The sequence below is a fragment of the Pseudomonas sp. CLCA07 genome, assembly GCF_053615335.1.
This window is the reverse complement of the sequence record NZ_CM132131.1, coordinates 918,590-976,260: the sequence shown is the minus strand read 5'-3', so window position 1 is coordinate 976,260 and position 57,671 is coordinate 918,590. Positions and strand designations below refer to the sequence as shown.

General features: G+C 56.4%; 43 protein-coding genes and 1 pseudogene (1 of these 44 cut by a window edge). 20 read left to right on the top strand and 24 right to left on the bottom strand.

Going from position 1 to position 57,671, the window contains the following annotated elements; all coding sequences use genetic code 11:
• Positions 1–654: 654 nt before the first annotated feature.
• The 7 genes from ACWGZX_RS04505 to ACWGZX_RS04475 all read right to left on the bottom strand — a co-directional run bounded on the left by ACWGZX_RS04505 (position 655) and on the right by ACWGZX_RS04475 (position 9,697).
• Positions 655–2,106: a capsular polysaccharide export protein, LipB/KpsS family gene (locus tag ACWGZX_RS04505; RefSeq protein ID WP_452627449.1), complete on the bottom strand. Its 1,452-nt coding sequence runs from the start codon at positions 2,104–2,106 to the stop codon at positions 655–657.
• Between the two features lie 11 nt (positions 2,107–2,117).
• Positions 2,118–2,729: a GNAT family N-acetyltransferase gene (locus tag ACWGZX_RS04500; protein ID WP_452627448.1), complete on the bottom strand. Its 612-nt coding sequence runs from the start codon at positions 2,727–2,729 to the stop codon at positions 2,118–2,120.
• Entirely contained in the window at positions 2,722–4,284 is a 1,563-nt protein-coding gene (locus tag ACWGZX_RS04495) for an LTA synthase family protein (RefSeq protein ID WP_452627447.1), read from the bottom strand. Before ACWGZX_RS04495 ends, ACWGZX_RS04500 begins: the two co-directional genes overlap by 8 nt.
• Entirely contained in the window at positions 4,277–5,053 is a 777-nt protein-coding gene (locus ACWGZX_RS04490; RefSeq protein WP_223511722.1) for an SDR family NAD(P)-dependent oxidoreductase, read from the bottom strand. Before ACWGZX_RS04490 ends, ACWGZX_RS04495 begins: the two co-directional genes overlap by 8 nt.
• A complete protein-coding gene (locus ACWGZX_RS04485; RefSeq protein WP_452627446.1) occupies positions 5,050–6,372 on the bottom strand; it encodes a capsule biosynthesis protein in 1,323 nt (440 codons plus the stop codon). The genes ACWGZX_RS04490 and ACWGZX_RS04485 overlap by 4 nt, the downstream gene beginning before the upstream one ends.
• The gene (locus tag ACWGZX_RS04480) at positions 6,309–8,342 is read right to left on the bottom strand and encodes a capsular polysaccharide biosynthesis protein (RefSeq protein WP_452627445.1); all 2,034 of its coding nucleotides are present in this window, start codon (positions 8,340–8,342) and stop codon (positions 6,309–6,311) included. Before ACWGZX_RS04480 ends, ACWGZX_RS04485 begins: the two co-directional genes overlap by 64 nt.
• Positions 8,343–8,635: 293 nt before the next feature.
• Entirely contained in the window at positions 8,636–9,697 is a 1,062-nt protein-coding gene (locus ACWGZX_RS04475; RefSeq protein WP_452627444.1) for a phosphotransferase family protein, read from the bottom strand.
• Between the two features lie 234 nt (positions 9,698–9,931).
• Here ACWGZX_RS04475 and ACWGZX_RS04470 point away from each other — a divergent pair, with 234 nt between their 5' ends.
• The 3 genes and pseudogenes from ACWGZX_RS04470 to ACWGZX_RS04460 all read left to right on the top strand — a co-directional run.
• Positions 9,932–10,864: a KpsF/GutQ family sugar-phosphate isomerase gene (locus tag ACWGZX_RS04470; RefSeq protein ID WP_452627443.1), complete on the top strand. Its 933-nt coding sequence runs from the start codon at positions 9,932–9,934 to the stop codon at positions 10,862–10,864.
• A gap of 377 nt (positions 10,865–11,241) precedes the next feature.
• Positions 11,242–13,242: a hypothetical protein gene (locus ACWGZX_RS04465; RefSeq protein ID WP_452627442.1), complete on the top strand. Its 2,001-nt coding sequence runs from the start codon at positions 11,242–11,244 to the stop codon at positions 13,240–13,242.
• 116 nt (positions 13,243–13,358) lie between these two features.
• Positions 13,359–13,597 (top strand): annotated as a pseudogene (locus tag ACWGZX_RS04460) (transposase domain-containing protein); the annotation flags it as partial.
• 79 nt (positions 13,598–13,676) lie between these two features.
• On the opposite strand, the gene ACWGZX_RS04455 reads toward ACWGZX_RS04460, so the two are convergent.
• The 11 genes from ACWGZX_RS04455 to acnA form a co-directional block, all read right to left on the bottom strand.
• A complete protein-coding gene (locus ACWGZX_RS04455) occupies positions 13,677–15,257 on the bottom strand; it encodes a hypothetical protein (RefSeq protein ID WP_452627441.1) in 1,581 nt (526 codons plus the stop codon).
• Positions 15,254–15,625, bottom strand: a complete 372-nt coding sequence (locus ACWGZX_RS04450; protein ID WP_452627440.1) for an HAD-IIIC family phosphatase — start codon at positions 15,623–15,625, stop codon at positions 15,254–15,256. Before ACWGZX_RS04450 ends, ACWGZX_RS04455 begins: the two co-directional genes overlap by 4 nt.
• On the bottom strand, positions 15,622–16,347 hold the full coding sequence (locus ACWGZX_RS04445; protein ID WP_452627439.1) for a glycosyltransferase family 2 protein: 726 nt from the start codon (positions 16,345–16,347) through the stop codon (positions 15,622–15,624). Before ACWGZX_RS04445 ends, ACWGZX_RS04450 begins: the two co-directional genes overlap by 4 nt.
• 69 nt (positions 16,348–16,416) lie before the next feature.
• Positions 16,417–16,656 (bottom strand): hypothetical protein, encoded by a 240-nt coding sequence (locus ACWGZX_RS04440; protein WP_452627438.1) that lies wholly within the window; start codon positions 16,654–16,656, stop codon positions 16,417–16,419.
• A 57-nt stretch (positions 16,657–16,713) separates the two neighbouring features.
• The gene (locus ACWGZX_RS04435; protein ID WP_452627437.1) at positions 16,714–20,148 is read right to left on the bottom strand and encodes a hypothetical protein; all 3,435 of its coding nucleotides are present in this window, start codon (positions 20,146–20,148) and stop codon (positions 16,714–16,716) included.
• A gap of 72 nt (positions 20,149–20,220) precedes the next feature.
• Positions 20,221–21,285 carry a polysaccharide biosynthesis/export family protein gene (locus ACWGZX_RS04430; protein WP_452627436.1) on the bottom strand — a complete coding sequence of 355 codons (1,065 nt, stop codon included), beginning with the start codon at positions 21,283–21,285 and terminating at the stop codon, positions 20,221–20,223.
• Positions 21,286–21,325: 40 nt separating this feature from the next.
• Complete coding sequence (locus ACWGZX_RS04425) at positions 21,326–22,432, bottom strand: ABC transporter permease (protein WP_452627435.1); 1,107 nt, start codon at positions 22,430–22,432, stop codon at positions 21,326–21,328.
• 47 nt (positions 22,433–22,479) lie between these two features.
• Complete coding sequence (locus ACWGZX_RS04420; RefSeq protein WP_452627434.1) at positions 22,480–23,133, bottom strand: ABC transporter ATP-binding protein; 654 nt, start codon at positions 23,131–23,133, stop codon at positions 22,480–22,482.
• A gap of 13 nt (positions 23,134–23,146) precedes the next feature.
• The gene (locus tag ACWGZX_RS04415) at positions 23,147–23,941 is read right to left on the bottom strand and encodes an ABC transporter permease (RefSeq protein ID WP_452627433.1); all 795 of its coding nucleotides are present in this window, start codon (positions 23,939–23,941) and stop codon (positions 23,147–23,149) included.
• A 241-nt stretch (positions 23,942–24,182) separates the two neighbouring features.
• Entirely contained in the window at positions 24,183–24,974 is a 792-nt protein-coding gene (locus ACWGZX_RS04410; protein ID WP_452627432.1) for a CPBP family glutamic-type intramembrane protease, read from the bottom strand.
• A gap of 2,110 nt (positions 24,975–27,084) precedes the next feature.
• Positions 27,085–29,826: an aconitate hydratase AcnA gene (gene acnA, locus ACWGZX_RS04405; RefSeq protein WP_452627431.1), complete on the bottom strand. Its 2,742-nt coding sequence runs from the start codon at positions 29,824–29,826 to the stop codon at positions 27,085–27,087.
• A gap of 365 nt (positions 29,827–30,191) precedes the next feature.
• Here acnA and rlmM point away from each other — a divergent pair, with 365 nt between their 5' ends.
• Both rlmM and tusA read left to right on the top strand, forming a co-directional pair.
• Complete coding sequence (gene rlmM / locus ACWGZX_RS04400; RefSeq protein ID WP_223511694.1) at positions 30,192–31,265, top strand: 23S rRNA (cytidine(2498)-2'-O)-methyltransferase RlmM; 1,074 nt, start codon at positions 30,192–30,194, stop codon at positions 31,263–31,265.
• A 328-nt stretch (positions 31,266–31,593) separates the two neighbouring features.
• Complete coding sequence (tusA, locus tag ACWGZX_RS04395; protein WP_452628963.1) at positions 31,594–31,845, top strand: sulfurtransferase TusA; 252 nt, start codon at positions 31,594–31,596, stop codon at positions 31,843–31,845.
• On the opposite strand, the gene ACWGZX_RS04390 is transcribed toward tusA, so the two are convergent.
• Positions 31,842–33,251, bottom strand: coding sequence for an MATE family efflux transporter (locus ACWGZX_RS04390; protein WP_452627430.1), 1,410 nt, complete (start codon positions 33,249–33,251; stop codon positions 31,842–31,844). The two genes, tusA and ACWGZX_RS04390, sit on opposite strands and share 4 nt — an antisense overlap.
• Positions 33,252–33,612: 361 nt before the next feature.
• Here ACWGZX_RS04390 and pdxB point away from each other — a divergent pair, with 361 nt between their 5' ends.
• Positions 33,613–34,755, top strand: a complete 1,143-nt coding sequence (pdxB, locus tag ACWGZX_RS04385) for a 4-phosphoerythronate dehydrogenase PdxB (protein ID WP_452627429.1) — start codon at positions 33,613–33,615, stop codon at positions 34,753–34,755.
• Positions 34,756–34,915: 160 nt separating this feature from the next.
• On the opposite strand, the gene ACWGZX_RS04380 is transcribed toward pdxB, so the two are convergent.
• Positions 34,916–35,095: a PA1571 family protein gene (locus tag ACWGZX_RS04380; RefSeq protein ID WP_223511690.1), complete on the bottom strand. Its 180-nt coding sequence runs from the start codon at positions 35,093–35,095 to the stop codon at positions 34,916–34,918.
• A 246-nt stretch (positions 35,096–35,341) separates the two neighbouring features.
• Here ACWGZX_RS04380 and ACWGZX_RS04375 point away from each other — a divergent pair, with 246 nt between their 5' ends.
• Both ACWGZX_RS04375 and ACWGZX_RS04370 read left to right on the top strand, forming a co-directional pair.
• Positions 35,342–37,117: an ABC transporter transmembrane domain-containing protein gene (locus tag ACWGZX_RS04375; RefSeq protein ID WP_452628962.1), complete on the top strand. Its 1,776-nt coding sequence runs from the start codon at positions 35,342–35,344 to the stop codon at positions 37,115–37,117.
• Between the two features lie 68 nt (positions 37,118–37,185).
• A complete protein-coding gene (locus ACWGZX_RS04370) occupies positions 37,186–38,220 on the top strand; it encodes a Fic family protein (RefSeq protein ID WP_452627428.1) in 1,035 nt (344 codons plus the stop codon).
• A 73-nt stretch (positions 38,221–38,293) separates the two neighbouring features.
• On the opposite strand, the gene ACWGZX_RS04365 is transcribed toward ACWGZX_RS04370, so the two are convergent.
• Positions 38,294–40,222, bottom strand: coding sequence for a transglycosylase SLT domain-containing protein (locus ACWGZX_RS04365; protein WP_452627427.1), 1,929 nt, complete (start codon positions 40,220–40,222; stop codon positions 38,294–38,296).
• 213 nt (positions 40,223–40,435) lie between these two features.
• On the opposite strand from ACWGZX_RS04365, the gene ACWGZX_RS04360 reads away from it, so the two are divergent.
• On the top strand, positions 40,436–42,355 hold the full coding sequence (locus ACWGZX_RS04360; RefSeq protein WP_452627426.1) for an ATP-binding cassette domain-containing protein: 1,920 nt from the start codon (positions 40,436–40,438) through the stop codon (positions 42,353–42,355).
• 191 nt (positions 42,356–42,546) lie between these two features.
• On the opposite strand, the gene ACWGZX_RS04355 is transcribed toward ACWGZX_RS04360, so the two are convergent.
• Positions 42,547–42,984 carry a universal stress protein gene (locus ACWGZX_RS04355; protein WP_452627425.1) on the bottom strand — a complete coding sequence of 146 codons (438 nt, stop codon included), beginning with the start codon at positions 42,982–42,984 and terminating at the stop codon, positions 42,547–42,549.
• Between the two features lie 103 nt (positions 42,985–43,087).
• Between ACWGZX_RS04355 and ACWGZX_RS04350 the strand changes: the two genes are divergently transcribed.
• The 7 genes from ACWGZX_RS04350 to ACWGZX_RS04320 all read left to right on the top strand — a co-directional run bounded on the left by ACWGZX_RS04350 (position 43,088) and on the right by ACWGZX_RS04320 (position 51,586).
• Positions 43,088–43,525: a hypothetical protein gene (locus ACWGZX_RS04350; protein WP_452627424.1), complete on the top strand. Its 438-nt coding sequence runs from the start codon at positions 43,088–43,090 to the stop codon at positions 43,523–43,525.
• 537 nt (positions 43,526–44,062) lie between these two features.
• Positions 44,063–46,210 carry a fatty acid oxidation complex subunit alpha FadB gene (fadB, locus tag ACWGZX_RS04345; RefSeq protein ID WP_452627423.1) on the top strand — a complete coding sequence of 716 codons (2,148 nt, stop codon included), beginning with the start codon at positions 44,063–44,065 and terminating at the stop codon, positions 46,208–46,210.
• Between the two features lie 29 nt (positions 46,211–46,239).
• Positions 46,240–47,415: an acetyl-CoA C-acyltransferase FadA gene (fadA, locus tag ACWGZX_RS04340; RefSeq protein ID WP_008007076.1), complete on the top strand. Its 1,176-nt coding sequence runs from the start codon at positions 46,240–46,242 to the stop codon at positions 47,413–47,415.
• 99 nt (positions 47,416–47,514) lie between these two features.
• Positions 47,515–47,751, top strand: coding sequence for a DUF1653 domain-containing protein (locus ACWGZX_RS04335; RefSeq protein ID WP_452627422.1), 237 nt, complete (start codon positions 47,515–47,517; stop codon positions 47,749–47,751).
• A 114-nt stretch (positions 47,752–47,865) separates the two neighbouring features.
• Entirely contained in the window at positions 47,866–50,493 is a 2,628-nt protein-coding gene (gene topA, locus ACWGZX_RS04330) for a type I DNA topoisomerase (protein ID WP_452627421.1), read from the top strand.
• 182 nt (positions 50,494–50,675) lie between these two features.
• A complete protein-coding gene (locus tag ACWGZX_RS04325; RefSeq protein ID WP_452627420.1) occupies positions 50,676–51,200 on the top strand; it encodes a DUF6586 family protein in 525 nt (174 codons plus the stop codon).
• Positions 51,201–51,352: 152 nt separating this feature from the next.
• Complete coding sequence (locus ACWGZX_RS04320; protein ID WP_007944145.1) at positions 51,353–51,586, top strand: hypothetical protein; 234 nt, start codon at positions 51,353–51,355, stop codon at positions 51,584–51,586.
• 91 nt (positions 51,587–51,677) lie between these two features.
• Here the strand turns inward: ACWGZX_RS04320 and sulA are convergent, their stop codons facing one another.
• Positions 51,678–52,151: an SOS-induced cell division inhibitor SulA gene (gene sulA, locus ACWGZX_RS04315; protein WP_452627419.1), complete on the bottom strand. Its 474-nt coding sequence runs from the start codon at positions 52,149–52,151 to the stop codon at positions 51,678–51,680.
• Positions 52,152–52,161: 10 nt separating this feature from the next.
• Complete coding sequence (gene lexA, locus ACWGZX_RS04310; RefSeq protein WP_223511674.1) at positions 52,162–52,770, bottom strand: transcriptional repressor LexA; 609 nt, start codon at positions 52,768–52,770, stop codon at positions 52,162–52,164.
• Between the two features lie 229 nt (positions 52,771–52,999).
• Here lexA and ACWGZX_RS04305 point away from each other — a divergent pair, with 229 nt between their 5' ends.
• From ACWGZX_RS04305 to ACWGZX_RS04290, 4 genes are all read left to right on the top strand, one after another.
• On the top strand, positions 53,000–53,707 hold the full coding sequence (locus tag ACWGZX_RS04305) for a TetR/AcrR family transcriptional regulator (protein ID WP_223511672.1): 708 nt from the start codon (positions 53,000–53,002) through the stop codon (positions 53,705–53,707).
• 158 nt (positions 53,708–53,865) lie between these two features.
• Positions 53,866–54,876 (top strand): beta-N-acetylhexosaminidase, encoded by a 1,011-nt coding sequence (gene nagZ / locus ACWGZX_RS04300; protein WP_223511670.1) that lies wholly within the window; start codon positions 53,866–53,868, stop codon positions 54,874–54,876.
• A gap of 12 nt (positions 54,877–54,888) precedes the next feature.
• The gene (locus ACWGZX_RS04295) at positions 54,889–55,626 is read left to right on the top strand and encodes an S-methyl-5'-thioinosine phosphorylase (RefSeq protein ID WP_452627418.1); all 738 of its coding nucleotides are present in this window, start codon (positions 54,889–54,891) and stop codon (positions 55,624–55,626) included.
• Between the two features lie 45 nt (positions 55,627–55,671).
• Positions 55,672–57,671: the 5' portion of a DEAD/DEAH box helicase gene (locus ACWGZX_RS04290; protein WP_452627417.1), read on the top strand. The gene runs 1,297 nt beyond the window's last position; the window shows 2,000 of its 3,297 coding nt (coding positions 1–2,000); its start codon is at positions 55,672–55,674; the stop codon falls past the right edge of the window.

Below are 57,671 nucleotides of genomic sequence, written 5' to 3'. Positions count from 1 at the left end.
GACGCCTTCGCCGGCAAGCCGGCTCCTACGGGTTTTGTGTTGTCCACAAAATCAGGGTGCGCACGGGGTTGGTGTCGGCCACAAAATGAGGGTGTGCACGGGGGTGGCGTCCGGAAAATGAGGATGTGCATGGGGTTGGTGGCGTCCGGAAAATGATGGCGTGCACGGCGATTTTGTAGGAGCTGGCTTGCCAGCGAAGGCGGCCTTGCGACGTGCGGCGCCAATGGGGACGCCTTCGCCGGCAAGCCGGCTCCTACGGGTTTTGTGTTGTCCACAAAATCAGGATGTGCACGGGGTTGGTGTCGTCCGAAAAATGAGGATGTGCACGGGGTTGGTGGCGTCCGGAAAATGATGGCGTGCACGGCGATTTTGTAGGAGCTGGCTTGCCAGCGAAGGCGGCCTTGCGACGTGCGGCTGCAATGAGGACGCCTTCGCCGGCAAGCCGGCTCCTACGGGTTTTGTGTTGTCCACAAAATCAGGGTGCGCACGGGGTTGGTGTCGGCCACAAAATGAGGGTGTGCACGGGGTTGGTGTTGTCTGAAGAATGATGGCGTGCACGGCGATTTTGTAGGAGCTGGCTTGCCAGCGAAGGCGGCCTTGCGACGTGCGGCGGCATTGAGGACGCTTTCGCCGGCAAGCCGTCTCCTGCAAGGGTTATAGCGGGAACATACCTTTGAGGTAGCGGCGGATTTGCCGATAGCGCGGGCAGTTTTCGATCAGGCCTGGAGTGTTTTGTGCGCGGTGTTCCAGCGCCTGCTGTGGGCTACAGGGCATGCCACGGACTTGCACCAGTTGCTGAACATCGCCGTCGTAACGCTCGAGGATCAAGCTGGCTGTTGCGTTGTCTGGGCTGATTCGCCACAGCGGTACGCCCCGTGCTGCGGCACGTGATGACAGGTCGCGGGGTTCATGGGGGCTCCACACCACCACCTTGCCATCTTCGCGCGCCACGGTCGTCATCAGGTCGGCACTATTGTGGGTGAATTTCACGCGGCCCCAACGGCTGTCGAGCAAGCGGCGGATTGCCGGTTGCCGGCGCCGAGGCACGCCAAGCACGGTCAATGCGCCGGCGAACTGGCTGTCGTGTTGTTTTTGCCGGGCCAGTTGCCGGGCCACGGTCATCACATCGCAGCGCCGATCGGTCAATGGGTCCACATAGCGGCAGTAGCGAATGTAAGCGGCGGCCACCAGTTGCTCCAGCGTCGGCCGGGCCTGACGTCGCGGGATCGGTAAGCGATCATCGGTCAGCCCCCAGCCGGCGTAGAACGGCAGCCCGAAACAAGTCACCGGTACACCCTGAATCAACGCTTCCAGTCCGGCCTGGCTGGTGCCGACATACACGCGTCGGGCCCGGCTCGCCAGTGAGGCCCAGGATACGTGGCGGTTCTCCAGCGCTACGCCCCGTGCAAGGGCTGCGTCGAGCAGGCAGCTTTTCTTGTGGCCGTTGATGCAGTCAGGGTGAATCCGCACCCGCACGTCCGCATCGGGGTTTTCCGCCAGCGCCGCATCGAGCATGCGGATAAAGTCCGCTTCGCAAAGCCCGCCACCAGGAATGGAAAAGTCGCCGTAGGTCTGGTCCACCACCAGGATGAGCGGTTTGTCGCGGCCAAGGGCGTCGTCGTCGGTCAAATCCGGGGCGTTGTTGTATTTGCCGATCCCGCTGCTGCGCATCAGGGCAATCAACGCTTGGGCGGTTGCCAACTCCGCAGCCGTCAAGATGTGCGGGGTTTGCAGAATGTTTTCCAGCAGTGACGGACGATCGGCCAGGTAGTGGATGCCGATGGGATCGATCACCATCGACATCGGCGTATCACCTTCCACCCCCAGCGAAGAGGAGCGCAGAAAGCCGTCCTCCAGCGCCACATAAGGAATGCCCCAGCGTTTGCACAATACCCGGGCATGGTCGGACGAACTTTTGTAGCCGATCCCCGAAATCGCCTTCAAACCTTCGGGCCGTTGTTGGCCGCGTCTCCACAACCAGTACGGTGGCCCTTCGGGGTCGAGAAACTCACCCAGGTGATGGACTTTCCACATCACCCACTGCGACATGATGCCCACCCAGCCGGGGCCTTCCACCAATGACTCAAGGGGAACTGATCGATTCATTTCTTCACCGCTCATGGCTGGGGTGTCATCGAGCGACGCATGTTGATCACGGCGGGGAAGGGCAGCAGGCGGCCAAGCCAATTCACCGGAGTGGTCCGGATTCGGGTGAATCCCATATGCGCATAGAGCCGCTGGGCCCTCACATTCTTCACCTGAACCTCCAGCTCTACCCGGTCATAGCCGGCTTGACGGGCCTGATCAAAGGTCGCTGCCAGCAGCGAGCTGGCAATGCCCTGATGACGTGCATGCTTGATCACATGAAGACCATAGAGATAAAAGCCGTAGTACCACTCGCGACCTTCGGTGATCGCAAACAGCAGGTAGCGCAATACGCCCCGCCACCGGCCAAATTCGCGCAAAAAAGGCCTGACGCCGGGCGAAAAGGGTCCGCGTCGATGATGTTTGAAGGCGGCATAGCCAAGGGTGCTGCAATCGCGGCGGGCGATCAGAATCCGGTCCCAGTTGATCGACTCGGCCAGCAGCCGATAGCGGCAGGCTTCATCGCCGAGAAAGAAGGCCAGCGAATTGCGGCCCGAAGTGATCATCCGCGCGATTGACTCATCAGGTTCCGGCAAGCTGGAACCGAGGGCAATCCGCAAGGGGGCGTTGTCGATGTCAGTCATGGGTGGCGGTCTGGTCCAGCCTCGTTTTTGCGACGGATTGCTGACGGCTGTTCAGATGGTCAACGAAGGTTTTGGCCAGCTGTTCCACGCCTATTGGCCGGGGCGCGCTGGAGGACGGAGCCTGATTGGACCAGATGAAGTAATCAGTATCGCCATCGGGTGCGCCCAGGGCGGTATACACATCCGGGAGAATGGGTACATGGTCGCCGAAGAAACACAGTCCGGTAGACGTCGGGCTGGCCAGCAGGTACTCGCGCAACTTGCCGAGCATCCGATCAGCATTGCTCAGGTGACGCAGATAAGGCGCCAAGTCTCGCAGGCCGTCCGGCAGCGGACGATCGAACCAGCTTGGCAACTCGGCCGCTTCAACCTGCTCCAGCTGTAGCGGTCCATGGTTCTCCATTGTTACGGCGTGGATATACAAGGGCTGGGTGCGCTCGCTGTCGTCGAGCAGTTCGATGATCTTGTCTGCCACGGCGCAATCGCCAATAAAAGGTCCGGCCTTTTGCCCGTCATTGAAGCTGCGCACATCGATGAACTCATCGAAACCGAGTGCCGGCAGCACACGGTCACGGCCATAAAAGCTACCCGCGTAAGGGTGAACGCACACGGTGCGATAACCCCGGCGCTTCATTTCGGCGGCGATGCTTGGCAACCCCTGGCGGGCCAGATGGCGATAAGGATTGAAGCGATGAACGCCGAGCCTGTCGCCGGCAATCCCGGTCAGGAAGGCGAACTCGGTGCGCACGGTATTCGCGCCCCAGGCCGCAACTTTCAGGCGCCCATGGGCGCGGGCTTCGGTGCGCAGCACATCGTATTGGCTCAGTACCTGCTCGCGGATACCGGGCCACAATCTGCGAATATCGAAAAACGATTCGCTCTGCACCGAAACCAGGTCCGGCAGGGCCACATCAGAAGGGTTGCGAATCGATTGCGCACTGATCGCAAACGGTGAGCCCAGTGTGTCGATGGGCACCTTGCGCCGGGCTGCGCAAAAGTAGGTCCACAAACTGGCGGCCAATCCCCAGCGGCGCAAATCCAGGCTGGCATCGTAGCTCGGTTGAAGCGGTTTCAATGCGCCGATGACCAGCAGCACCACGGCGCAGACCAGTGCCATGGCCGCGGTTGCCAACGCATCACTGGCGCCAGCCTCGAAATACAATCCGCAGGCCAGGTAGGCGACAAAGGCCAACGCCAGCACAATGGTTTTGCCGATGCCGAAGAAGGGCAAGTACAGACGCGGGAAACGCACGGCGTCGCTGAAATACTCAAAATCCGCGCACACAAAGGGTTCGCGCAACGAGTGATACTTCGAATTGCTCACCAGCACGATCAGCGTCCAGATGGCCAGCACATTCACAGCACTGAAATATGGGCGTCCGGTCAGGCCATAAAGCAGGGCAACCGAGAATAGCCATGCCCCGGCGTGCAGCAGCCAGCTGCGCAGCGGTCGGCGTAAGGCGGGCCTGGGAATCAGCAGCGCTTCGATGGCACAGGAGAGCAAAAAACCGCCCAGGATGACCCAGGCGAAAGTACTGTCAAAAAAATCAGGCACCGTAGTCCAGCCATCGCAAAATTACAGAAGACATCCGTGGGGGAATCACGCCCAGGGCCCAGCATCCGAGGTTCAAAGGGAAGGGGAAACTGATTCGCGCCTGGTCGGCTGCCAAGCCCCGGCGAATCCGCTGCGCGGCTTTGTCCGGGTTCCACAGCAACGGTTTCGGTCCAGGCATTTCAAAGCACATTTTCGATTCAACATAACCGGGCATGATCACATTGATCCGCACGCCGTCAGCGGCCACCAGGTCGCGCATGGATTCGCCGTATGCCTTTATTGCCGCTTTACTGGCGCTGTAGCTCGGCGTCGCCGGCAGCCCGCGCCAACCAGCGAGGGAACTGAACAGCGCGATCTGCCCGTGCTTGCGCGCGCGCATCGCCGGCAACGCCGCTTGTACGGTGGCAATGGCGGCCATGACGTTGACTTCGATCACCGCCTGAGACAACGCCCAATCTTCATCCTCGGCATTCGGGCCGCTCGCCGTGTTGAGGCCGGCTCCGACGATGATCAGGTCCGGCTGCTCGGTTTCGCTGATCCGGGTGATCCATTCACGCACGGCCTCCAGGTCCTGTACATCCAGTGCATGGAGGATGACCCGGGCGCCGGCAGCGCGACACTGCTCCGCCATTTCTTCCAGGCGTTCGGTGCGCCGGCCTTGCAAAATCAGGGTCACGCCGGGTGCCGCATAGGCGGGCGCCAGTGCGCCGCCGATGCCACCTGTAGCACCGGTGATCAGGATGCAGCGCGGTTTTTTCGGCAGCGTCATAAGTAGCGTTCAATCCGAGAGGTTTTGGCCATCAGTACTTCCAGCGAGTTGTTCACGGCCATGTCGATACCGCAGCGCGTATAGAAGCCGCCATTGACCTGGGTGGTGTGAATCACCGTGCTGCGAAAACGCTGGAACAGCGTGGCGTCAGGCGGTTCCGGTGTGTGCCAGAAATCGTCAAGGCTGCCCTGGTGGGTGAGCCCCTTGAGGTTGTAGATCGGGTCGCTGAGGGCGATGGTCGGCACGCTGTGCATCAGCGACGAACCGCCCACGGTGCTGTTGACGGTAATCACGCCCGCGACATGCGACAGCAATGTCGGCATGTGACCGCTTTCGAGGAAGTCCACCCGATCGGCAACGCCGAATTTGTGGGCAATGCGCCGGGTGATTCGGTGGTAGTTGATGATGCCCGGGGTCAGCGGATGGTTCTTGACCACCAGGCGCGTGTCACTGCCGGCATGGCGGGCGAACGAACCCAAAACATGCTTCAGCACATCCTTCATGTGTTTGAACGGCGAGTGATCGCGGATCTGCGCGTCGCTGTCCAGCTGCAGAGGCAACAGGAAGGTGCGATAGCGATTGTGCGCCACTTGACTGATCACCTCGGAATCACGGCCCTTGGCACTGGCCAGGCGAAGGCCCTGGCGAATGTAACCCGCATACTCCACCGCCGCGTTGTACGGCGCGTGGGTTTTGTAGTGGGGGAATACCACTTTGTTCAGTGCGCCACCGACGTGGTACATCACATCGTGCAGGGCCCTGGAGGCAAAGGACAGGCGGAACGAATTGCCGTTGTGATAGCGGGGGATGTACTTGCCCACTTCCCGATACCAGTCCGGATCACGAGGCAGCAGCGAGTGATTGTTCACGCCGTTGCGCTCAAGGGTGATCCAGTAGGGGCGGAAGTAACCTTCTTCGAACACGTGCACGCGAATGCCCAGCGACCTGGCCAGCTCCACCGCCGGCTGATGCACCGGACGGCAGTCGCCGAACAGCACCACGTCGGTGATGTGGTCTGCCCTGAAACATTGGCTGTAGAAATCCATCAGCTGCTCTGGGCGCGCCGAATAAAATACGCGCGCGCCGCTGCCGTACAGGGTGTCACCCATGTTGAAGTTGACCGACTTGACCAACTGTCCCTCGGCCCGTAGAGCCTGTACCAGGCGCGCAAAAAACGGCGAACTGACGCCCTGCAAAAACAGGAACGAGTTACGCGGTTTCACCGACACCGGGCGCGGGGAGCGCTCGACAGGAACTACGAGTTTTTTGGGCGTGGTCTCAAAGCGGTGCGGAGCAAACGCTGGATCATCTCTCGCCATGTTGGACGCTTTCCATGTGTAGGTACTTCATCCCAGTTTTGAATCTCGACTAACGTACGTTCGGGAGTCGTGAATTTTTTAGTAATGCGGCTGACATAGGTCGGATAGCGGATCAGGGTCGCGGCCACCAGTTCGTCCAGGCTCAGGCGCCGGGTGCGGCGCGCCTGGACGTCTGGGCTCAGGTCCTTGTCCCGGGTCAAACCCCAGCCGGCATAAAACGGCTGGCCGTAGGTGGTCACAGGCACGCCGCGCAACAAGGCTTCGAAACCCGATTGCGAGGTCAGCACATGCACTTCATCCACTTCAGTCAACAGCTCATGGAACGGCACATCGCCCACCACCTGATTGCACCAGTCGCTGGTGCGCTCTTCATCAATGCCTGCTTCGCGTGTGCCGGCCAGCACTTCCGGGTGCGGCTTGTACAACAGCCATGCCATTGGATGGTGCTGGCGCACCGCCTTGAGCAAATCAATGTTGCGCCGGATACGGTGCGCGCCGTAGCGAATCGAGGCGTCGGACTCGACCTGGCCGGGTACCAGAATCACTTGCCCGGCGCCGGCGGGACGTTTCCACGTCGGGCCGGGCAGGTTGTATTTGGTCACTCCGCCAGCGCAGATCGCTTCGCGCAGGGCCGCTGCCCGTTGCAGTAAACCCGGGCTGCACGGTTCGTGCTGCAAGAGATGTTCCAGGCGCGAAGGGCGGGTGGCGTCGTAGTAAATGCCCAGGTCGTCAAACACCCAGGACAATGGACGGGTTTTCTTCGCGCCCAGGCCGACGGAACGCAGGAAGCCGTCTTCGACGCGGCCGAGGTGCTGGGTATCAGGTTGTTGCGCCAGTGCCGCGTCGTGCTGACAGCCCCATGTCACCACTGGTGAGCGGGTTTTCGAACGTCTGCGCGGTACGGTGAACAGGGAGGATGAACCGTTGAAAAAGTCTTGCACTAACGGCTCTTTCCACTTGCTGAAACCGACCATCTGCAAATCTTGCGGCAGCCGACTGCGCATCCGCCGTTGCAGGCCGAGCCAGGCCAACACGGTCTCGGGTTGGCAGGGCGCGCCCGTTTCCGGGTCGACGTAGCGCGGGTATTCCACCAGCGCGGCATACAGCAATTGTTCAAGGCTGGCAGGTTGGCGTCGTTCGGGAGCGGGCAGGGCATCATCGGTCAGACCCCAGCCGGCATAGAACGGCATGCCAAAGGTGTACACCGGCACGTCCCACAGCAAGGCATCGAAACCCAGTTGCGAAGTCATCACGTATGCAGCCTGCACGGCGGATAGCAGTTCGGCCGGGTGAACGTTATGGCTGATCAGGTGAACACGTGGGTGCTTGCGTAGCGCCGCCAGGTCAAAGTGACCTTGCTTGCGCCCGGCCACCACGTCCGGGTGAACCTTGACCACCACCGTGCTTTGCGGGTGCCGGGCCAGCGCGGCTTCGAGCATGCGTTCGAAATCGGCGACGGTGGCGCCTTGCAGTGAGGCATCACCGCGGGTCTGATCGGCCACCAGCACGCACGGCTGCGGCAATGTGCAGGCTTCGATGCGGGCGCCGTTGTATTTGGACACGCGCTCTTCACACCAGCTTGCTTGCAAGGCACGGGCGCGCAGTATCTGTGCTTCTGTGAGCGGCACGGGAATCAGTTGTTCAAGGCGAGAAGGAGCGGTGGCGTCGTAGTAGATGCCCAGCGGATCAACGATCAACGACAGCGGTGGGTCTTCGGCGCCCAGGCCCACCGAGCGCAGAAAGCCGTCTTCGACGGTGAGTAGCGGCAAACCGGCAGTTTCAGCGGCCTCTTGGGCACGCATCGCACTGGGTTTGCGTCCCCACGCGAGAACCTCATCGGCCTGGGCAATGTCGCGCACCGCGCCACACAGCAGCCGATACTCGGGCAGCAGGGCAGGGAGCGTGGGGATCTGTTGCGCGCCTTTAGACAGAATCAGCAAAGCGCGCCGGTTTGAATCGACATTGTCCATAAAAGACAGCGGATATCCCTAAAGGGTGCACACATCTACCAGGCGCGAATCAATGCGAACCTGTAAGAAATGTTTAATAAAATTTGCCGCGAATAATAATACAAATGGCACGTTGCCATTTACAAAAGTTTGACCAAACGCACGTTTTTTTCACATCTTGTGTGAACTTTTATTTCAACACCTGTAACGGCGTAAACAGTCCGATGAGCGGCTTTCTTCTTGGGTGTCGGCGAGATTGACAATGGCTTTGTTTTCTTCGTAGCAACTGGCTTGCCAACGGCAGCGAATTCACGTCACGCGTCGCCGGCGAGTGCCCCTTTTGCCAGCAAGTACTCATATTTTTCGTGCAGCAAATCCAGTTTGCCCCGTTGCTGATAGTCGGCAATCGTCTTGGGGCGCAGGAAATGCCAGAGAGAGTTTTGCAGGAAAAAATATTCAACATTGCGCAGTGCACTTTGCACGTCGAACCGCTCATCCAGCGCATCGGCATAGGCACTCAGGAACTCCGCACGGACCTTTGCAAAGTGGGCCATATCCCCCTGACGGAAAATCGCACTGAGGTACGCGCCACCATCAAAACCGATCCTGCCGATCTTCACCTCGCTCCAGTCAATCATCTGCAAGCCTTCGGGCGAGACAAAAAAGTTCTTCGCCAGGTAATCCATATGGCAAAAACAGCGCTGGGTATGGCTGGCGCGAGACTGGGCGCGACGCAGGGCCGGCTGCAAATCGCGCAGACGCTCGGCCAGGCCGTGAAATCGTGCGTCATCAGCGGGCAGTTCGCTGAGGGAGGGCAGGTAGCGTACAAAGTTGAAGCGCCAGCGCAGCAGATACCAAGGACGGAAATAGTCCATTTCCCAGAACCGATACCGTTGTCGCCAATTGGCAGGTTGCAGGTATTGGTGGGACAGCTTCTCGATTTCGGCGATGCCCAAGGCAATCTGCGGCGCAACCCTGACCATCCGTGGCGCCCGCCCTTCGACGAATCGTGTAAAGATCAGGCTTTCCCGCGGTGTCTCAATGACCCCCAGACAACCGGGATGCCGGAAATGCACGCTGCCTGCCAGCACATCGCGCTCGCGATAAAAACGCGACTCCAGGCTTGAGATGAACAACAGCTTGCGGATCGACTTTTCCACCACATCAAGTGTGGTGCCGCTAGGCAGGTGGGTCAGGCGGTGATGGCGTACGTAATTGACGAACGAGGCGTTGGAATCAAGGTCAAGGGTGTTGATTCTGTACTCATCCAGCGGGTGACCGAGCACGTGGCTCAAGCGCTTTTCCAGACTGGAATGCCCCCACCAGAAGACATTCTCGCGGGCAAACATTCCGTGTCGCTTTGATTCGGTATCCATGGGTTCCAACTGTCAACAACTACTCAAATGCCGATCTGATCGTGTGTGTCACCGGATCAGACGAGGCGCGATAGTACGGACTCCATTCCCTCATTGCCACGTTCGCGGCGTTAGAGACAAAAGAACTTACGAAATTTCCTACACGTCGATCGGATTAAACCCGCGCCAAGTTCCCTGTCGCCGCCTCAACCGGTAACATACGCGCCACTTAAATCAAGGAACGATCGTGTCCCCATGAATCACCTTCCAATCGCCAAAGAAGCCCTTAGCGCCCAGGCGCAAGCCATTAGTCAGCTTGCCGAACGCCTCGACGGCGAGTTTCAACGGGCTGTTGAATTCATCCTCGGTTGCAAAGGCCGCACCGTTGTGTGTGGCATGGGCAAATCCGGATTGATCGGGAAAAAGATGGTTGCGACCTTCGCTTCCACCGGCACCCCGAGTTTCTTCCTGCATCCGGCTGAAGCCTTCCACGGTGACTTGGGCATGCTCAAGCCGATCGACGTGTTGATCCTGATCAGCTACAGCGGCGAGACAGAGGAACTCATTAAGCTGATCCCGAGCCTGAAGTCCTTCGGCAACAAAATCATCGCCATGACCGGTAACGGAAAGTCGTCCCTGGCCAAGCACGCCGACATCTGGCTGGATATCTCGGTAGAGCGCGAAGTCTGCCCGAACAACCTGGCGCCGACCACCTCGACCCTGGCGACGATGGCCATGGGCGATGCCTTGGCTGTGGCCTTGATCGAAGCCATTCAATTCAAGCCGATGGACTTCGCCCGATACCACCCCGGCGGCAGCCTCGGCCGCAAGCTGCTGACTCGTGTCAGCGATGTCATGCACTCTCCAGCACCGATGGTGACCCTAGGCACCAGCTTCCACGATTGTCTGATGATGATGACCAAAAGCCGGTTGGGGCTCACCATGGTTATGGATGAAGGCGTTCTGGTCGGCATTGTCACAGACGGAGACCTGCGTCGCGCATTACTGGAGAGCGAAGGCGTAATCCACACCACCGTCGCTCACTTCATGACCGCCAACCCGCATACCATCAAAGATGATGCGCAGTTGTCGGAAGCTGAAGCCTACATGCTCGATAACAAGATCCGTGCCTTGGCTGTTACCGACAACGACAACGCCGTAGTAGGCGTCGTCGAGATCTTCGACTGATACCGCAACCTCCGGACTCCGCCAGCTCCTGCGATCCCACGCGATCTCTGTAGGAGCTGGCCGGCACGGGACGCGGAGTCTATGGAGGCCGATTCTCCGGCAAGTGATGAGCTGTCCGAGCTATTGATCGACGTTCAGCTCCGTATGGCCAGCCCGGAAGAGGTTGATCGGACCAAGGAACTGCGGACATTCCTAAAAGAAAATCCGCTGCCTTGGGTTGTTGCGCTCCAAGTCTCACAGGGCCAGACACATGACGAACGAAACCGAATAGCCCGTCCAGCTTGGGATTCTTACAGTCATTCCCTATAATCGCCGGATGACGCTTTGCCTTGGTTGCTCTACCCACAGGTAAAGGATAATCCAGTTGGCGACGGGGAATGATTTTGCTAAAGCTATACAGGGATCACGAAGAAGTAATTGATAGGCATCTCAAGAGTATATGCATTGAGGATGCTGAATCAGTGAAGGCGATTGCCGAATCCCGAAAGGATGATTGTTTTTTCTCGTTGGCCGCTGGTTTAAAACTGCACTTGTCTGGAAGGTGTGAAGGGGCTGATATAATTCATAAAAGCGCCAAGTCTCTGGGCTGGAATTTTTATGCTCTGAACTTGCTTAAAGGATTTAGTGGGCAAAGTCCAAGTGCGGAAATGTCTGCGGCATTGATAAAAGAATTGATGGCGCGGTTTAATTATCGGGAAGCAGCTAAGTATCTGATTGACATGAGTGAGGTGCTTGCCGGATCGGTAGAGCGCTTGCGTTCGGAAATATGTAAGCGTCTGCTTGAGTGTGGTGATGATGACTACATTAAGCGGCTTGGGTGGTCTTATGATGCGTCTGAATCCAAGAGGGATCATCAGTATATACAGATGCACTACGATAATGTCTGGTATGGGAAAATTCGATCTGAAATATCAGAGGGGCGGGGGCTAAAACTACTGGGGCTTGCGTTTCAGTGCATGAGCCTAGATCCAAAAAACGAAACCGCACTTAAGATTCTTAGGTATAAAAACTATAGCATCCGTTATTTTTTGTATGGGCGAAGGGTCGCTTATTTTGAGAATCCTTCGGACTCGGAGATTCTTCTTGCATTAGTCGAGTGCTTGTGTGTTTACAGGCATCATGATGAAGCGTACTCAATATTAAAGCCGTGTATTACAGGACATTTGGTTTATTCTGCTGCACCAAATAAAATAAAACAAAGTTTGTATTATATTTTTTTAAAGCTTGAAGATACCTTTGAGAAATCGAGCAGAAAGCTACCTCTCATTTCAAGTTTGCTTGCAAAGCATTCGGGGCTTTTTGAATGCTATGGTTTCGATATTCTTGGCTTGGCGTCTCGATCCTGCTGGGAGGGTAGATTTAAGGATTACGAAGAGTTTAAACGTGAACTTTCGATCGATTTTGGCGATTCTAAGTACTCGGTTCTAGATGTGCTTTCGTCGGTTGAGTCAATAGTTAACAAAAAACACAATCGCTCACAATCAGTTGCTACTTTGGTTTCAGGTCAAATTAGAGGTCTTGATGCTGTATCTGAAAGCATAAAGAAAGCATCTTTTTACAGCGATGTAATCATGACAACTTGGGATGTTGAAGGAGTTATGAGTACGCAGTTGTTTGACATATCGCGAATTTTTCCGCGTAGTAATTTTGAGACAATTCCTACTGAGCTTGCAAGCAAGGATGAGTTCTCAAAATACTTTCCGAGCACTATACGGAAAATTGATGAACTTGCGCCTGGCATTAAAAGTGTTGCGACACATGAGAGTATTTCGAACTCGTACAGATTTAAGCTAGTTGATATTGAATCTGATTCAGACTTTGGCTTGAGCATCAGTGGAGAGTCACACTTAAAAGCAAAGGGCTTGTTTAATCAGGCAAAGATGTTCTACAAGATTTCTAGGGCGTTCTCTCTTGTAAAAAATGAGTCGTATGATGTTTTGATACGCCGAAGGTCAGATCTTAAAATCGATATTAACGGAAGCGTATTGGACTACTGTCTTGCGGAGTGCCGAAAAAATCGGAACGTCATCTATGTCCCGTATCATACCGTTTATGGGTGTAATGATCAGTTTGCAATTGGTTCATGTAGTGCTATGCAAGTGTATAGCTCGATTTGGGAGCGCATAAGAGATAAGGGGTTGCGGTATAGCGAGCTATTCCATGAACTAAGCGTAGAGGGAGCTGAGTTGTTAGTCGCTAATCATCTTTATGTTCACGGGATAACGGTAAAAATAATTCCGACTTTGGAGAATGGGCTGTCTTCTTCAAGAGTTGCAGCTGAAGTGATTGATGTGAGTAAAGAGTTGCATGCTGACTACGAGGCGCTTGACGAGAATGGTAAGTCTATATTCAAGCCGTTTATTGATAGCTTTGCGTAACTGCGAGTGTGGCTAGTCCTCTAAGTTGTATTTAAAGTATTGCAGAAAAGTTAATCTCAGATGTTCGCCGGTTTCATGAAATGAATCCGGCGAATTTGACTATTGACGACGTTCAGGTGCCTATTGACAACAACGCCACCGAAAGAGCGATAAAGCCGTTCGTGAACGATCGCAAGGCTTGGCTGTTCAGAAACACGCCCAAATGCGCTGCCGCCAGCGCTCAGATATAAGGTTTGGTCGAGACCTCCAAGGTCAACGGCCATGAGCCCTCTACGTAGCTGCGCCACATACTTGAGCGACTCCCGCATGATTAGCGTTGCTGCCGTGGAACTGCTCGCCAGAGATGCCACGGTAAAAACCGTTACCCCATCCTGAAGTAGGTGAGGTGTATGGATCGCGAACCAATGTTCAGCGATGGGAACGACTTGACCAGGTCATACAGTGCTTTGAGTGACATATTCGGCGTACAGCCTTAATGCGTTGATAAGCATGGCCTCTTGGCGATCCGGTCGGTCTCCATGTAACGGCAGCATCGAAAGGAACAGTAAAACCGTCAACGGCATAATATTCTTGCCAGTGATGCCTGGAAGGAGATCTGAGTCCATGAATGCCTTTTGAATACCCAGCAGGCGATCATCAGCAGGGAACCGGATACTTATAGCTGTGTTTTCCCGGTTTTCGATCTGATAACGTCCGGCGATAATAAAGTCATAGAGGCCAATTACCGAATGACAGGCCTTGGCAAGATCGTATTTTTGGTCGCCCAGCAGCGTCAACTCCTGCTTCTGGTTCAGGCCGCGAGGATCAATAACCTTGATTGCGCCGCCACGGGAGTCATAAAGAATATTGCTGAAGCAAAAATCTCCGTGCAGTACTGCCGGGATTATTGGCAGTTCTAGCGTGCGAGCGATACAGTCGCGGGCAACTTCGCGGAGGCTTCCAAGTTGCCGGCCACAGTAGGTGGTAGGGGTATTCAGTTCGATACCTGAAGTCCGTGCATACTCTTCAAGACGAGCGTAGGTTTTAATTTCATACAAATCCTGAGCGTCGGCCCGGATGGCTTCGATCTGAATGTGCTTGTCAATGCTGTCCAAGCTGTTACGAGCATCTTGCAAGAAGGCACCCATCAATTTGAAAGTGCGCCTCCAGAAAAAATCGGGGTTTCGGCCATGCACAAACACCTCATTCAAGGGGCTGCAAGGCAGGTATTCGAGCACGTAGAAAGGGGCTCCAGTTTTGGCGTCAATACCACTGTCAATCATCTGAGGTGTGTAGCGTTTGAGTGCTACCGGAAGTTTTTTGTACCATTCGCTTTCAGCGATAATTTTTGTTTTCTGAGCTCCAGATTTCCAGACTGTTCCATTCTCTATGCGCAGAGAGTTGAACACGCGTTGGGTGGTGATTTGTGAGCGTGACACGAAGTAGGTATTCACGTGCCCAAGGTCATGCCACCCTGTGATTTCCGGAAGCGATAGTGGAGTTTGTTCACCGTAAATGCGTACGGCCTTAACGAAGTTTCCTTGCGAGAGCGCAAGCGCTCTGATGAACTCGCGTGGCGATGAAAAAACAAAATAGCCGCACCAGACCAAGGGGTGGCCGGCCTTGTTAGATTCTGATTCCCAATTGTAATCGTCTTCTGTTGCAGCGACGGCAATCAAGTTTTCACCTTGAGGGATTGTATCAAGCAATGTATCGCCATGTAATAAACGCAGAGGTTCTTCGAAAGTATGGCTTACAGTGTTAAGAACATAAAGAAGTGCTTCGGCTAGTGTGAATTGGTCAGGTACATACGCATAATCAATATTCAAAGATGTGAACAGTTGCTGTTCATCAATGGTCAATTCGTAGCCTTCAGGTAACGACACGATAATCTGCTCATCGTATATGTTACGCAGCATAGGGATTTGATATTCCACCAATTTTCTGTTGCCAATAGGCAACAGGCACGGAGGAATTTTACCAAATTCAGCCCGGAATTCAGGGGTGACATAGGCTGCCGAATTGATAATGATCATGCTTTGATTCCTGTCAAAACCTTGATCTCTTCGTAAGATAAGTTCGCGAACTCGTCAGGTCGTATGGCTTTGTCATCGACATAGAAACCTTCATGCCCGCACCAAGGCTTCCCGACATAAATCTCATCGTAAGGTACGTCGTGTTTCTGTAGCCAGTTGATGATAATTGGTAACGTGTTTGCGGCGATTTTGCCGACATTTCCCTCATAGGTTCGCATATTGCGGCTTGTGCTGATGACGATTTCGAAACCCTGTTTTTTAAATTCTTTAAGTTTCAGTATTATTTCAACATTCGGAGTGGAGTTTGCGTAGTCGCCAGCTTGAGTAGAGCAAATTGTTTCATCTAGGTCCATTATAATGCGTTTCAAATTTGCTCTCCTGGTTGTTGTTTTGTTAATGCTTGGTACTCTTCAGGGGTTCCGCAGAAGTCTATCTGGTCGAGTGTGATAGTTTCATATCGAATGTCCATTCCCATTTGGATAAGGCGATTGTATAGTGGGGCGACATAGTATTCGCCGCGTACTACTTCATTTCGCAGTAAAGCTTCTTCAAACACATTTATAAATATTTCTTTGTGTTTGAAGTGATAAAGTCCATCGCTACAAAGATCTGATATTCGCTCTTTTTCTGTTGTTCTTGATACTTTTCCTCCAGGGGCAGCCTCTACGAATGACCAGTGGTCACCTTCTGCTGTGAAGACTTCAAGATAGCCATCGCAACTTTCGGTAAAATTTGGTTTGAGGTAGTTGTGACGAAAGGTGTCAATGTTGAATATTGTCACTTGCTCGTCTGAGCTTATTTGTTTTAATGCTATGTAGGCTGTCTCCGCTTGGCCGCGTGTTTCATGATCAAGTGAAACTATTTTATAGTTTGTGATGCCTAGTGCTCTTATTTCTTCTGTGATAAATTTTTTTGTGTCGTAGATGTCTCTGATGACAAAAATAAAGAGGTCGGTTTTAAAGTAGTTTAGGAATGACTTGGTCGCCAGTGAGAATACGCTCTCTCCATGCACCATTAGCTTGTACTTGGGCTGCGTGTAGCCGGCCTTAAAGAATCTGCTGCTCAAGCCTGCCATTGTAATTAGGAACATTGCCGTTTCTCTGTTTAAAAAATGGAATTTATTTAAGCTTATGAGAAGGTTTGTGGTGCGTTTAAACTATTAGGGTAATGATGAAGTTAAAATTTCGCCGCTCTGGTTTGATGCGCCATACTGTAAAAATAGTACGGCGTTAAATTCTTTTGTTATATAAAGATCCGGCGTTTTTTGCTCTAGGCTTTTAATCTCAAGCGAGCCATCATACGAGTAGCAGTAAGATGCAGTGGCGGGTACTGAGAAAAATTCACTCGAAGTTACAGCTATGGGGTCTTCAGTCGCAAATCTCAACTTGTTTTTTTGCATGTTGTTCACTTGTTTTTAGGGTGTAGGGCGCAGTTTTCAACTGCGCCCAGTCATTCCTTAAGAAAAAAACGCGCTCGAGTATCGTCCCCAAGCTCTAACTAAAGGTTTTTTTGCATCAGCAAAAAACGTTCGCCGGTCTGTTGAGTATTTTTCAAACTTTTTTGGGCTGCAAGTTTTTTTTATTATTCTATATTCGAACGGATATATTATCGAATGAATAATTCCGCGCTTTTTCTTCGTTTTCAGGCTTTCATCCTTTGCTACTATTTTAGCCGCTTTAGGCGCAGCCGTAGTTGGGGTGACCGGTTTTGCGATGGGTTTAGCACTTGAAGTATTTACAGGTGCAATAGTTACTACTGGTTTGGCAGTTACTACTGTTTTGGCCTGTGGCTTCGCGGGTACGCCCGGTTGCGTTGTGCCCTTTAGCCTCTGTATTGCTTTGAGCCCATCTTGCCAGATTGCAATGGTTTGTATATTTTGCGCTGAACGCATTTCACGAGGAGGCAGAACGTAGCGAGTAGATGATGGACCTGAAGGATCGTGGAACTGTAATCCTTCCAATATCAACGCGTCATCTATTGTGGGCGAGCGAAGCCAATGATCCAAGATTCGAGTTGCCGATTTTGGCTCAACTTTCAAGCTGCGAATATCGATGTGTTCCTCAGATACTATAGAGGCGAATTTTTCAACGCCAGAGTGGATCTGGTTAATCAGAGATATCCGAAGATCATCATTTTCGCCTTTATCGAAAATAGGATTAAGGCCCTGTTCGTTTTCTTTTATGCAGATAAACGAGTCATGCGCCGCACAAAAAATTGACTCGTATACAAAGCGGTGACTCTGGATTCCGTGCTCAGATCCGCTAGGTGCCATTAGGTGAGCAACGTAACCACGCATATCTTTAGTATCCAATGCTTCATTTCGCGCGGATGTAAAGGTAGCAAAGTACAAGCCAAGGAATTTTTTGTTTGTAATTCGTTGCAATGCCGCTTGCATTGAGCCTGCATACCCTATGTCGACCAAGGCGCTTGATTTGGCAGAGAGCAAATGGTGTGACTCTAGGTATTTTAAGTATGCTTCTCGTTCACGTTGCGAAGTTGCTAAAATTTCGTCCTTTAGAGACTCTACTAGACCAATTATTGCGTCTTTTGAGGTTTTTCCGCCAATTGATTGTTCGCCGCCGCTAAAGCCGAATTCGCGAATGGCGATCTCGGATACAGATCCCTTCTCCAGTCCGAAGCGGCTCCATAGGTAGTTCTCAATCGTAGTGGAATAAATGTGTTTATTCGCAATTTCCAGAATGTCGGCAAGACAGTAGATGGTCGATACGCGGGCAGCTCGCCGAGACGAATAAATGTAATGCGTTTTTGGCGTGTCAGCTAAAGCGCCATATAGCCGATCAAAGACTTTTTTTGCAATTAGACCATCACGCGAAAGAAAGAAAATATCTGTAATGCCGCCGGAAATTGCTTCAGAATAAATCCAGCTGGCAAATCCAGTTATAGCGGGACCCAGGCCACAAAATCCAAGGTTAAAAGCATTTCCGTTGAATAGTGTTTTGGGTGTTATTTCTTCAGCAGAGCGGTCAAAATAATTTCGCGAAATAATAGAAAATAGATGGCTGTCAAATTCCGTTTTCGTAGATTTTAGTTCTTCAATAAAATGTGTGTATCCGGCTGCTCGCTCCAGGTGCACACTTGCTCGTGGTATATGATAACCCATAAGACCACGTGCTGTAGACGACTCTAGATCGCCTTTGATGTTGTCGCCGATGTGTAGTACGTCAGACGCGGAAACTTTAAGATCGTTTATTACATGGCTGTAAAGTTCACCCTCGTGCTTTCTAAGTCCAAACTGAGAGGATACGAAAACTTTCGTAATGCCGGTGTATTGGCTTTTTTCGAGCAGAGAGCAAATGAACGAGTGCTCATGCGTCATGTCAGAGATTGCAATAATCTCTTTGCCTAGTTTTTTAGCATATTGAAACATTGCCCAGCCTGCGTCACGACGTACGCTGAGGTCATATTCTCGTGAAAGTTCTAGCTTGAGAAGCTCGTCTCTTTCTGAGTCGGTGAGCTCGTAAACTCGTTGTAGTTCGAGATAAATATCGTTGGTTGTTACTTCTTGTCTATTCAGTAAGGTATTGGCTGACTCTCGTGTTTTTTTCTCGGCAGCCAGTCTGTTGCTTCGGAAATTTCTAACCTTTCCATTAGTTGCCTTGCGTGCTTCTCCTTCCATAAACGAAAAAACGTCGGTCGGAAAATAGCAGCTGCGACTAACCAAAGTGTCAAATACGTCGAAAGAAATGACGCTTGATTTTTCCATAGCCGTTCGCCAATCGCTAGCGACAACACTCGACTTTATCGGAGTTACATTATTTTTTTTTTCGAATATGGTACCGACAGTTTGTTTGAGGCTTTCGACCTTGTCGATGTTTCTGTAGCCCCAGTAGAAGGATAGCATGTCACGAATTTTATCTTTAGAATCTAAAAATTCAGTTTTCTCGACGGTATTGACTTCAAACTGTGGCTTAAGAACTGAAGCCCAAAAATGCCCAAAAAGAAACGCTTGATAAACCGAAGTATAGTCTGATTCGTTGTTGCCAATCGATATGACCGGTTGGAAGAAAAACTCGGTTTCTTTTGAAAAATATTTTGCTTCATGCACTACGGATGAAGAAATTGATGTGACTTTTTTGATCTCATCTGAAGCCAGCAAGAAATAGGCTGGTTGATCGATGATGGTGACATTTTTGTGTTGTGCTACAAAGGAGATAATATCTTCGTCACCGGATTTTACAAAAGGGTGACGGCTATAATAGACGTGAGAGTGGCTTTTGCAGAGCTTGTCAAATTTACTTTTAAAGTCAAGCAGTGACAACATTTTTCCGTTGGATGAAATGGCTTTGTCGTAAAGCGTTTGGCCCACGAAAAGAGCCGAGTTCTCGTGGAGGTCAAGTTTTGGTCTGCGAAAGCCACGATAATTTTGTACGCGAAGTCTATCTGCGTATGAGTAATAAATATCTTCGTTTAAGTTAAATGCTTTCAGTGAGTTGTTTATGTCTGAGTTGTTGGAGCGGAACGCGAAGAGGACGTCATCCAGGTAACGAATCGGATGGAGCCATACGTCTATGTAAGTGATATTTGCTTTACTAAGAATTGTACGGGTCGCGTTTGAAAGCTCATAGCCGATCACCAGTGTGTGTTCTGGAATATAGCTTTTTAAGTAGCTAATTGATTCTTCAGTTACTTTCTCTGAGTCGAAATCAAACTGAACTTCTGCAGGATTGAAAGAAATACTTGAAAGCTCGAAGAATTGTCTCCTGACAAATCCGTTCGGCTCCAGAATCGCGCTTTTGAATTCTTTTGAGCTAAGGTTTGTGGCCTGTAATAATGGCCGTTTAAGGATGTCCGTAAACCAACGAATATTGTTGGATTGTTCGCTTTCCTTGGTTGCGAGGAAGTCGGCGGTGATGAAAATAGAATTTAGCACAATATAATTTCCTGAAAGTCCGTGCCGGCTATCTCATTGATGGCCGTTAAGTCCGTTAGATGCTCTGCTAGTTTATTCGTAGGCGCCAACTGCACGGCCCAACAGCATTGTCTGAACGACTGGCGAAATAACTTTTTGCCATTCGTAAATCGCAGCGTTGGTCACGTAGATGGTGTCATCCGGTTTGATCATGATCTGTCGGGCGTAAAATACCGCCGCCGGATCGCGCATGTCCAAGCGCAGAACAGTTGGTTTTGGATTGGACCCTTCACCCATGCGAAATACAAATACGCCTTCAGGGTTGGCGTTCGCTTCTCGCAGACCACCGACGCTCCCCAGTGCGTCCAGGAGACTAGTGTTTTGGCTCGGCAAGTCTTTCAAGCCTGGCTCGCCGACGGCGCCCATGGCGACGAAGCGCTGACGAGCTCGGTCCAGCACCACTTCCGAGTTCGGGCGCAGCACCATGTTGTTACCGGCCAGTACGTCTTCATAGTTGAACTGCTGAACCTGGCTACCGGTTCGCACGGTGACGTTGACGAGATGCGGCTCCATCACCGGGCCGCCGGCCTGGTTGACGGCGTCCAAGAGAGTCAATGGACCTTGCAGAGTGCTAAAGCGGCCAGGTGCCTTGACCGCACCGGCTACCAAAACTGAGCCTGACAGATCGCCTACCAATTCAACATGGGTCTGCACATCGGTGGTTACGCCTTTCAGCTGCTTGCGAATCATGTCCTCAACCTGGTTGAGAGACATGCCAGCGATGAACTGACGACCGACGTAGGGCAGGGAGATCATGCCTTGGTCGTCGATGCGGGTCTTGAGCTGGGTCCCGCCAGCCGACAGTGGGGCGAACAGTGCCGAGCCCTCAGGTGCATTGTCGGTGACCAGAACGTTGAGTACATCACCAGCCATTAAGCCTGCGGAGGTGGCGACTGGCTTGGCAATGCTCGACTGTACCGGGCGCACTGCGCCGCGCATGTACGGGGCGATGGTGTTGGCGTTGATCTCGACCAGGTTGTACGACTCGTTCTTGCTTTCGATGTCGCCTTTGTACGGGCCCGCGCCGGACAGGGTGCCGCCGCAGCCTGTCAGCGACAACGTCACCAGCATCAAACCCGCAACAGCGCTGTTTCGCATGCTCACGTTCAGGGGGCGAAGGGGCAGGCCAGAAATGGATTTAATCACGATGATCCTCGATCGATGCAATAAGGAAGCGGGCAATACCGTAGAGCAGCAGCAGGGCCAGGAAGATGGTTGCCAGGTTGTAAAGGCGTTCTGGGTACAGAGCCATCTGCGGCGTGTTCGGGCTGACCACGGTGACCAGGGTGCGTATCTTCTTGCTGGCTTCGATGCGGGCGTTGTCGAGTGCGGCAACGGCGGTCTTATAGGTTTCTTCGGCGATGCCGGCGTCCAGGGTCAGTTGCTGAAAGCGCGAGGCGACGACGTTGAGCTGGTCGCCATCGGGGGCGGACACCAGCAGGCGTTTTTCGGCACTCAGCTGTTCGCGAATGGCGGCCACGCGTTGCTGTTGTTGTTTGACCTGGGGTGAGTCCGGGCGAAGTTTGTAGAGCATTTGCGTGAGCACGGCGCGCTCTTTGGAGTGCTCGCCTTCCAGCGTGTCGATGATGCTGGCGCGGCCCAGAGCCGAGCTTTTACCGTCCAGTACCTTGTTGCGGTTCTGGAAGGTCAGCAGCTCTTCTTTACGTTTGGTGTAGCTATTCTTCGCGCCTCCCAGTTCGACTTGGGCGAAGCGCATCTGCTCGCGGGCGATGCTGTGGGAGACTTCGTTCACGAAGTGCTCGCTGGCTTCCAGAATGGTCTTGACCATCTGCTCGGCCAGTTCCGGGCTGAAAGCTTGTACTTCCACTTTCAGCAGGCCAGTGGTTTCGTCGTAGTGAGCCGACACCATGCGCTGGTAGTACTTGAGTAAATCCTCACGCTCGGTGTCTTTGTCCAACCAGAAGAAAGGGTCGTTGCGCTGCTTGCTGTATTGCTCGACCCAGTGCAGGCGATCTTCCAGCAGTTGCATCATGTCCATCGACACAATGTATTCGCGCAGGTACAGGGTCTCTTCCCGGGACGCCGGATTGGTGCCGCTGAGCAGCATCGCCAGGCCTGGGAGTTGAGCGCCAGGATTGCTGCCCTCCTGACGTACCACGACTTGCGCGGAGCTGACGTAGCGGTCCACGGCAAAAAAGCTGTAGTAGACGATGGCCAGTACCATGGGTACTACGATTAGCCCCAGCGTCAGGCGCCAGCCCTTGAATTTACCCGTACTGCTCATATGCACTTGCATCCTTGAAATAAAACAATCACGTCACGGTCAGGTGATCAGGTGTTGTAGGCCTTGATGCCTTCATCGACATCGTCATAGATCTGTACCCCGCCATCGCGTACCAGCAGTACGACATCACAGAGCTTTTTGATTTCGGGCATGCTGTGGGAAACCAGCACTACCTTGGAGTTCTGCAGGCGCTCTTCGAACACGTCGGCGCACTTGCGTTTGAAGTGCGCGTCACCCACCGACATCACTTCGTCGATCAGGTAGTAATCGAAGTCGAAGGCCATGCTCAAGCCAAAGGCCAGGCGCGAGCGCATGCCGGAGGAGTAGGTCTTGACCGGTTCGTCGATCCAGCTGCCGATTTCGGCAAAGTCTTCGACATAGCTGACCTTCTGACGCATGGCATCGCCGACCGCGCCGTAGACCCGGCTGACGAACTTGATGTTTTCACGGCCGGTCATGCTGCCCTGGAAACCGCCGGACAAGCCCACGGGCCAGGAAACACTTTTATCGGTGACGATGGTGCCGGAGTCCGGCACGTCGGCACCGCCCAGCAGTCGCATCAAAGTCGACTTGCCTGCGCCGTTGCGGCCGATCAGGCCGATGTTCTTGCCGGCCGGGATCTTCAGTGACAGGTCACGAAACACGTGGCGACGCCCCTTGGGGGTCAGGTACGACTTGGTGAGATTTCTGAGCTCGAACACGGGAAGCCTGCGGTTAGCCGTTCTTGGTGGAGATCAAATGCAGTCGACGAACCCGATAAGTGCCCAGGGAGACGAACAGCAAGACCAGGGTGGAGGCGATCACGTAGTGCACCGAAACACCATCGACCGGAGCGTAGTGCGGGAAGATTTCGGCGCGAATCAGCTCCAGCAGGTGCAAGAACGGATTGAGCAGCAGCAGCGGCAGCATGGCGTGCGGCAGGTAGGCAGCGGGGACAAATACGCCGGAGATGAAATACAGCGGGAAAAACATCATCCGTATAAACAGCGTGCTGCTGGGCATGGCGTGGGCGATCAGTGACAACAGCATGCCCAGGCCGAAGGAAAACAATACGCCCAGCATGATGGTCAACATCCACTCGATGGGCGATTTGATTGACATGTCGAAGCCGTACCAAGCGAAGCCAAACACCAAGATGGCGTACACGGTTGCTGAAATGCTGAATTCCACCAGCACTCGGGCTATAAAAGTGTCGAGGGGCTTGATTTGTTTATAAGCAAATAGCGAGCGGTTTTCCTTGGGGCTGTTCATTAGACGCAAGGCGGTGTTGCGGAACAGCAGGAAGGGTGCAAGGCCAACCAGGACAAAAACCGGGAAATCGATGCCGGCTACAGTGCGGCCACGTATCAGGGCAAAAAACACGCTTAGAATCAACAGGTGACAAATCGGCTCGATCAGCGTCCAGATAGCGCCCATACGACGTTCGCCAAAACGCGAACGCGCTTCACGCAACACCAACGCAAAAATGACGGATTTTTTGATTTGGAGGGGAGAGCGGGGCTTGAGCATAATTTACCGCGCAGCACAACGGCGCGGTAAACGCGTTGCTTCAATTCATTTTTAGAGGACTATCTGTCGCTGTAGGACAAATCGCTTCCATTCGTGGGGCGGGAGGGTAAACGTTGCGGCTGACAGGAGTCAAGCTGCTTAGTTCCCTACCGATGATCGGCTGATTTTGCCAACATTGAGGGCATTTTGAAGGTTTTTTACCGCAAAGTCAGGCCCTGCGGAGGTGTGCTCCCGCCTTGAATCAGCCCACCAGCATCGGGTAGGTAAACAATCCGAAGTGCAACAAATTAATTCCGAAGTGGGTGGCGATGGCCGCCGCCAATCCGCCGGAGCGATAGGCCAGTCCATAACCGGCACCGGCCAGGCTTGCCAGCAATACCCATTCCCAGCCCGCACCCCAATGGGCTAGCCCGAACAGGAGCGCCGCGATCAGCAGGGCAAGGTGTTCGCCATAGGCCAGGTGTTGAAAGCGTCGGCTCAGGCCTCCTTGCAGGTAGCCGCGAAACAGAGCCTCTTCTACTAATGTCACCAGCAGCAGGTTGTTGTTTATCCACAGCCATGACTGTTCCGGCCATTTCGGTGACCACTCGACGATCCCCAGCAGCCAGGCTCCCCCAAGCGTGGTGAGCGCCGTCAGGCTGATGGCCAGCGCGCTGGTCTTTAATGTCTGTGTCAACGAATGGGGGGCGACGATCCACGGGCAGACGAGTAGCAGCCAGAAGCCTATCAGTGGTTTGTCGAGGTTGAGGTTCATTGAGAACGGTACGGCATTCTCGGTAAAACGCTCGTTGTCGATCATCCTGGCGTTGTAAAACCCTGGCCACCAGTGGAGTGCCAAAGCGAGTGCCAGGAGGATGAACAGGATATGACCGACATAGCGGCCGTAGCGGTAGTGATGTTGTCGGGCGGCAAAACCGGCGAGTAGCAGCAGGATGATCGCAATGCTCGCCTGTGCCGTTAGTTGTCCGTAGGTGAGTGCCAGGACATAGCCGGCAGAGAGGAGGGTCAGGTACGGCCAGGGCAGTACGAGCATGTGGTCATCCTTATTGACTGGCGTGACTACCTTATGCTGGGCATTTAGGCAGAAATGCCCGTGAATCAGCAATATAGGAACTGATTATTATCCATAACATGAGGTGTGTAGAACTGAACCTGTGACTATGTTTACAGGTGCCTGACATTCACTTTAATGGCGCTCTGCCGGATTTTCCTGAACCTGGGGATGCGCATGATGACTTGGCCTGTTGTTACTGTGACTTTGTTGATACTGGCGGCGCTTATGGTTGTTGTGATTTCGATCAATGGTTGGGTTGGGCATTTCAGGATTATAGGGGATACGGAGTGCTAGTCTCGGTTCTCCGAGCCATTTTGTGGACCATACAAAACCCGTAGGAGCCGGCTTGCCGGCGAAGGCGTCCTCATTGGTGGCGCACGTCGCACGGCCGCCTTCGCTGGCAAGCCAGCTCCTACAAAAGTCCGTACAGACCATGAATTTGTGGACCACACAAACCCCGTAGGAGCCGGCTTGCCGGCGAAGGCGTCGTCATTACCACGGCACGTCGCACGGCCGCCTTCGCTGGCAAGCCAACACCGACAAAAATCCGTACTCACCTTGATGTTGTGGACCACACAAACCCCGTAGGAGCCGGCTTGCCGGCGAAGGCGTCGTCATTGGCGCGGCACGTCGCACGGCCGCCTTCGCTGGCAAGCCAGCGCCTACAAAAATCGGTACTCACCTTGATGTTGTGGACCACACAAACCCCGTAGGAGCCGGCTTGCCGGCGAAGGCGTCTTCATTGGCGCCGCACGTCGCACGGCCGCCTTCGCTGGCAAGCCAGCTCCTACAAAAATCCGTACTCACCCTGATGTTGTGGACCACACAAACCCCGTAGGAGCCGGCTTGCCGGCGAAGGCGTCTTCATTGGCGCCGCACGTCGCACGGCCGCCTTCGCTGGCAAGCCAGCTCCTACAAAAATCCGTACTCACCATGATGTTGTGGACCACACAAACCCCGTAGGAGCCGGCTTGCCGGCGAAGGCGTCCTCATTACCGCCGCACGTCGCACGGCCGCCTTCGCTGGCAAGCCAGCTCCTACAAAAATCGGTACTCACCTTGATGTTGTGGACCACACAAACCCGTAGGAGCCGGCTTGCCGGCGAAGGCGTCCTCATTACCGCGGCACGTCGCTCGGCCGCCTTCGCTGGCAAGCCAGCTCCTACAAAAATCGGTACTCACCTTGATGTTGTGGACCACACAAACCCCGTAGGAGCCGGCTTGCCGGCGAAGGCGTCCTCATTGGTGGCGCACGTCGCACGGTCGCCTTCGCTGGCAAGCCAGCACCGACAAAAATCCGTACTCACCTTGATGTTGTGGACCACACAAAGCCCGTAGGAGCCGGCTTGCCGGCGAAGGCGTCCTCATTACCGCGGCACGTCGCACGGCCGCCTTCGCTGGCAAGCCAGCACCGACAAAAATCCGTACTCACCTTGATGTTGTGGACCACACAAACCCCGTAGGAGCCGGCTTGCCGGCGAAGGCGTCTTCATTGCCGCGGCACGTCGCACGGCCGCCTTCGCTGGCAAGCCAGCTCCTACAAAAATCCGTACTCACCTTGATGTTGTGGACCACACAAACCCCGTAGGAGCCGACTTGCCGGCGAAGGCGTCCTCATTACCGCGGCACGTCGCACGGCCGCCTTCGCTGGCAAGCCAGCGCCGACAAAAATCCGTACTCACCTTGATGTTGTGGACCACACAAATCTCGTAGGAGCCGGCTTGCCGGCGAAGGCGTCCTCATTGGCGCCGCACGTCGCACGGGCGCCTTCGCTGGCAAGCCAGCTCCTACAAAAATCCGTACTCACCTTGATGTTGTGGACCACACAAAACCCGTAGGAGCCGGCTTGCCGGCGAAGGCGTCTTTATTGGCGCCGCACGTCGCACGGCCGTCTTCGCTGGCAAGCCAGCTCCTACAAAATCGCCGTACACGCCATCATTTTTCGGACGCCACCAACCCCGTGCACACCCTGATTTTGTGGACGACACAAAACCCGTAGGAGCCGGCTTGCCGGCGAAGGCGTCCTCATTGGCGCCGCACGTCGCACGGCCGCCTTCGCTGGCAAGCCAGCTCCTACAGTTCGCGGTCCGTCAGGAGGCAATCAGCTGCCGCAACACGTAATGCAGAATTCCCCCTGACTTGAAGTACTCGACCTCATTGAGCGTGTCGATCCGGCACAGCACTTCAATCTTTTCCTTGCTGCCGTCTTCACGGGTGATCACCAGCGTCAGGTTCATCCTCGGTGTCAGCTCTACGCCGGTCAATCCGAGGATCTCCAGCGTTTCCTTGCCGGTCAGGTTCAGGCTTTTGCGGTTCTGATCCAGTTTGAACTGCAGTGGCAGCACACCCATGCCGACCAGGTTGGAACGGTGGATGCGTTCGAAGCTTTCGGCGATGACCGCTTTCACGCCCAGCAAATTGGTGCCCTTGGCCGCCCAGTCGCGGCTTGAGCCGGTGCCGTATTCCTGGCCGGCAATCACTACCAGCGGCGTGCCTGCGGCTTGATATCGCATAGCCGCGTCATAGATCGACATTTTCTCCATGGTGGGAACATAGAAGGTGTTGCCGCCTTCCTCGCCGCCGAGCATTTCGTTGCGGATACGGATGTTGGCAAAGGTGCCGCGCATCATCACTTCATGGTTGCCGCGACGCGAGCCGTAGGAGTTGAAGTCGCGTGGTTCCACACCTTTGTCGCGCAAGTACTGGCCGGCGGGGCTATCGGCCTTGATATTGCCGGCGGGGGAGATGTGGTCGGTGGTCACCGAGTCGCCCAGCAGCGCAAGCACTCTGGCCCCGACGACGTCCTTGACCACGGGCGGCGGGCCGCCGATGTCATCGAAGAAGGGCGGGTGCTGGATGTAGGTCGAATCATCCTGCCAGACATAGGTCGCCGCTTGCGGCACCTGGATGGCTTGCCATTGCTCGTCGCCGGCAAACACCTCGGCGTATTCCTTGTGGAACATGGCGGTGTTGACCTGACTCACCGAGTCGGCAATTTCCTTGCTGCTCGGCCAGATGTCGCGCAAGTACACCGGGTTGCCATCCTTGTCATTGCCCAGCGGTTCACTGCTGATGTCGATACGCACCGTGCCGGCCAAGGCATAGGCAACGACCAAGGGCGGGGAGGCCAGCCAGTTGGTTTTCACCAGCGGATGCACGCGGCCTTCAAAGTTGCGGTTGCCGGACAACACCGAGGCGACGGTCAGATCGGCGGCCTGGATGGCTTTTTCGATGGGCTCCGGCAACGGCCCGGAGTTGCCGATGCAGGTGGTGCAGCCGTAGCCGACCAATGCAAAGCCCAGCTCATCAAGGTATTGGGTCAGGCCGGCCGCCTTGTAGTAGTCGGTGACCACTTTGGAGCCCGGTGCGAGCGAACTCTTGACCCAGGGTTTACGCTTGAGGCCTTTTTCCACGGCTTTTTTCGCCACCAGACCCGCCGCCATCATCACGCTCGGGTTGGAGGTGTTGGTGCAGGACGTGATGGCGGCAATCACCACGGCGCCGTTTTTCAATCGGTAGGTCTGACCGCCATGTTCGTAGTCGGCTTCACCGGCAAGATCGGCATTGCCCACCGCGACACCGCCGCCGCCCTCACTTTCCAGACGTCCTACTTCCTTGCTGGTGGGTTTGAATTGCAGGTCGACGAAGTCTGTGAACGCCTGCGCAACATTGGGCAGGGAAACGCGATCCTGTGGGCGTTTAGGGCCGGCGAGGCTGGCTTCGACACTGCTCATGTCCAGCGCCAGGCTGTCAGTGAACACCGGTTCCTTGCCCGGCAGACGCCACAGGCCTTGAACCTTGCTATACGCCTCGACCAGTTTCACTGTTTCCGGCGGGCGGCCGGACAAACGCAAATACTCCAGCGTTACATCGTCCACTGGGAAGAAGCCGCAGGTGGCGCCGTATTCCGGGGCCATGTTGGCGATGGTCGCGCGGTCGGCCAGCGGCAGGTCGGCGAGGCCGTCGCCGTAGAACTCGACGAATTTGCCGACCACGCCTTTCTTGCGCAGCATCTGCGTGACGGTCAGCACCAGGTCGGTGGCGGTGATGCCTTCCTTGAGTTTGCCGGTGAGTTTGAATCCGATCACTTCGGGGATCAGCATCGACACCGGTTGGCCGAGCATCGCCGCTTCCGCTTCGATCCCGCCGACACCCCAGCCGAGGACGCCGAGGCCGTTGATCATGGTGGTGTGGGAATCAGTGCCGACCAGGGTGTCGGGGAAGGCATAGGTGCGGCCGTCCTCGTCCTTGGTCCAGACCGTGCGACCCAGGTATTCGAGGTTGACCTGATGGCAAATCCCGGTGCCCGGCGGCACTACGCTGAAGTTGTGAAAGGCGCTCTGGCCCCAGCGCAAGAACGCGTAACGCTCACCGTTGCGCTGCATTTCGATGTCGACGTTCTGTTCAAAGGCGCTGGCACTGGCAAATTTGTCGACCATCACCGAGTGGTCGATCACCAAATCCACCGGCGACAGCGGATTGATGCGCTGCGGGTCGCCGCCGGCCTTGGCCATGGCGGCGCGCATGGCGGCCAGGTCGACCACGGCGGGAACGCCGGTAAAGTCCTGCATTAATACGCGAGCGGGACGGTACTGAATTTCCCGGTCGGAGCGACGCTCCTTGAGCCACGCGGCAATCGCCTTGAGGTCGGCACCGGTAACGGTTTTTTCGTCCTCCCAGCGCAGCAGGTTTTCCAGCAGCACTTTCAACGACATGGGCAGTTGGTCGAGATCACCGAGGCTCTTGGCCGCCTCGGGCAGACTGAAATAGTGGTACGTCTTGTCGTCGACTTGCAGTGTTTTAAGGGTTTTCAGGCTATTAAGAGACGGCATTGAAATAACTCCTTTCAAACTACGTGAAAACTACTGCGCGCAGGCAATCCTGCGTTAAAAACAGGCTCGGAATGCTCATTTACAACTCGTAGACTCCACTTCCTCGCCTGTTTTTGCCTTGTCTTGCCTGCGCTCGCTACGTTTTCACGCAGTTTGTTCGGGTCCGCACGGTTACGGACTGAGGCACGAACTGACGTTTAAACCTAGCCCTGTTTGATGCTTAAGGCTAATAACCGGGCTCTATGGTTAAGTCCAAGGTTGCGAACTCGGCTATCATGCGCCGGTTTTCGTGACAGGCTTTGCTTCAACGCAAGTCTGGGCATCGCGCAGTGGTTGAATGTCTCGCCATCTGCCCAGGAGTAAGAATGAACACCCTCTTTATGCATTGCCGGCCGGGCTTCGAAGGCGAAGTCTGTTCCGAGATAGCCGAACACGCTGCACGTCTGAACGTGGCCGGTTATGCCAAGGCCAAAACCGCCAGCGCCTGCGCCGAGTTTATCTGCACCGAAGAAGACGGTGCCGAGCGCCTGATGCGTGGCCAGCGTTTCGCCGATCTGATCTTCCCGCGCCAATGGGCGCGCGGGATCTTTATCGATCTGCCGGAAACCGACCGCATCAGCGTGATCCTCGCGCACATGGCGGACTTCCCGCTGTGCGGTAGCCTGTGGCTGGAAATGGTCGACACCAACGATGGCAAGGAGCTGTCGAACTTCTGCAAGAAGTTTGAAGGACACCTGCGCAAGGCGCTAATGGCCGCCGGCAAACTGGTGGAAGATGCGCACAAACCGCGTCTGCTGCTGACCTTCAAGAGCGGTCGTGAAGTGTTCATGGGCCTGGCCGAGTCGAATAACTCGGCGATGTGGCCAATGGGCATTCCACGCCTGAAGTTCCCGCGTGAGGCGCCAAGCCGCTCGACGCTGAAACTGGAAGAAGCCTGGCATCACTTCATCCCGCGTGACCAGTGGGACGAGCGTCTGCACAGTGACATGACCGGCGTTGACTTGGGCGCTGCGCCCGGCGGCTGGACCTGGCAATTGGTCAATCGCGGGATGCTGGTGACGGCCATCGACAACGGCCCGATGGCTGAAAGCCTGATGGATACCGGTTTGGTGCAACATTTGATGGCGGACGGTTTTACCTTCAAGCCCCGGCAGCCGGTGGACTGGATGGTCTGCGACATCGTCGAGAAACCGGCGCGTAACGCCGCGATGCTGGAAGAGTGGATTGGCGAGGGCCATTGCCGAGAAGCGGTGGTCAACCTCAAACTGCCGATGAAACAGCGTTATGCCGAAGTGAAACGATTGCTGGAACGCATCGCCGACGGCTTCAAGGAGCGCGGGATTCGGGTCGAGATCGGCTGCAAACAGCTGTATCACGACCGTGAAGAAGTGACGTGCCACCTGCGCCGGCTCGACGTAAAGAAACCGAAATCCCGCTGAAACACTGATATCCCTTGTAGGAGCTGGCTTGCCAGCGAACGCATCAACCCGGTTCGACGTCAAACCGGGTCGCCTGCATCGTCGGAACGCCGCCTGGGGCAAGCCCGGCTCCTACAGGGACGGTGTATGCCACAGATGACTGATATCCCTGTGGGGGAGCGCTCCTTTGTAGGAGCTGGCTTGCCAGCGATGGCATCGACCCGGTTCGACGTCAAACCGAGTCGCTTGCATCGCGGGCAAGCCTAGCTCCTACAGGGGCGGTGTAATGCCACAGATGACCGAACACCCGGCAATGCGCGACAATGCCGGCCAGTTTCAGGAGTTAATCATGAGTCAAATGCTTGATACGCCGGTAGACGGCACCCTCGACGCCACCGGCCTCAACTGCCCGGAACCGGTGATGATGTTGCACCAGCACATCCGTGACCTGGTGCCCGGCGGCCTGCTCAAGGTGATCGCGACCGACCCGTCGACCCGTCGCGACATTCCCAAGTTCTGCGTGTTTCTTGACCACGAACTGGTGGCGCAGCACGAAGAGGCGGGCACCTACCTGTACTGGATCCGCAAGAAACTCGCTTAACCCGCCGAATGACTGATGCGGATCCGCTTGCGTGCACTGCGCGCCAGGCGGATCGACAGCATCAGCGCCGCGCAACTCAAGCCCACGATCAAGCCTTGCCACAGCCCGCTCGGGCCGCTTGGCGCGCCTAGCCAATCGGTCAGGCCCAACGCGTAGCCAACCGGTAAACCAATCCCCCAGTACGCAAACAGCGTCAGGATCATCGTCACGCGCGTGTCCTGGTAACCGCGCAATGCACCGGCCGCCGTCACCTGAATGGCATCGGAAAACTGGAACAGCGCCGAGTACACGATCAGCATCGCGGCCACTTGAATCACTGTTGGGTCAGCCGTGTAGATCGCTGCAATCGGCTCACGCAACATCAACATCAAGCTCGCGGACAGGCAGGCATAAGCCAGCGCCGTGCCCATGCCGACACCGGCGGCGAATCGTGCCTCGCGTGGCTCCTGACGACCGAGGGCCTGGCCGACCCGCACCGTCACTGCCATGCCGAGGGAGTAAGGGATCATGAACACCAGCGAACTGAAGTTCAGGGCGATCTGGTGCCCGGCCACCACCGTGGCGCCGAGGCTGCCAATCAGCAGCGCAATCACCGCAAAGATGCTCGACTCGGCGAACACTGCGATGCCGATCGGCAGGCCGATGCCCAGCAAGCGTTTGATCACCGACCATTGTGGCCAGTCAAAACGGCTGAACAACTGACTCGACTGATAAGCCGGCGCCCAGCGTTCCCAGCCGGCCATGCCCAATGCCATCACCCACATCACAATCGCCGTGGCCCAGCCGCAGCCGACACCGCCCATGGCGGGTACGCCGAAATGGCCATAGATGAAGATGTAATTCAGTGGAATGTTCAGCGCCAGCCCGCACAGGCCAAGCACCATCGCCGGGCGCGTGCGGCCCAGGCCATCACTGAAACAGCGCAACACATGGTAGAAGGCGACGGCGGGCAAACCGCTGGCGATGCCGTGCAGGTACTGCATGCACGGGCCGATCAATTCGGGATCAACCTTCATGAAGTGCAGGATTGGCTCAGCGCTAAACAGCATGCCGGTCGCCAGCAAACCCACCACCAGTGCCAGCCACAGTGCCTGACGCACAATCGGGCCGATTTCACTGTGGGTGCCGGCGCCAAAACGCTGGGCAACTTTTGGCGTGGTGGCCAGCAAGGTGCCGGTCATCAGCAGAAACACCGGCACCCAGATTGAGTTGCCCAGCGCGACCGCCGCCAGGTCGCGAGGCCCGACCCGGCCCGCCATCACCGCGTCGACGAAACCCATGGCGGTGGTGGCCAGTTGCGCGATCATGATCGGCAGCGCCAGGGTGAGCAGGTTTTTCAGCTCAAGGCGAACCCGGGCCGGGCGGGTGAGGGCGGTAGCGGCAGGGCGGTCAGTCACGGAATTCAAAGGCGAAACGTCCAAAGGTGTTAATGCGCAAGGCGACGCATTCTACGCGCTGACGCAGTGGTCAGGAAAAGTCCTGTGTTAGGGATTTGTAATCGTATTTCGAGCCATACGACATTCCCTGTGGCGAGGGGGCTTGCCCCCGTTAGGGCGCGAAGCGGCCCCAAAATATGCGTACGAAGTCTGCCTGACAGACTGCAGCGTTTGACTTCACGACTGCTTCGCAGCCGAACGGGGCGGTGCGGCGTTCCGACAAGCCCCCTCGCCACAGGGTAGTGGTGTTGCCAGTCAAAGGTTGTGTAATGCCCGCTGGCCCATCCCATCCTTCTCCGCCTACACTGCCGATCCGCCAAAGGAGCCTGCCATGCTGATTGTTGCCGACGAAAATATCCCGCTGCTCGATGCCTTCTTCTCTGGTTTCGGTGAAATCCGCCGGGTACCGGGACGTTCCATCGACCGCGCCACCGTCGAACACGCCGATGTGCTGTTAGTCCGCTCAGTGACCAACGTCAATCGTGCCTTGCTCGAAGGCAGCAACGTGCGTTTTGTCGGCACTTGCACCATCGGCACTGATCACCTGGATCTGGATTATTTTCAAAAAAATGCAATCACCTGGTCCAGCGCACCCGGCTGCAATGCCCGGGGCGTTGTCGACTACGTGCTCGGCAGCCTGCTGACCCTGGCTGAAATCGAAGGCGCTGACCTGACTCAACGCACGTATGGCGTGGTCGGCGCCGGCCAAGTCGGTGGTCGTCTCGTCGAGGCCCTGCAAGGCCTGGGCTGGAAAGTGCTGGTGTGCGATCCACCCCGGCAAGCAGCTGAAGGCGGTGATTTTGTCAGCCTCGAACAGATCATTGAGCAATGCGACGTTATCAGTCTGCACACCCCTTTAAAGAAGCACGGCGCGCAGTCGACCTGGCATCTGCTCGATAAAAAACGCTTGAACCAGCTCAAGCCTGGCGCGTGGCTGATCAATGCCAGTCGTGGCCCGGTGGTCGATAACGCCGCCCTGCGTCAGGTGCTGCTTGAGCGCGAAGACCTGCAAGCGGTGCTCGACGTGTGGGAAGGCGAGCCTGAGGTCGACGTGGCGCTGGCTGAGTTGTGTGTGCTGGCGACGCCGCACATTGCCGGGTACAGCCTTGAAGGGAGACAGCGTGGGACGGCGCAAATTTATCAGGCGTATTGCGATTTTCTCGGGCGCCCGGCCGACATCAGCCTCAGCGATTTATTGCCGGCTCCGTGGTTGTCGCACGTGAGCCTGCATGCGCAGACTGATCCGGCGTGGGCGTTGGCCATGTTGTGCCGTGGGGTGTACGACCCGCGCCGTGACGATGCGGATTTTCGGCGTAGCCTGGTAGGCAATGTGAGTGAGCAGCGTGCGGCGTTTGATGCGCTACGCAAGCATTATCCGCAGCGACGGGAGATTGATGGGTTGCAGGTGCGGATTGAGGGGGAGTCGGCTGAGTTGCAGAGGATTGTGGCGGCGCTGGGGGCGTCGGCTGTATAGAGACCGAGTCGGCCCCAATCGCTGGCAAGCCAGGCTCCTACAGGTAAACGCAAAACCTGTAGGAGCCTGGCTTGCCAGCGATGGCCTCAGCGCAATTTCCAGATAAGCGCCCATAAAAAACCCGGCCCACCAGGGCCGGGTCAAGAAGACGGTGGCTATATCACTTTTGTTCGGCAGGCTGGACCAATCGCTGTTCCAGTTCGCGGCAAGCGCACTGGATCATTTCTTCAGTGATCGGTACTTCACGCCCATCGGCATCGATAATCGAGCAACCCAGAGACTGGTCGGGCTGTGTGCGGATCACTTGAATCTTGTCTACGCTGCTGTTTTGCAAGGACATGGCCTGTCTCCTCATCAGGTTGTGTGCCTACTTTATAACCGCCAGGTGACCGGGCTATGACAACTCCCTGCGATCTTTCCCAAGCGGTAACGTCAGTCCACCAGAAATTTAAAAACCTTGCCACCCGGACTTTAGACCAATAGCGTCTAGAGACTAGTCATCGCGGTCATAATTAACCTGACTCATTGTGATTTACAGGGTTTTGCGTCTGACAGTGTAGGCTGGCCCTTTCATTGGCGTTCCTGGATAACTGCGATGCTCTCTGCCCGTCACCGCCGCGCGATCCGCCTGGCCCTGCGCTTTCTTGCGCCCTATCGTTGGCCAGCCTTTGGCGCCTTGCTCGCGTTGATTGTCACCGCCGGCATTACCTTGTCGATGGGGCAGGGCATTCGCCTGCTGGTAGATCAGGGGTTCATGACCCAGTCACCGCACTTGCTCAATCAATCCATCGGCTTGTTTATGGTGCTGGTGGTGGGACTGGCGATCGGCACCTTCGCGCGTTTTTATCTGGTGTCGTGGATCGGCGAACGCGTGGTCGCGGACATCCGCCGACAAGTGTTCAACCACCTTGTCTATCTGCATCCGGGCTTCTACGAAAACAATCGCAGCTCCGAGATCCAGTCGCGGCTGACCGCCGATACAACGTTGCTGCAATCGGTGATCGGCTCTTCGTTGTCGCTGTTTTTGCGCAATTTGCTGATGGTCATCGGAGGGATTGTGCTGCTGTTTATCACCAATCCCAAACTCACCAGCATCGTGGTCGTCGCCTTGCCGTTGGTCATCGCCCCGATCCTGATTTTCGGCCGCCGGGTGCGCAACCTGTCGCGCCTCAGTCAAGACCGGATCGCTGATATCGGCAGCTACGTTTCCGAAACCCTCAGCCAGATCAAAACTGTGCAGGCCTACAACCATCAGGTTCAGGATGAGCAGCGTTTTGCCGTGACCGTGGAAGAAGCGTTCAACACCGCGCGTAAACGCATCTTCCAACGCGCCTGGCTGATCACGCTGGTGATCGTGCTGGTGCTGGGCGCGGTGGGCGTCATGCTGTGGGTCGGTGGCATGGATGTGATTGCGGGTCGGATCTCGGCGGGTGAACTGGCGGCGTTTGTCTTCTACAGCCTGATCGTCGGCAGCGCCTTTGGCACCTTGAGCGAAGTGATCGGCGAGTTGCAGCGAGCGGCGGGAGCGGCCGAGCGGATTGCCGAATTGCTGCGTTCGGAAAACATCATCCAGCCGCCGACCACCGGTCTGGTGACCTTGCCGGAGCGGGTGAAGGGCGATCTGGTTCTGCAGGACGTACGTTTTTCCTACCCCTCGCGACCGGAAAGCTACGCCGTCGATGGCTTGAGCCTGACCATTAATGCGGGTGAAACCCTCGCGCTGGTGGGGCCTTCCGGCGCTGGAAAATCCACGGTGTATGACCTGCTGCTGCGCTTTTATGATCCGGCCGCCGGACAGATTCTGCTGGATGGAGTGCCGCTGACTCACCTTGATCCGCTCGATCTGCGTCGCTGCTTCGCATTGGTCTCGCAAAACCCGGCGCTGTTCTTCGGCAGCATCGAAGAGAACATCCGCTACGGCAACCCGAATGCCACCTTGGCCCAAGTTCAAGAAGCAGCAAAAATCGCCTACGCCCACGACTTCATCGAGCAAATGCCCAACGGTTACCAGACGCATCTGGGCGACGGTGGCCTCGGTCTATCCGGCGGCCAGCGCCAACGCCTGGCCATCGCCCGGGCATTGTTGGTGGATGCGCCGATCCTGTTGCTCGACGAAGCCACCAGCGCCCTCGATGCCCAGAGCGAACACTTGATCCAGCAGGCCCTGCCAAGCCTGATGAAAAACCGCACCACGCTGGTCATTGCCCACCGTTTGGCCACCGTGAAAAACGCTGACCGGATAGCGGTGATGGATCAGGGGAAGTTAGTGGCGGTGGGGACGCATCAGGCGTTGATTGCGAGCAATGCATTGTATGCAAGGCTGGCGGCGTTGCAGTTTAGTGATGGGCACGAAGCGGCGTGAATGAGAGCTGCTGAATGCGGCCGTGTTCGGGCATCATGTCGGCCTCAGTTGCAAGCATGGATGAGGAAATGAGTCTATATCAACCACCGTTGACCCTGACCACGAGAATATTGGCCCTGATCGCCGAAATCAGTGAGCAAATCGGTCAGCTTACGGCTGTGGATGAGCGGCTGCAGACACCTCAGTTACGTCGCAGCAACCGTATTCGTACGATTCAGGCGTCCTTGGCCATTGAGAACAATACCCTCAGTATCGAGCAAGTGACTGCTGTTCTGGCGGGGCAGCGAGTGCTGGGGTTGCCGCGAGAAATTCAGGAAGTGCGTAATGCTTTTGCGGCTTACGAATCCATGCCGGATTGGCAGCCGAGCAACCGAAGCGATTTACTTCGTGCTCATGCGTTGCTGATGGAGGGCTTGATTGACGACTGCGGACAGTTTCGTCGAGCCGGAGTAGGCATCTACCGTGGGGACAAATTGGTTCACATGGCACCTCCACCGAGTCGCGTTGCGCATTTGATTGATGACTTGCTCGCATGGGTGGGTTTTTCCGATTGGCACCCGCTGATCATTAGCTGCGTTTTCCACTACGAATTCGAGTTCATCCATCCCTTCGCCGATGGCAATGGGCGGATGGGGCGAATCTGGCAAACCTTGATACTCAGTCAATGGCGGCCAGTGTTGGCTTATCTTCCGGTCGAAGCGGTGGTTCGAGAGCAGCAGGACGCCTATTACGCCGCATTGTCAGCAGCTGATCAGTCGGCTGAATCGACGCCTTTTGTCGAGTTCATGCTGCAAGCTTTAAGTCTTGCGCTGAAGGAAACGGCCCGAAGCGAACCGGCAAGCGACCAAGTAACCGACCAAGTAACCGACCAAGTAGCGAAGCTGCTAATTGCTCTGCGAGGCAGTGCTCCACTGAAGGTTAACGATCTGATGACAATAGTCGGGTTGGCTCACAAGGCGACTTTTAGGGCTAACTATCTCAAGCCTGCATTGTCTGTCGGTTTGATTGTAATGACTGATCCTGATTCACCTCGCAGTCCGGTTCAGCGATATCGCCTGACCGAGTTTGGTGAGCAAACTGTGGCGCGGCTCAGATCGACTTAGCGGGTTGTACTCCCCAAAAAAAACGCCCGCATTTCTCAATGCGGGCGTTTTTTGTTAGGGCTTCAATTCCGGATCACTGATCGTCAAAATACCGCTCATGCCAATCCACCAGCGGCTGTGGCGAGTTGAGCTTCTGGCCGTAAATCACCGAATACGACAGCACGTTCTGCACATACTGACGGGTTTCGTCGAACGGGATGCTTTCCACCCAGACGTCGAAGCTCAGGTGGTCTGCGCCACGCAGCCACTGGCGCACGCGGCCGGGGCCGGCGTTGTAGGCAGCGGAGGCGAGGACGCGGTTGCCGTTGAACTGGGCGTGGACCTGACTCAGGTACGCGGCGCCAAGCTGAATGTTTTTATCCGGGTCCAGCACTTGCTGCGGCGAGGCCAGCGGGATACTGAACTTGCGCGCGGTTTCCTTGGCGGTGGCGGGCATCAGTTGCATCAGGCCGCTGGCGCCGACACCGGAGCGGGCGTCAGCCATGAAGGCGCTTTCCTGGCGAGTGATGGCGAACACCCAGCTTGGATGCAGGCCGCGGATTTTGGCTTCACGGACCATCGGTTCGCGGTAGGCCATCGGGAAGCGGATGTCCAGATCGTCCCAGTACTGTGCCTGGCTGATGGTGCGGATAGCCGGGAAATACCATTTCAGGTCATAGGCCAGTTTTGCCTGGGCGACCATTTCGTCACGGCTGAAGTGTCGGCTGACGTGGTACCACTCGCGGCGACCATCGACGACCTGCCCGCGTGCGTGGAATTCCAGGGCGCGACGAACGCCCGGCGTGTTGCGCACTTTGTTGATCAGCGCCTGGCTCAACACCAGCGGTTTATTGACCAGCGAATACGGGGATTGCGAACGATCAGCGGCGAGGAAACCATAGAAGTCACGCTCGCGAGCGAGGTTTTTATAAAGTGCTTGCACTTCCGTGCTCTGTGGCTGGGCCAGTTCAAGGCTGCGGGCCTGCCAGTAGCGCCAGCGATTGGTGGTCGCCAGGTCCTGGGGCACGCGCCGGGTCAACTGATTGGCATCGTCCCAACGGCCCAGGCGCAACAACAACCGCAGACGCCATTCAGACACCGTGTTGTCGCGCAGTTCCGGGTCGTACTTGATCATCAGGTCCAGTGCCCGGCTGTCGAAACGTCGTGCGAGGGTCAGTCCGATTTCCCGGGCGATCGCCACTTTTTCATCGCGGGAGAAGTGCATGCTGCTGGCATAACCGTCGAGCAGGGCCATGGCCTTGTCCGGGTCTTGTTTGGCCAGGCGGCGCAGGCCGAGGCTGACCACGTCGGACATCGGTTCGTCAGCCGGAGTGAAGCGCGAAGGCTGGTTGAGCAGTTCAGGTTTTTGCGCCACATCAATCAGCAGCCGACCGCGCGGGGCGAGGCTGGTCAGGCCATTAACGAGGCTGTTGGCCAGTGGGTAATTGCGCGCCTGGGCGGCGAGCTTGGTACGTTCCCAACGTTTTTGCTCGGTCAGTTGACCGTCGGCAGCCCATAGTCCGAACAGCGTGTCGCAAGCTTCCGGTTGGGATTTGCCGGTCAGCCACAGTTTGTTGGCGTTGGCATAACCCTCAGCCTTCTGATTGTGGGTGATCTGGTACTGCGCATTCAGGCAGTCCAGTTCGGTGAAGTTGAGTTTGGGGTCGTAATACTTGACGAAAGTCGCCCAGTCGCCACGCTCTGCCAGCCAGCGCAACCAGCGCAATTTCATCCAGTTGGCTTGCGGCAGGTCACCGTGTTCGGCGAGGAATTTCTCGATTTCGGCATTGCTTGCGGTTTTCAGGCGAGCGGTCAACTCGTCATAGGCGAGGTACGGCTCCAGCGGGTAATCACTGAGGGCCTGGCTGTAACGAAAATAAGGACCGGAATCGCCCTTGGCCAAGGCACGCTTGGCTTCATCGTAATACTGACGTTGGGTGGACAGGTCCACTGCCTGGGCAGACTGAAAGGCAGTGGCAGAAAGAAGCAGGCAAGACAAAAGACTGAAAAGGCGACTGCGCATGAGACATCCGGGCAGAGAAATCATGACAAGTGCGGGCAATGCCCGCGCTGAATAATCTGTAGCTTAGCCTTTTGCCAGCAACGGGCGAAAGCTTTGCAGGCCCGCCGGCATAAGTTCGCAACATTTGTTATGCAGAGTGCTTCGAGAGTGAAATTGCCGGCCTTCTGAAGCCTCAAGTCAGGTAGAATGCGCGCCCGGTTTTTGGAGAAGCTCATGACCCTGCTCAAATTCAGCGATGTGTCCCTTGCTTTCGGCGCTATGCCGTTGTTGGACAAGGTGTCCTGGCAGATCGCCCGTGGTGAGCGGGTGTGCATCATCGGCCGCAATGGCACTGGCAAGTCCAGCATGATGAAGCTCGTCAAGGGCGACCAGAAGCCCGATGACGGCTCCGTTTGGCGCGCACCCGGCCTCAAGATTGGCGAATTGCCGCAAGAATTGCCGGTAGCCGACGAGCGGACCGTGTTCGACGTGGTTGCCGAAGGCCTGGACGGTGTGGGCGAGTTGCTCGCGCAATATCACCACCTGAGTCAGAACATCGTCACCGACGCCGATCTGGACAAGCTGATGCACGTCCAGCACGACCTCGAAGCCCGCGATGGCTGGCGTTTGCAGCAATTGGTCGACAGCACATTGAGCCGTCTGCAGTTGCCAGCCGACAAGACCCTCGCCGAATTGTCCGGCGGCTGGCGTCGTCGCGTCCTGTTGGCTCAGGCGCTGGTTTCCGAACCGGACCTGCTGCTGCTCGACGAGCCGACCAACCACCTGGACATTGGTGCAATCGCCTGGCTCGAAGAAGCGCTGAAGGATTTCCAGGGCGCCGTGCTGTTCATCACGCACGACCGTTCATTCCTGCAAAACCTCGCGACCCGCATCCTCGAACTGGATCGCGGTGGCTTGATCGACTGGAACGGCGACTACGCCAGTTTCCTCGTGCACAAAGAAGCCTCGCTGGCGGCTGAAGAAACCGCCAACGCGCTGTTCGACAAAAAGCTGGCCCAGGAAGAAGTCTGGATCCGCCAGGGCATCAAGGCCCGTCGCACCCGTAACGAAGGCCGTGTTCGCGCATTGAAAGCGTTGCGCGTAGAGCGTAGCGAACGTCGTGAGCGCACCGGCAAGGCCAATATCCAGCTGGATACCGCCGACAAGTCCGGCAAGCAGGTGATGGTCCTCGAGAATGTGAGCTTTGCTCACCCGGGCGGCCCGTTCCTGATCAAGGATTTCTCAATGGTCCTGACGCGCGGCGACCGTATCGGTCTGCTCGGCGCCAACGGTACCGGCAAGACCACACTGCTGAAGCTGATGCTCAGCGGTCTGCAGCCAACCAGCGGCAAAGTGGAAGAAGGGACGCGCATCGACGTGGCCTACTTCGACCAATTGCGCCATCAGCTGGACCTCGAAAAGACTGTGATCGACAACGTGGCCGAAGGTCGCGACTTCATCGATATCGATGGTCAGAGCCGTCACGTGCTGAGCTACCTCGGCGACTTCCTGTTCAGCCCGCAGCGTGCCCGCACGCCGGTCAAGGCGCTGTCCGGTGGTGAGCGTGCCCGTCTGTTGCTGGCCAAACTGTTCAGCAAGCCGGCGAACCTGCTGGTCCTCGACGAACCGACCAACGACCTCGACGTTGAAACCCTCGAACTGCTGGAAGAGGTGCTGCTGACCTTCAACGGCACCGTGTTGATGGTTAGTCACGACCGGGCATTCCTCGACAACGTGGTCACCAGTACCCTGGTCTTCGAAGGTGAAGGCAAGGTTCGCGAATACGTCGGTGGTTATCAGGACTGGCTGCGTCAGGGCGGCTCGCCGCGCCTGCTGGGCGTGACCGAGAGCAAGTCCGGCAAAGCCGACCTGACCTCCGCAGTTGTGACAGCTGAAGCTGCGCCCGTCGTTGCGGCTGTTGAAGCGCCAGTGGCAAAGAAGAAGCTCAGCTACAAGTTGCAGCGTGAGCTGGAAATGTTGCCGGGTCAGATCGAAGCCATGGAACAGCAAATTGCTGTGGTTGAAGCGCAAATGGCTGATGCCGGTTTCTATCAGCGACCTGCTACCGAGTCGGCTGCTGTGATTACTCAGTTGGAGCAGTTGCAGGCTGAGCTCGACGTGATGGTCGAGCGTTGGGCCGAACTGGATGCCTGATTGATCCAGTAACAAAAAAGCCCGGCGTTCAGTGATGAACGCCGGGCTTTTCGTATGGAATACGATCTACTGGTCGCTGTAGAGCTCCTGTAGGAGCCGAGCTTGCTCGCGATGAGGCCCTGTCAGTCAATATCTATGGGACTGACAGGCCGCCATCGCGAGCAAGCTCGGCTCCTACAGGTTTAGTGTTATCAGCTTTTGATCAGGCGTACCGCCAGCACGTCGCAAGGAGCACCGTGCAACACGTCGTTGGCGGTCGACCCCAGTAGCAATGCCAGGCCGTGTCGGCCATGGCTGCCCACCACGATCAGGTCGCATTTATTCTCTTTGGCAAAGAGGTGGATCTCCTGGCGTGGCTGGCCATAGGTCAGGTGGCAGTTGGCACTTTCGAGTTCCGTGTATTTGCGTTTCAGTTGCTCGAGACGCTCCTTGGCCTGATCGAACTGCTGTTGTTGCAGTTGTGACAGGTCCATGGGGACGTCGCCGCCGAAGGCCATGGCCATTGGCTCGACAATGTGCACCAGGGACAACGTCGCCCCGTTGCTCACCGACAGCTCGCGAGCGCGGTGGATTACAGGGTCGCACTCTTCGGTTAGATCTACAGCGACCAGAATATGGTTGTAGGGCATGAGGTGCTCCTCCTGAGGATTGAATATTGGTAAGTATGGCTGGTTTCAAGCGCATTGGCTCCAAAGTGACTGAATGCGCTCATCAAGAATCGGGAGTACAGATATGACGGTCTGGATAGTGGTGTCAATCCTGCTGGTGGTGCTTAGCCCGCTGGCATGGTTGCGGCCGTCTCGTGGTCAGAGCGGGCGAATGGCCCTGCGCATGGAGGCGCGACGTATCGGCCTGGCCATGCAGTTGGCGCCCCAAGAGTGGCCGCATTGGCTGAGTCAGGAGCCACCGAGCCCTTGCGCGCAGTACCATCGGCCGCGCCGTGGCAATCAGCCTCTGTGCTGGAGTTACTGGCAAAAATCGCCGGGTGTGTGGGTGAATCAGTGGCAGGAGGTTTGCGAGGATCGAGCGCTACTCAATCATTTCGAAAAGTTGCCAGCCAACGTCTATAAGGTCGAGGCGGACAAGCAGATGATCACCCTGTATTGGGGCGAGAAGGGCGATGCTACGGTGTTGCAAGACATTGACGCAGTGCTGAAAGCGCTGGCGTAAGCCGAGAATATTTCGCGCTGCAATGGCACGAAATGGCGCAGACAGACAATAAAAAGCCCGACATCATCATCGGGCTGGAGTTGGCCAGGCAGGCCGGTAATTCGCTGTAGGGCTGTTCTTACGCCGGGCATTCGCCCAAAACGTTCACATTTTTTCTTCGGGTTCGTGCCAGCGTAGCTTGTTAAACGCGGGCTGCAGCGAATTAGGGCGAATTTTCTAACTATTGATTCTATGAATGATCTCGCATCCATTCGTGTGTTGTAGATCTTCGCAGTACGGAAGTGACCGCAAAGTCGCGTTTCAACCCGTATTTTGGGCGATTGACAATTGTCGGAAATTCCGTGAAGGTGGTGTACCCAAATCAAACGGGCGTATGAATTGAGCGTTTGTATTACAGACCGCTCCTACAGAATCCCGACTATCGCGTTGGCGGGTGTGCCGGGTGGATTGGCGTAGCATTGACGTTTAACGTCCTGCCGAGCCATTCGCCTGCGTCCGACGTGTACTGTTCAGCTTCCATATCGTGGAGATCAGTTGATGATTTACGAAGGTAAAGCCATCACGGTTAAGGCTCTTGAAAGTGGCATCGTCGAATTGAAATTCGACCTCAAGGGTGAGTCCGTCAACAAGTTCAACCGTCTAACCCTGAACGAACTGCGTCAGGCTGTAGACACCATCAAGGCAGATGCTTCGATCAAGGGCGTGATCGTCAGCAGTGGCAAGGACGTGTTCATCGTCGGCGCCGACATCACCGAATTTGTTGAAAACTTCAAGCTGCCTGATGCCGAGCTCGTTGCTGGCAATCTGGAAGCCAACAAGATTTTCAGCGATTTCGAAGACCTCAACGTCCCGACTGTCGCGGCAATCAACGGCATCGCCTTGGGTGGCGGTCTGGAAATGTGCCTGGCAGCGGACTACCGCGTCATGTCCACCAATGCCAAGATTGGTCTGCCGGAAGTCAAACTGGGCATCTACCCAGGCTTCGGCGGTACTGTGCGTCTGCCGCGCCTCATCGGTGCCGACAACGCCATCGAGTGGATTGCCGCCGGCAAGGAAAATCGTCCTGAAGACGCGCTGAAAGTCGGCGCTGTGGACGCAGTGGTTGCTCCTGAAAAGCTGCAAGAAGCAGCTCTGGAACTGATCAAGCGTGCCATTTCCGGCGAATTTGATTACAAGGCCAAGCGTCAGCCGAAGCTGGAAAAGCTGAAGCTGAACGCCATTGAACAAATGATGGCTTTCGAAACCGCCAAAGGTTTCGTGGCCGGCCAGGCTGGCCCGAACTACCCGGCGCCGGTTGAAGCGATCAAGACCATCCAGAAAGCCGCGAACTTCGGTCGCGACAAAGCGCTGGAAGTCGAAGCTGCAGGTTTCGTCAAACTGGCCAAGACCTCTGCTGCGCAGAGCTTGATCGGTCTGTTCCTGAACGATCAGGAACTGAAGAAAAAGGCCAAGGCCTACGACGAAATCGCTAAAGACGTGAAGCAGGCTGCCGTATTGGGCGCCGGCATCATGGGTGGTGGTATCGCCTATCAGTCGGCCTCCAAAGGTACGCCGATCCTGATGAAGGACATCAACGAGCACGGCATCGAGCAAGGCCTGGCTGAAGCCGCCAAGCTGCTGGTCGGTCGCGTTGATAAAGGTCGCATGACCGCGGCAAAAATGGCTGAAGTGCTCAACGGCATCCGTCCGACCCTGTCCTACGGTGATTTCGGTCACGTGGATCTGGTGGTTGAAGCAGTCGTCGAGAACCCTAAGGTCAAGCAAGCCGTTCTGGCAGAAGTGGAAGACAAGGTCAAAGAGGACACCATCCTCGCGTCCAACACCTCGACCATTTCCATCACCTTGCTGGCCAAAGCCCTCAAGCGCCCGGAAAACTTCGTCGGCATGCACTTCTTCAACCCGGTGCACATGATGCCGCTGGTTGAAGTGATTCGTGGCGAGAAGTCCAGCGAGGTGGCCGTTGCCACCACCGTTGCCTACGCCAAGAAAATGGGCAAGAACCCGATCGTCGTCAACGACTGCCCGGGCTTCCTGGTCAACCGCGTACTGTTCCCGTACTTCGGCGGTTTCGCCAAGCTGGTCAGCGCCGGTGTGGACTTCGTCCGTATCGACAAGATCATGGAAAAATTCGGCTGGCCAATGGGCCCGGCATACCTGATGGACGTGGTCGGCATCGACACCGGTCACCACGGTCGTGACGTCATGGCTGAAGGCTTCCCGGACCGCATGAAAGACGACCGCCGTTCGGCTGTCGACGTGCTCTACGAAGCCAAGCGTCTGGGCCAGAAGAATGGCAAGGGCTTCTACGCCTACGAGACCGACAAGCGCGGCAAGCAGAAGAAAGTCGCCGATCCTTCGGTACTGGAAGTGCTCAAGCCGATCGTTTACGAGCAGCGCGAAGTCACCGACGAAGACATCATCAACTGGATGATGATCCCGCTGTGCCTGGAAACCGTGCGTTGCCTGGAAGACGGCATTGTTGAAACCGCTGCCGAAGCCGACATGGGTCTGGTCTACGGTATTGGTTTCCCTCCATTCCGTGGCGGTGCACTGCGCTACATCGATTCGATCGGTGTTGCCGAGTTCGTTGCCCTGGCTGACCAGTACGCTGATTTGGGCGCGCTGTACCACCCGACCGAGAAGCTGCGCGAAATGGCCAAAAACGGCCAGAGCTTCTTCGGTTAAGCGCCCCCAACTAGAGTGAGAGTGAACTTATGAGCTTGAATCCTAGAGACGTCGTGATTGTCGACTTCGGTCGTACTCCGATGGGCCGCTCCAAGGGCGGCATGCACCGTAACACCCGCGCCGAAGACATGTCGGCGCACCTGATCAGCAAATTGCTGGAACGCAACGTCAAGGTCGACCCGAGCGAAGTCGAAGACGTGATCTGGGGCTGTGTAAACCAGACCCTGGAGCAGGGCTGGAACATCGCTCGCATGGCGTCCCTGATGACTCAGATCCCGCACACCGCTGCCGGTCAGACCGTCAGCCGTCTGTGTGGCTCGTCGATGAGCGCACTGCACACTGCAGCGCAAGCGATCATGACCGGCAACGGTGACGTGTTCGTCGTTGGCGGCGTCGAGCACATGGGCCACGTGAGCATGATGCACGGTGTCGATCCGAACCCGCACATGTCCCTGTACGCGGCGAAAGCCTCGGGCATGATGGGCCTGACCGCTGAAATGCTGGGCAAAATGCACGGTATTACTCGCGAACAACAGGACGCGTTCGGCGTGCGCTCCCACCAGCTCGCTCATAAAGCGACGCTGGAGGGCAAGTTCAAAGACGAAATCATCCCGATGCAGGGCTACGATGAGAATGGTTTCCTGAAACTGTTCGACTACGACGAGACCATTCGTCCGGAAACCACCCTGGAAAGCCTGGCGGCTCTTAAGCCAGCGTTTAACCCGAAAGGCGGCACCGTGACAGCCGGTACCTCGTCGCAGATCACCGACGGTGCTTCGTGCATGATCGTGATGTCGGCGCAGCGTGCACAGGACTTGGGCATCCAGCCTATGGCCGTGATTCGTTCGATGGCAGTGGCAGGTGTGGATCCGGCAATCATGGGCTATGGTCCAGTACCGGCTACACAAAAAGCACTGAAGCGCGCGGGCCTTGGTATTAACGATATCGACTTCTTTGAGCTCAACGAAGCTTTCGCTGCACAGGCCCTGCCAGTGCTGAAAGATCTGAAAGTGCTCGACAAGATGAACGAGAAGGTTAACCTGCACGGCGGCGCGATCGCCCTGGGTCACCCGTTCGGTTGCTCCGGTGCACGTATCTCCGGCACGCTGTTGAACGTGATGAAGCAAAATGGCGGCACCTTCGGGGTGGCTACCATGTGCATTGGTCTCGGCCAAGGCATCTCCACCGTCTTCGAACGCGTTTAAGCGTTCCGTTGACGGAAGCCGGGGCCAAGTGCCCCGGTTTTTGTTTTTCTGAATTTATTTTTGTTTTTATTTTGAAAAGATTTGAGTGAGGGCCAAACCATGCCGATACAACCTGGGCTCTATGAACATTACAAAGGTCCGCAGTACCGCGTATTCGCTGTTGCGCGGCATTCGGAAACCGAAGAAGAAGTGGTCTTCTACCAAGCCCTGTATGGCGATTACGGCTTTTGGGTGCGCCCCGTGAGCATGTTCCTGGAGTCGGTCGAAGTTGACGGCGAACAGGTGCCACGCTTTGCTTTGGTGCAAGCCGAACCGAGCGTTTTTCCGAAGCCATAAGGGGAGTGCGTGCAGAACCCTGCGCTTGACCTCACCTTGTAGCCACTATATATAGCGGTGCCGCGTCAGGCGCCAACCGCCTTTCACTTCTAGAATTCAGGAATTTTCTGATCCATGGGCAAATCGCTGGTCATTGTGGAATCCCCGGCTAAGGCCAAGACCATCAACAAGTATCTGGGTAACCAATACGTGGTGAAGTCGAGTATCGGCCATATCCGAGACCTGCCCACCAGCGGTTCGGCTAGCGCCAGCAAAGAGCCAGCCGCCAAGCGCGGCAAGGCCGCCGCGGGTGAAGGTCCGGTGCTCACGCCGAAAGAGAAAGCGCGCAAGCAGCTGGTCTCGCGCATGGGCGTCGATCCCGATCATGGCTGGAAAGCCAAGTACGAGATCCTCCCGGGCAAGGAAAAAGTCATCGAAGAGCTGCGCCGGCTCGCCAAAGATGCTGACACCATCTATCTCGCAACCGACTTGGATCGCGAGGGGGAAGCCATTGCCTGGCACCTGCGCGAAGCCATCGGTGGTGACGACAGCCGCTACAAGCGCGTGGTGTTCAACGAAATCACCAAGAAGGCGATTCAGGAAGCCTTCTCCAAGCCGGGCGAACTGGATATCGACCGTGTAAACGCCCAACAGGCGCGTCGTTTCCTCGACCGCGTTGTGGGTTACATGGTTTCGCCGTTGCTGTGGGCCAAGATCGCCCGTGGCCTGTCCGCCGGTCGTGTGCAGTCGGTGGCGGTAAAACTGGTCGTTGAGCGCGAACGTGAAATTCGTGCGTTCAACCCGGAAGAATACTGGGAAGTCCACGCTGACCTCGGCACCGCCAAGGGCGCGACTGTGCGCTTTGACGTGGCTCGCGAGAAAGGCGAAGCCTTCAAGCCGCTCAACGAAACCCAGGCCATGGCCGCGCTGGAAAAGCTCAAGGCTTCCAGCTACAGCATCGTCAAGCGTGAAGACAAGCCGACCAGCAGCAAGCCGTCGGCCCCGTTCATCACGTCCACGTTGCAACAGGCTGCGAGCAATCGCCTGGGCTTCGGCGTGAAGAAAACCATGATGATGGCCCAGCGTCTGTACGAAGCCGGCTACATCACGTACATGCGTACTGACTCCACCAACCTCTCGGCCGATGCCGTGACGATGGCGCGCACTTATATTGAAGGCGAATTCGGCAAGAAGTACCTGCCGGAAACCCCGAACGTCTACAGCAGCAAGGAAGGCGCACAAGAGGCTCACGAAGCGATTCGTCCCTCCGATGCCAACACCGAGCCGAGCAAGCTGTCGGGCATGGAGCGTGATGCTGAGCGGCTCTACGAGCTGATCTGGCGTCAGTTCCTCGCTTGCCAGATGCTGCCGGCGCAATACCTGTCGACCACCGTCACCGTCGGTGCTGGCGATTTTGAGCTGCGTGCCAAGGGCCGCATCCTCAAGTTCGATGGTTACACCCGCGTCATGCCGCAAATTGCCAAGCCGGGCGACGACGATGTGCTGCCGGACATGGCTCAGGGCGACGCGATGAAGCTGATCAAGCTTGATCCGACCCAGCACTTCACCAAGCCGCCTGCGCGCTACTCGGAAGCGAGCCTGGTTAAAGAAATGGAAAAACGCGGTATCGGTCGTCCTTCGACCTACGCAGCGATCATTTCGACCATCCAGGACCGTGGCTATGTAGCGCTGCACAACCGTCGTTTCTATTCGGAAAAGATGGGCGACATCGTCACTGAGCGTCTGTCCGAGAGTTTCTCCAATCTCATGGACTACGGCTTCACCGCCGGCATGGAAGAGCACCTCGATGACGTAGCCCAGGGTGAGCGCGACTGGAAAAACGTGTTGGACGAGTTCTACGGTGACTTCAAGAAGAAACTCGAAGTCGCCGAAAGCGCAGAAAGCGGCATGCGCTCCAACCAGCCGGTCATGACCGACATTCCGTGCCTGACTTGTGGTCGTCCGATGCAGATTCGTACAGCCTCGACGGGCGTGTTCCTCGGCTGCTCGGGCTACAGCCTGCCACCGAAAGAGCGCTGCAAGGCCACCGTCAATCTGGTGCCGGGTGATGAAATCGCCGCGGACGACGAAGGTGAATCCGAGTCGCTGGTTCTGCGTGGCAAGCACCGCTGCCCGATCTGTAGCACGGCGATGGACGCTTACCTGCTCGACGAGAAGCGCAAGCTGCACATCTGCGGTAACAACCCGGATTGCTCTGGCTACGAAATCGAAGAGGGCACCTATCGCATCAAAGGCTATGAAGGTCCGAGCCTTGAGTGTGACAAGTGCGGCAGCGAGATGCAGCTCAAGACGGGCCGTTTCGGCAAGTTCTTCGGTTGCACCAACGCGACGTGCAAGAACACCCGCAAACTGCTGAAGAGCGGTGACGCAGCGCCGCCGAAAATGGACCCGGTGAAGATGCCTGAGCTGAAATGCGAAAAGGTCAACGACACCTACATCCTGCGCGACGGTGCTTCCGGCCTGTTCCTGGCGGCCAGCCAATTCCCGAAAAACCGCGAGACCCGTGCTCCGCTGGTCATGGAAATTGTTCCGCACAAGGACGAGATCGATCCGAAGTATCACTTCCTCTGCGAAGCACCGAAGAAAGATCCGGACGGTCTCCCTGCGGTGATCCGTTATAGCCGCAAGACCAAAGAGCAGTATGTGCAAACAGAAGTCGACGGTAAGCCGACTGGCTGGAAGGCGTACTACGACGGCGGCAAGTGGAAGGTTGAAGACAAGCGTCCGGCTGCAAAGGCTTAAAAGGATAGTGGGCCGACTCCGTCGGCCAACGGGAGCAAGCTCCCTCGCCACAGACAAAAGGCCGCATGACAACCCTCGGGTTTTCATGCGGCCTTTTTGTTTTGTGCTTGCGGGAGGCCGAGGAGATCCACGACACTGTCTGACCTGCGTGAAGCAATTATTTCGTTGTGGAGGCTGCCGTCATGGCCCACGAACTCTATACCCGTACCAATCAGAAGATTTATTTCGCCGGCCTGTCGCTGGAAGCGCTCGCCAGGGCCGAAGAGGGGCGGGCAATGAACTCTCTGGCGCTGATCCAGGCGGGTCGCGAATCGGCGTTGTTTCACCTGTACGGTGCCCTACTGGGGTTGTGTCATGAAATCGCCGGGTTCTATCGGCTACCGCAGGCCAATGCACCTCGGGCTGAGTTGTTGCTGACTCGTGAAGTGCTCGAAACCATTGCCATTCCTGAAATGGCCGAGATGGTCGAGCTCGCGCAAAACCCTGAAACCTGGCTAGCCAAGTTGTTGGCGGCCCATGCGGCGCTGTTTCAACCTCCTCGCGTCCCGCACAAACCTAAAGGCGACGTGACTCAGCCGCTGATCCTGGCCGTTAACCTGGATGAAGAAGAGGCGCCTAAAGAGTTAGGCCGGGAAGAGCTGGAAAGCTGGCGTCAGAACCTCAAGGGGCTGGCGATCCGGTTTCGCGAAGGGTTAAACGAGTGCTGAAGGATTAAGTGGTAAGACGGATGCCCCGGTGGGGTATCCGCTCAGGGATGAGTGCAAAAAGTTATTTCCTCGCCATGACATCTGGTCAAGTTGCCGAGCGAAGCCTGACCGATGCCTATATAATCCCCGCCTTTCGTGGAGAACAAACCTTTATGCCAACGTCCTTTCTAGAAATTGTCGAGTTACCAGACGGCCGTATCGAGCTGCGCAGGGCCGAGGACGAGGGTTCTCTGGTTACTTTGGATTTCTCCGAGGATGCCAAAGCGTTCCTGCAAGGTCAGTACGTGGAAGTCGCCAAGGCGATGTTAAGCGTCGGCGTTCAGATGGCAGGACGCCTGGTTGAAGGCGAATTTGATAAAGATCAGGGTTCTCGCGTCCTTCACTGATCCCGCTCGTCGGATTACGGGAATCGCTACAAGTCGGCTTCTCTATCCTTGGAGAAGCCCCGCGCAGTTCAATGCGCGCATTGTTACTCAGTTAACCCAATCGAATATTCAAGCTCTGTGCGTCCCCGGTTCGGGCGGCGCTGATCAGCTGTTGCCGTGAAGTTGTGTTCAATGGGTTCAGCCAGCTGACCACCGTGTGGCTGCGGCCCAGGCGCAAGGCTTCGCAAGTCAACTGTTGGGCGCTCTGAGTGCCGCGAGGTTGCAGCAGCAAAATGCGTTCGCGGTTAAGACCGGCGTCCCGCAGCCAGGCCTGGGTCAGGCTTGCTGGCGGGGCAATCAATGTTAGCCAGCGTGCGTCCTGGTCCTGACTCAGTTCCCTGAGAATCGGTGCCAGAAGGTTCAGGCAGTTCCCGGCGGCACCACGTAGCGACAGCTCACTGAAGACTTCGGGTTCGGCGCTCCACGGCGACTCGACCACTTCTTTCATAATCGGCGCTAATGGCTGCGCCATGAACGCCTCGAACAGTGGCAGTTGGGCTTGTTGTGGTGTGTGTGGGAACTGCATAAAGCCTCCTTTAGCGGCGAATCACGCCGACGCTCAAGCCTTCGATCACCAGTTCCTGATCTTTCAGGTTCACTTCGATAGGGGCAAATTCAGGGTTTTCGGCAAGCAACCAGACCTTGCTGCCATCACGCTTGAAGCGCTTGACCGTCACTTCGTCGCCGATTCGCGCAACCACAATCTGGCCGTTACGGGCTTCGCGCGTGGTGTGCACGGCCAGAAGGTCTCCGTCGAAAATACCGACGTCCTTCATGCTCATGCCATGAACACGCAGTAAATAGTCGGCTCGCGGATGGAAGAAAGCAGGGTTGATGTTGCAGGACTCTTCGATGTGCTGCTGGGCCAGAATGGGAGCGCCGGCGGCCACTCGACCAATGATCGGCAGGGTGGACTCGTCGTTCTTGGCTTCGAAACCTGGAATGCGAATGCCGCGGGAAGCGCCCGGGGTCATCTCGATGGCGCCTTTGCGGGCCAGCGCCTTCAGGTGTTCTTCTGCCGCGTTGGGCGACTTGAAACCCAGTTCCTGAGCGATTTCCGCGCGGGTCGGCGGGTAGCCGTTGTCTTCGAGGCAGCGTTTGATGAAGGCCAGAATCTCTGCTTGGCGTGGCGTCAGCTTTAGCATTTTGATCGCTCTGTCTTTTTATACAGTGACTGGGATTATATACAGTGAAAGCATCTTGGCAATGCCCCTTTTTTTGCAGGCCGCCGGACGGTCGATCTGTCCGCCGCTTGAAGCTTTGCCGTTGTGTGGTTAAATAGCTGACCGAGCATTCCCAAAACGAACGGCCAAGCTTGACAATACACAGGCTGAAACGTATGTTTCAAACAAGTGTTTGTCAGGCGGAGTAGCCATGGCCCAGTCGGAAACCGTTGAACGCATTCTCGATGCTGCCGAGCAGTTGTTCGCGGAAAAAGGTTTCGCTGAAACCTCGTTGCGTCTGATCACCAGCAAGGCCGGTGTGAATCTGGCGGCGGTGAACTATCACTTCGGCTCCAAGAAGGCATTGATTCAAGCCGTCTTTTCGCGCTTTCTCGGGCCGTTCTGCATTAGCCTCGATAAAGAGCTGGAGCGGCGTCAGGCCAAGCCTGAAAACAAGCCGACCCTTGAAGAGCTGCTGGAAATCCTCGTCGAGCAAGCCCTTGTCGTGCAGCCGCGTAGCGGTAACGACCTTTCCATCTTTATGCGTCTGCTGGGTCTGGCGTTCAGTCAGAGCCAGGGCCACTTGCGTCGTTATCTGGAAGACATGTACGGCAAAGTGTTCCGCCGGTACATGATGCTGGTCAACGAAGCCGCGCCACGTATCCCTCCGATCGAGTTGTTCTGGCGCGTGCACTTCATGCTGGGTGCTGCGGCGTTCAGCATGTCGGGGATCAAGGCCCTGCGCGCGATTGCCGAGACCGATTTCGGCGTCAACACCTCCATTGAGCAGGTGATGCGATTGATGGTGCCGTTCCTGGCCGCGGGCATGCGTGCTGAAACCGGCGTGACCGACACGACCATGGCCGCCGCACAGCTGCGTCCACGTAGCAAGTCCGCCTCGGCTGCCGCCAAGGTTTAACCGCGCACGGGTGGGCGCGGCAGCTGACATCCGCTAAGCTAGCCGCCCATGCCGACTCTCGTTCTGAACCCGTCCCCCATTTGTATCGCCGACCTGCCGGGCATTGCCCAAGGTGGTGCATGTGCGCGGGCCGGGTTTCTCGTTCTCAAGGAATCTCTATGACTGCTGGCCTGCAAGGCTCGTTGATGGTGGACGTCGCCGGTACCTGGCTGACGGCTGAAGATCGCCAATTGTTGCGTCAGCCTGAAGTGGGCGGCTTGATCATTTTTGCCCGCAACATCGAAAACCCGCGTCAGGTGCGCGAGTTGAGCGCCGCGATTCGCGCCATTCGTCCTGATCTGTTGCTTGCGGTGGACCAGGAAGGCGGCCGCGTTCAGCGTTTGCGCCAAGGCTTCGTGCGACTGCCAGCCATGCGCGCCATCGCTGACAATCCGAATGCCGAATACCTGGCTGAGCAGTGTGGCTGGATCATGGCCACCGAAGTGCTGGCCGTCGGCCTCGACCTCAGTTTCGCTCCGGTGCTGGATCTGGATTACCAGCGCAGCGCTGTTGTCGGGACCCGTTCGTTCGAGGGTGATCCAGAGCGCGCAGCGCTGCTGGCCGGTGCATTCATCCGTGGCATGAACAGTGCCGGTATGGCCGCCACTGGCAAACATTTCCCCGGTCATGGATGGGCTGAGGCGGATTCCCACGTCGCCATCCCGAATGACGAGCGCAGCCTCGACGAGATCCGCGCCAATGACCTGGTGCCGTTCGCCAAACTGAGCAAACAACTGGCCGCCGTCATGCCGGCCCACGTTATTTACCCGCAAGTCGACGCCCAGCCTGCCGGCTTCTCCCGCCGCTGGTTGCAGGACATCCTTCGCGGCGAGCTGCAATTCGATGGCGTGATCTTCAGCGATGACCTGTCGATGGCCGGTGCCCACGTGGTCGGCGATGCCGCCAGCCGTATCGAAGCCGCACTGACCGCCGGCTGTGACATGGGCCTGGTGTGCAACGACCGCGCTGCTGCGGAACTGGCGCTGAGCGCCGCCCAGCGCCTGAAGGTCAAGCCGTCCGAGCGTATTGCGCGGATGCGCGGCCAGTCATACGCCAATATCGAATACCGTCAAAACCCACGCTGGCTGGCAGCTGTCGGCGCGCTCAAAGAGGCTCAACTGATCGAATAAGGGTGTGGTGTTATGACGGTTTACGCGATTATCGGTGGCACCGGCCTGACTCAACTCGAAGGCCTGAGCATTCGTCAGTCACTGGTTGTGGACACGCCTTACGGCGCACCCTCGGCTGAAGTGCGGATCGGTGAATACGCCGGCAAGGAAGTGCTGTTCCTCGCGCGTCACGGTCATCCGCACCGTTTTCCGCCGCATCAGGTGAACTACCGCGCCAACCTCTGGGCATTGAAGCAGGCCGGCGCGGAAGCGATCCTCGCGGTCAACGCCGTGGGTGGAATTCATACGGCGATGGGCACCGGGCATTTCTGCGTGCCACATCAACTGATCGATTACACCAGCGGTCGCGAACACACCTATTTCGTCGATGACCTGGAACACGTCACCCATATCGACTTCAGCTATCCCTACAGTGAGCCGCTACGTCAGCAGCTGATCGCGGCGCTGGCGGCTGAAGGCGTGGGTTACAGCAGTCATGGCGTGTACGCCTGCACCCAGGGCCCTCGGCTGGAAACCGTCGCTGAAATCGCGCGCCTTGAGCGTGACGGCTGCGACATCGTGGGCATGACCGGCATGCCGGAAGCGGCACTGGCGCGTGAACTGGCACTGGACTATGCGTGTCTGGCGCTGGTAGTGAACCCGGCGGCGGGCAAGTCGACGGCGGTGATTACCATGGCCGAGATAGAGCAGGCGTTGCAGGACGGGATGGGGAAGGTGAAGTCGACGTTGGTGCGGGTGCTAAAAGACTAAGTTGTACACAACCATAATTGATTCATTTTAATAAGCATCGAGTGTATGTCGGCAATCATCGAGAAACTTCAACAGCTGCCATGGGCGGATGAGTTCAGTCATCGTGCCCTCGACAAGGCGCGTAGATACGCCCATGAGCATCGGGTGAAAATCCTCGAGCTAGATGATGTGTTGGTTCGGGCGACCTGTAGGGGCTCTGAAGGTAACGTCTACGAACAGCACATCGAACTGATTGAAGATGCCAATGGCGATTTTGAGCTGGACTGCTCTTGCTCATGCCCCGTAGTGATTGATTGCAAACATTGCGCAACCGTTATTTATCACTTACAGGACCTTCCGGTCGCGGCGCCTGACAGTTCTGACCCTGTTCACCTGAACCGTGAACTGGAGCGCTGGCTTGACGGAATTCCTTCTGCAAGCAATGCCGCCGATGAGCCGGCGCAGGTAACGAGTACGCGCCTGTTTTACAAACTCCGGGCAACGCCCACTGCCGGGAAATGGACGCTGGAAATTTTCAAGGCCCGTCAGCTCAAGGACAGCCGCCTGCAAGACATCAAATCGGTGTACTCGCTGTCGGATACGCTTATTCGGCAACCCGGTTACTTGACTGAACTGGATCTGCGCATCGCCAGGCTGTTGGTCGCCGTTCACTCCCATCATGCCTATTACGCCGGCTATCCCTTGGAAGGCAGCAGTGGCGCTGAACTGATTGAAATGCTGTTGCGAACTTCGCGCCTTTTCCTCGATCTCGAACAGCCACAACCTTTAACGCCAGGAATGAGAAGAACCGGCCAATTTATCTGGGCCGAACAGGCCAACGGCAGTTTTCGCCCGCAATGGGGTAGCGACGAAGCCTCGGTGGAAACGATCCTGGCGCTGGAACCCTTGTACTATCTGGATCGCGAGCGTCTGCAAATTGGACCTCTATTCAGTGAACTCGACGAAAAGCTGGCTTGCCACTTGTCCTTGGCTCCCGATATTCCGGCGCGGCAGGCGATGCAGTTCAGCCATCGGATGAGCGCCGCGACGCGGGTAGCTCCGGCACCCCATGCGCTGACAGAGCGGATCATCGACGGCATTTTTCCTGAGGCTCACCTGACCCTTGCCAGCGGCAAGCGCTACATCCGCTGGCAGCACGAGCCAGAGCACCGTGCGGCATTGGTGTTTACCTATAACGGCCATCCGACGTCGGACCGGAACCCGGAAGTGTTGATCCTTTCCGGGACGGAAACCCAGCGTATCCAGCGCAACCCCGTCGCCGAAAAAGCCTTGCGCCAGGCCCTGCAAAAACACGGTTTTAGAAAGGCTACACGTAAAAGCAGCCTGGACCGTCCAGGCGAAATGTTCACCCTGCCGGATGATACCGCCTGGCTTGCCTTTGCGCAGGACGGGGTCCCGGCACTGCGGGCGAAAAACTGGCTGATCGATATCAGCGATAACTTTCACTTCAACTTGCAGTCAGTGGAAGAGTGGTATGCCGAGGTCGAGGAAGAGTCGGGGCTCCAGTGGTTCGATCTGCAATTGGGGATCGTCGTCAATGGCGAGCGTCACAGCCTGCTGCCGATACTGCTGCATTTGCTGCGTAGCCAGCCACAGTTGATGGACCCCGAAAGCCTGGCTCAACGTAACGATGATGAACAACTGCTGATCGAACTTGGCGCCGGGAATTCAGGTGGCAAGCCCCGAAGCAAAGTGGCGCTGTCCTATGGCCGGATCAAGCCGCTGATGGCCACCCTTGGCGAGTTGTACCTGGGATCGCATCAGGGCGATTCGTTGCGCTTGAGTGCTCCGGATGCCGCGCGCCTGAGTTTGCTGGAAGGCGTTCCGCTGGTCTGGCAAGGCGGCGAGCGACTGCGCAGTTTTGCGCAACGATTGCGAGAGTCGACCCATGTTCAAGTCTCGGCGCCTGTGGGTCTCAAGGCAACACTGCGACCGTATCAGCTTGAAGGCCTGAACTGGATGCAAACCCTTCGCGAGTTAGAGGTCGGCGGCATCCTGGGCGACGACATGGGGCTGGGGAAAACCCTGCAAACCCTGGCGCATTT

Bases quoted from the DNA above. Each gene is read 5' to 3' on its own strand.
- ACWGZX_RS04505 (WP_452627449.1), bottom strand. From the start codon at position 2,106: ATGAATCGATCAGTTCCCCTTGAGTCATTGGTGGAAGGCCCCGGCTGG.
- ACWGZX_RS04500 (WP_452627448.1), bottom strand. From the start codon at position 2,729: ATGACTGACATCGACAACGCCCCCTTGCGGATTGCCCTCGGTTCCAGC.
- ACWGZX_RS04490 (WP_223511722.1), bottom strand. From the start codon at position 5,053: ATGACGCTGCCGAAAAAACCGCGCTGCATCCTGATCACCGGTGCTACA.
- ACWGZX_RS04485 (WP_452627446.1), bottom strand. From the start codon at position 6,372: ATGGCGAGAGATGATCCAGCGTTTGCTCCGCACCGCTTTGAGACCACG.
- ACWGZX_RS04480 (WP_452627445.1), bottom strand. From the start codon at position 8,342: ATGGACAATGTCGATTCAAACCGGCGCGCTTTGCTGATTCTGTCTAAA.
- ACWGZX_RS04475 (WP_452627444.1), bottom strand. From the start codon at position 9,697: ATGGATACCGAATCAAAGCGACACGGAATGTTTGCCCGCGAGAATGTC.
- ACWGZX_RS04470 (WP_452627443.1), top strand. From the start codon at position 9,932: ATGAATCACCTTCCAATCGCCAAAGAAGCCCTTAGCGCCCAGGCGCAA.
- ACWGZX_RS04465 (WP_452627442.1), top strand. From the start codon at position 11,242: ATGATTTTGCTAAAGCTATACAGGGATCACGAAGAAGTAATTGATAGG.
- ACWGZX_RS04455 (WP_452627441.1), bottom strand. From the start codon at position 15,257: ATGATCATTATCAATTCGGCAGCCTATGTCACCCCTGAATTCCGGGCT.
- ACWGZX_RS04445 (WP_452627439.1), bottom strand. From the start codon at position 16,347: ATGTTCCTAATTACAATGGCAGGCTTGAGCAGCAGATTCTTTAAGGCC.
- ACWGZX_RS04440 (WP_452627438.1), bottom strand. From the start codon at position 16,656: ATGCAAAAAAACAAGTTGAGATTTGCGACTGAAGACCCCATAGCTGTA.
- ACWGZX_RS04430 (WP_452627436.1), bottom strand. From the start codon at position 21,285: ATGCGAAACAGCGCTGTTGCGGGTTTGATGCTGGTGACGTTGTCGCTG.
- ACWGZX_RS04425 (WP_452627435.1), bottom strand. From the start codon at position 22,432: ATGAGCAGTACGGGTAAATTCAAGGGCTGGCGCCTGACGCTGGGGCTA.
- ACWGZX_RS04415 (WP_452627433.1), bottom strand. From the start codon at position 23,941: ATGCTCAAGCCCCGCTCTCCCCTCCAAATCAAAAAATCCGTCATTTTT.
- ACWGZX_RS04410 (WP_452627432.1), bottom strand. From the start codon at position 24,974: ATGCTCGTACTGCCCTGGCCGTACCTGACCCTCCTCTCTGCCGGCTAT.
- acnA (WP_452627431.1), bottom strand. From the start codon at position 29,826: ATGCCGTCTCTTAATAGCCTGAAAACCCTTAAAACACTGCAAGTCGAC.
- rlmM (WP_223511694.1), top strand. From the start codon at position 30,192: ATGAACACCCTCTTTATGCATTGCCGGCCGGGCTTCGAAGGCGAAGTC.
- tusA (WP_452628963.1), top strand. From the start codon at position 31,594: ATGAGTCAAATGCTTGATACGCCGGTAGACGGCACCCTCGACGCCACC.
- pdxB (WP_452627429.1), top strand. From the start codon at position 33,613: ATGCTGATTGTTGCCGACGAAAATATCCCGCTGCTCGATGCCTTCTTC.
- ACWGZX_RS04380 (WP_223511690.1), bottom strand. From the start codon at position 35,095: ATGTCCTTGCAAAACAGCAGCGTAGACAAGATTCAAGTGATCCGCACA.
- ACWGZX_RS04370 (WP_452627428.1), top strand. From the start codon at position 37,186: ATGAGTCTATATCAACCACCGTTGACCCTGACCACGAGAATATTGGCC.
- ACWGZX_RS04365 (WP_452627427.1), bottom strand. From the start codon at position 40,222: ATGCGCAGTCGCCTTTTCAGTCTTTTGTCTTGCCTGCTTCTTTCTGCC.
- ACWGZX_RS04360 (WP_452627426.1), top strand. From the start codon at position 40,436: ATGACCCTGCTCAAATTCAGCGATGTGTCCCTTGCTTTCGGCGCTATG.
- ACWGZX_RS04355 (WP_452627425.1), bottom strand. From the start codon at position 42,984: ATGCCCTACAACCATATTCTGGTCGCTGTAGATCTAACCGAAGAGTGC.
- ACWGZX_RS04350 (WP_452627424.1), top strand. From the start codon at position 43,088: ATGACGGTCTGGATAGTGGTGTCAATCCTGCTGGTGGTGCTTAGCCCG.
- fadB (WP_452627423.1), top strand. From the start codon at position 44,063: ATGATTTACGAAGGTAAAGCCATCACGGTTAAGGCTCTTGAAAGTGGC.
- fadA (WP_008007076.1), top strand. From the start codon at position 46,240: ATGAGCTTGAATCCTAGAGACGTCGTGATTGTCGACTTCGGTCGTACT.
- ACWGZX_RS04335 (WP_452627422.1), top strand. From the start codon at position 47,515: ATGCCGATACAACCTGGGCTCTATGAACATTACAAAGGTCCGCAGTAC.
- topA (WP_452627421.1), top strand. From the start codon at position 47,866: ATGGGCAAATCGCTGGTCATTGTGGAATCCCCGGCTAAGGCCAAGACC.
- ACWGZX_RS04325 (WP_452627420.1), top strand. From the start codon at position 50,676: ATGGCCCACGAACTCTATACCCGTACCAATCAGAAGATTTATTTCGCC.
- ACWGZX_RS04320 (WP_007944145.1), top strand. From the start codon at position 51,353: ATGCCAACGTCCTTTCTAGAAATTGTCGAGTTACCAGACGGCCGTATC.
- sulA (WP_452627419.1), bottom strand. From the start codon at position 52,151: ATGCAGTTCCCACACACACCACAACAAGCCCAACTGCCACTGTTCGAG.
- lexA (WP_223511674.1), bottom strand. From the start codon at position 52,770: ATGCTAAAGCTGACGCCACGCCAAGCAGAGATTCTGGCCTTCATCAAA.
- ACWGZX_RS04305 (WP_223511672.1), top strand. From the start codon at position 53,000: ATGGCCCAGTCGGAAACCGTTGAACGCATTCTCGATGCTGCCGAGCAG.
- nagZ (WP_223511670.1), top strand. From the start codon at position 53,866: ATGACTGCTGGCCTGCAAGGCTCGTTGATGGTGGACGTCGCCGGTACC.
- ACWGZX_RS04295 (WP_452627418.1), top strand. From the start codon at position 54,889: ATGACGGTTTACGCGATTATCGGTGGCACCGGCCTGACTCAACTCGAA.